The 57,671-nt window shown below is 68.8% G+C and carries 41 protein-coding genes and 5 pseudogenes (1 of these 46 running past the window's edge); 17 read left to right on the forward strand and 29 right to left on the reverse strand.

Features of this window, described 5'->3' with window-relative positions:
• Window positions 1–104: 104 nt before the first annotated feature.
• Window positions 105–260: pseudogene (locus AB0K15_RS43615) on the forward strand (DNA ligase); the annotation flags it as partial.
• Between the two features lie 253 nt (window positions 261–513).
• Here the strand turns inward: AB0K15_RS43615 and ccrA are convergent.
• From ccrA to AB0K15_RS43660, 9 genes are all read right to left on the reverse strand, one after another.
• Window positions 514–1,785, reverse strand: a complete 1,272-nt coding sequence (gene ccrA / locus AB0K15_RS43620) for a crotonyl-CoA carboxylase/reductase (protein ID WP_364065728.1) — start codon at window positions 1,783–1,785, stop codon at window positions 514–516.
• A gap of 97 nt (window positions 1,786–1,882) precedes the next feature.
• Window positions 1,883–4,564, reverse strand: a complete 2,682-nt coding sequence (locus tag AB0K15_RS43625) for an amino acid adenylation domain-containing protein (RefSeq protein WP_364065731.1) — start codon at window positions 4,562–4,564, stop codon at window positions 1,883–1,885.
• A 12-nt stretch (window positions 4,565–4,576) separates the two neighbouring features.
• Entirely contained in the window at window positions 4,577–5,401 is an 825-nt protein-coding gene (locus tag AB0K15_RS43630) for an SDR family oxidoreductase (RefSeq protein WP_364065734.1), read from the reverse strand.
• Window positions 5,402–5,412: 11 nt separating this feature from the next.
• Window positions 5,413–6,114: an alpha/beta fold hydrolase gene (locus AB0K15_RS43635; protein ID WP_364065737.1), complete on the reverse strand. Its 702-nt coding sequence runs from the start codon at window positions 6,112–6,114 to the stop codon at window positions 5,413–5,415.
• An 11-nt stretch (window positions 6,115–6,125) separates the two neighbouring features.
• Window positions 6,126–6,827, reverse strand: coding sequence for an SDR family oxidoreductase (locus AB0K15_RS43640; protein ID WP_364065740.1), 702 nt, complete (start codon window positions 6,825–6,827; stop codon window positions 6,126–6,128).
• A gap of 32 nt (window positions 6,828–6,859) precedes the next feature.
• Window positions 6,860–8,113: a cytochrome P450 gene (locus AB0K15_RS43645; RefSeq protein ID WP_364065743.1), complete on the reverse strand. Its 1,254-nt coding sequence runs from the start codon at window positions 8,111–8,113 to the stop codon at window positions 6,860–6,862.
• A gap of 20 nt (window positions 8,114–8,133) precedes the next feature.
• Window positions 8,134–9,468, reverse strand: a complete 1,335-nt coding sequence (locus AB0K15_RS43650; protein WP_364065746.1) for an MFS transporter — start codon at window positions 9,466–9,468, stop codon at window positions 8,134–8,136.
• Window positions 9,469–9,476: 8 nt separating this feature from the next.
• A complete protein-coding gene (locus AB0K15_RS43655) occupies window positions 9,477–13,085 on the reverse strand; it encodes a beta-ketoacyl synthase N-terminal-like domain-containing protein (RefSeq protein ID WP_364065751.1) in 3,609 nt (1,202 codons plus the stop codon).
• A 90-nt stretch (window positions 13,086–13,175) separates the two neighbouring features.
• A complete protein-coding gene (locus AB0K15_RS43660) occupies window positions 13,176–14,843 on the reverse strand; it encodes a condensation domain-containing protein (RefSeq protein WP_364065754.1) in 1,668 nt (555 codons plus the stop codon).
• Between the two features lie 675 nt (window positions 14,844–15,518).
• Between AB0K15_RS43660 and AB0K15_RS43665 the strand changes: the two genes are divergently transcribed.
• Both AB0K15_RS43665 and AB0K15_RS43670 read left to right on the forward strand, forming a co-directional pair.
• A complete protein-coding gene (locus AB0K15_RS43665; protein WP_364065757.1) occupies window positions 15,519–16,760 on the forward strand; it encodes a cytochrome P450 in 1,242 nt (413 codons plus the stop codon).
• On the forward strand, window positions 16,753–17,511 hold the full coding sequence (locus tag AB0K15_RS43670; RefSeq protein WP_364065760.1) for a thioesterase domain-containing protein: 759 nt from the start codon (window positions 16,753–16,755) through the stop codon (window positions 17,509–17,511). Before AB0K15_RS43665 ends, AB0K15_RS43670 begins: the two co-directional genes overlap by 8 nt.
• On the opposite strand, the gene AB0K15_RS43675 is transcribed toward AB0K15_RS43670, so the two are convergent.
• Genes AB0K15_RS43675 through AB0K15_RS43685 form a run of 3 tightly spaced genes read right to left on the reverse strand, consistent with a single transcriptional unit; the run spans window position 17,512 to window position 22,998 of the window.
• On the reverse strand, window positions 17,512–18,495 hold the full coding sequence (locus tag AB0K15_RS43675) for an aldo/keto reductase (protein WP_364065763.1): 984 nt from the start codon (window positions 18,493–18,495) through the stop codon (window positions 17,512–17,514).
• 46 nt (window positions 18,496–18,541) lie between these two features.
• Window positions 18,542–19,666: a hypothetical protein gene (locus tag AB0K15_RS43680; protein ID WP_364065766.1), complete on the reverse strand. Its 1,125-nt coding sequence runs from the start codon at window positions 19,664–19,666 to the stop codon at window positions 18,542–18,544.
• Window positions 19,663–22,998 carry an amino acid adenylation domain-containing protein gene (locus tag AB0K15_RS43685; RefSeq protein WP_364065769.1) on the reverse strand — a complete coding sequence of 1,112 codons (3,336 nt, stop codon included), beginning with the start codon at window positions 22,996–22,998 and terminating at the stop codon, window positions 19,663–19,665. The genes AB0K15_RS43680 and AB0K15_RS43685 overlap by 4 nt, the downstream gene beginning before the upstream one ends.
• A 612-nt stretch (window positions 22,999–23,610) precedes the next feature.
• Here AB0K15_RS43685 and AB0K15_RS43690 point away from each other — a divergent pair.
• Window positions 23,611–24,018, forward strand: a complete 408-nt coding sequence (locus AB0K15_RS43690) for a hypothetical protein (protein ID WP_364065772.1) — start codon at window positions 23,611–23,613, stop codon at window positions 24,016–24,018.
• Window positions 24,019–24,484: 466 nt separating this feature from the next.
• On the opposite strand, the pseudogene AB0K15_RS43695 reads toward AB0K15_RS43690, so the two are convergent.
• The 5 genes and pseudogenes from AB0K15_RS43695 to AB0K15_RS43715 form a co-directional block, all read right to left on the reverse strand.
• Window positions 24,485–25,283: pseudogene (locus AB0K15_RS43695) on the reverse strand (IS701 family transposase); the annotation flags it as partial.
• 191 nt (window positions 25,284–25,474) lie between these two features.
• The gene (locus tag AB0K15_RS43700; RefSeq protein ID WP_364065775.1) at window positions 25,475–26,083 is read right to left on the reverse strand and encodes a DUF3558 domain-containing protein; all 609 of its coding nucleotides are present in this window, start codon (window positions 26,081–26,083) and stop codon (window positions 25,475–25,477) included.
• Complete coding sequence (locus tag AB0K15_RS43705) at window positions 26,080–26,628, reverse strand: hypothetical protein (RefSeq protein ID WP_364065778.1); 549 nt, start codon at window positions 26,626–26,628, stop codon at window positions 26,080–26,082. The genes AB0K15_RS43700 and AB0K15_RS43705 overlap by 4 nt, the downstream gene beginning before the upstream one ends.
• Window positions 26,559–27,047: a YbaB/EbfC family nucleoid-associated protein gene (locus AB0K15_RS43710; protein ID WP_364065786.1), complete on the reverse strand. Its 489-nt coding sequence runs from the start codon at window positions 27,045–27,047 to the stop codon at window positions 26,559–26,561. The genes AB0K15_RS43705 and AB0K15_RS43710 overlap by 70 nt, the downstream gene beginning before the upstream one ends.
• Before the next feature lie 725 nt (window positions 27,048–27,772).
• On the reverse strand, window positions 27,773–28,714 hold the full coding sequence (locus AB0K15_RS43715; protein WP_364065790.1) for a trypsin-like peptidase domain-containing protein: 942 nt from the start codon (window positions 28,712–28,714) through the stop codon (window positions 27,773–27,775).
• Between the two features lie 554 nt (window positions 28,715–29,268).
• Here AB0K15_RS43715 and AB0K15_RS43720 point away from each other — a divergent pair.
• A complete protein-coding gene (locus AB0K15_RS43720; protein ID WP_364065793.1) occupies window positions 29,269–30,057 on the forward strand; it encodes a class I SAM-dependent methyltransferase in 789 nt (262 codons plus the stop codon).
• Window positions 30,058–30,630: 573 nt separating this feature from the next.
• On the opposite strand, the gene AB0K15_RS43725 is transcribed toward AB0K15_RS43720, so the two are convergent.
• Window positions 30,631–30,807, reverse strand: coding sequence for a hypothetical protein (locus tag AB0K15_RS43725; protein ID WP_364065796.1), 177 nt, complete (start codon window positions 30,805–30,807; stop codon window positions 30,631–30,633).
• A 444-nt stretch (window positions 30,808–31,251) separates the two neighbouring features.
• Between AB0K15_RS43725 and AB0K15_RS43730 the strand changes: the two are divergent.
• A pseudogene (locus tag AB0K15_RS43730) lies at window positions 31,252–31,398 on the forward strand (RNA polymerase subunit sigma-70); the annotation flags it as partial.
• A 440-nt stretch (window positions 31,399–31,838) separates the two neighbouring features.
• Window positions 31,839–32,105 (forward strand): hypothetical protein, encoded by a 267-nt coding sequence (locus tag AB0K15_RS43735; RefSeq protein WP_364065799.1) that lies wholly within the window; start codon window positions 31,839–31,841, stop codon window positions 32,103–32,105.
• A gap of 355 nt (window positions 32,106–32,460) precedes the next feature.
• On the opposite strand, the pseudogene AB0K15_RS43740 reads toward AB0K15_RS43735, so the two are convergent.
• From AB0K15_RS43740 to AB0K15_RS43750, 3 genes and pseudogenes are all read right to left on the reverse strand, one after another.
• Window positions 32,461–32,610: pseudogene (locus tag AB0K15_RS43740) on the reverse strand (dihydrofolate reductase); the annotation flags it as partial.
• 66 nt (window positions 32,611–32,676) lie between these two features.
• Window positions 32,677–32,910 (reverse strand): annotated as a pseudogene (locus AB0K15_RS43745) (AraC family transcriptional regulator); the annotation flags it as partial.
• A gap of 195 nt (window positions 32,911–33,105) precedes the next feature.
• A complete protein-coding gene (locus AB0K15_RS43750; RefSeq protein WP_364065803.1) occupies window positions 33,106–35,907 on the reverse strand; it encodes an alkaline phosphatase family protein in 2,802 nt (933 codons plus the stop codon).
• 909 nt (window positions 35,908–36,816) lie between these two features.
• Between AB0K15_RS43750 and AB0K15_RS43755 the strand changes: the two genes are divergently transcribed.
• On the forward strand, window positions 36,817–37,083 hold the full coding sequence (locus AB0K15_RS43755; protein ID WP_364065806.1) for a hypothetical protein: 267 nt from the start codon (window positions 36,817–36,819) through the stop codon (window positions 37,081–37,083).
• Between the two features lie 137 nt (window positions 37,084–37,220).
• Here AB0K15_RS43755 and AB0K15_RS43760 read toward each other — a convergent pair whose 3' ends face one another.
• Together AB0K15_RS43760 and AB0K15_RS43765 are read right to left on the reverse strand one after the other, a co-directional pair.
• A complete protein-coding gene (locus tag AB0K15_RS43760) occupies window positions 37,221–37,877 on the reverse strand; it encodes a response regulator transcription factor (protein WP_364065809.1) in 657 nt (218 codons plus the stop codon).
• Window positions 37,874–38,986: a histidine kinase gene (locus AB0K15_RS43765; protein WP_364065812.1), complete on the reverse strand. Its 1,113-nt coding sequence runs from the start codon at window positions 38,984–38,986 to the stop codon at window positions 37,874–37,876. Before AB0K15_RS43765 ends, AB0K15_RS43760 begins: the two co-directional genes overlap by 4 nt.
• Window positions 38,987–39,205: 219 nt before the next feature.
• Here AB0K15_RS43765 and AB0K15_RS43770 point away from each other — a divergent pair, with 219 nt between their 5' ends.
• Window positions 39,206–39,622, forward strand: a complete 417-nt coding sequence (locus tag AB0K15_RS43770; RefSeq protein WP_364065815.1) for a DUF6223 family protein — start codon at window positions 39,206–39,208, stop codon at window positions 39,620–39,622.
• Window positions 39,623–40,428: 806 nt separating this feature from the next.
• On the opposite strand, the gene AB0K15_RS43775 is transcribed toward AB0K15_RS43770, so the two are convergent.
• Entirely contained in the window at window positions 40,429–40,989 is a 561-nt protein-coding gene (locus AB0K15_RS43775; RefSeq protein ID WP_364065818.1) for a TetR family transcriptional regulator, read from the reverse strand.
• A gap of 83 nt (window positions 40,990–41,072) precedes the next feature.
• Between AB0K15_RS43775 and AB0K15_RS43780 the strand changes: the two genes are divergently transcribed.
• Window positions 41,073–42,032, forward strand: a complete 960-nt coding sequence (locus tag AB0K15_RS43780; RefSeq protein ID WP_364065823.1) for an NADP-dependent oxidoreductase — start codon at window positions 41,073–41,075, stop codon at window positions 42,030–42,032.
• A gap of 284 nt (window positions 42,033–42,316) precedes the next feature.
• Here AB0K15_RS43780 and AB0K15_RS43785 read toward each other — a convergent pair whose 3' ends face one another.
• The 4 genes from AB0K15_RS43785 to AB0K15_RS43800 are packed head-to-tail and all read right to left on the reverse strand — an operon-like array spanning window position 42,317 to window position 46,905.
• The gene (locus AB0K15_RS43785; RefSeq protein WP_364065826.1) at window positions 42,317–44,944 is read right to left on the reverse strand and encodes a hypothetical protein; all 2,628 of its coding nucleotides are present in this window, start codon (window positions 44,942–44,944) and stop codon (window positions 42,317–42,319) included.
• A gap of 49 nt (window positions 44,945–44,993) precedes the next feature.
• Window positions 44,994–45,137 carry a hypothetical protein gene (locus AB0K15_RS43790; RefSeq protein WP_364065829.1) on the reverse strand — a complete coding sequence of 48 codons (144 nt, stop codon included), beginning with the start codon at window positions 45,135–45,137 and terminating at the stop codon, window positions 44,994–44,996.
• A 17-nt stretch (window positions 45,138–45,154) separates the two neighbouring features.
• Entirely contained in the window at window positions 45,155–45,919 is a 765-nt protein-coding gene (locus AB0K15_RS43795; protein WP_364065832.1) for a hypothetical protein, read from the reverse strand.
• The gene (locus AB0K15_RS43800) at window positions 45,916–46,905 is read right to left on the reverse strand and encodes a YihY/virulence factor BrkB family protein (RefSeq protein WP_364065835.1); all 990 of its coding nucleotides are present in this window, start codon (window positions 46,903–46,905) and stop codon (window positions 45,916–45,918) included. The genes AB0K15_RS43795 and AB0K15_RS43800 overlap by 4 nt, the downstream gene beginning before the upstream one ends.
• Window positions 46,906–47,024: 119 nt before the next feature.
• On the opposite strand from AB0K15_RS43800, the gene AB0K15_RS43805 reads away from it, so the two are divergent.
• Window positions 47,025–47,876 (forward strand): DinB family protein, encoded by an 852-nt coding sequence (locus tag AB0K15_RS43805; protein WP_364065838.1) that lies wholly within the window; start codon window positions 47,025–47,027, stop codon window positions 47,874–47,876.
• 511 nt (window positions 47,877–48,387) lie between these two features.
• Here AB0K15_RS43805 and AB0K15_RS43810 read toward each other — a convergent pair.
• Window positions 48,388–49,491 carry a LacI family DNA-binding transcriptional regulator gene (locus AB0K15_RS43810; RefSeq protein WP_364065841.1) on the reverse strand — a complete coding sequence of 368 codons (1,104 nt, stop codon included), beginning with the start codon at window positions 49,489–49,491 and terminating at the stop codon, window positions 48,388–48,390.
• 118 nt (window positions 49,492–49,609) lie between these two features.
• Here AB0K15_RS43810 and AB0K15_RS43815 point away from each other — a divergent pair, with 118 nt between their 5' ends.
• The 6 genes in view from AB0K15_RS43815 to AB0K15_RS43840 are tightly spaced (at most 28 nt apart) and all read left to right on the forward strand, a layout consistent with a single transcriptional unit that may run on beyond the window.
• Window positions 49,610–51,232 (forward strand): FAD-dependent oxidoreductase, encoded by a 1,623-nt coding sequence (locus tag AB0K15_RS43815; protein WP_364065844.1) that lies wholly within the window; start codon window positions 49,610–49,612, stop codon window positions 51,230–51,232.
• Between the two features lie 19 nt (window positions 51,233–51,251).
• The gene (locus AB0K15_RS43820; protein ID WP_364065847.1) at window positions 51,252–52,871 is read left to right on the forward strand and encodes an extracellular solute-binding protein; all 1,620 of its coding nucleotides are present in this window, start codon (window positions 51,252–51,254) and stop codon (window positions 52,869–52,871) included.
• Window positions 52,871–53,878: an ABC transporter permease subunit gene (locus AB0K15_RS43825; protein ID WP_364065850.1), complete on the forward strand. Its 1,008-nt coding sequence runs from the start codon at window positions 52,871–52,873 to the stop codon at window positions 53,876–53,878. The genes AB0K15_RS43820 and AB0K15_RS43825 overlap by 1 nt, the downstream gene beginning before the upstream one ends.
• Complete coding sequence (locus AB0K15_RS43830) at window positions 53,875–54,807, forward strand: carbohydrate ABC transporter permease (protein WP_364065853.1); 933 nt, start codon at window positions 53,875–53,877, stop codon at window positions 54,805–54,807. The genes AB0K15_RS43825 and AB0K15_RS43830 overlap by 4 nt, the downstream gene beginning before the upstream one ends.
• Before the next feature lie 28 nt (window positions 54,808–54,835).
• Window positions 54,836–56,380, forward strand: a complete 1,545-nt coding sequence (locus tag AB0K15_RS43835) for a right-handed parallel beta-helix repeat-containing protein (RefSeq protein WP_364065856.1) — start codon at window positions 54,836–54,838, stop codon at window positions 56,378–56,380.
• A protein-coding gene (locus AB0K15_RS43840) for a right-handed parallel beta-helix repeat-containing protein (RefSeq protein WP_364065859.1) crosses the window boundary here: on the forward strand, window positions 56,377–57,671 show its 5' portion. Its footprint extends 169 nt past the window's final position; 1,295 of the gene's 1,464 nt are visible here — the first part of the coding sequence; its start codon is at window positions 56,377–56,379; its stop codon lies off the right edge, out of view. The genes AB0K15_RS43835 and AB0K15_RS43840 overlap by 4 nt, the downstream gene beginning before the upstream one ends.

Here is a 57,671-nt window from a genome sequence, read left to right on the forward strand (position 1 = left end):
CGGTCACGATCTCCTCACGCACCCTGACGATCTTGGACTACCCGCCGCCGCCCACAACGCAGACACACCGACCTCATTCTGAACTGATCTCTTAGTCCGGAGAAGGAACCGGGTTCTCCGCAACGGAACGCGCCCGGCTGCAACGACTGCTCGAGCCGCTGGAACGTCGCACCCATCCGTTCGCCACGACGCCCCCGCGCGAAGACACCGCACGCGCCCGATGGGTGACCCCGAAGCTCGTCGGCGAGGTCGTGTACCGGCACGCCATTGCACGAACGGAGCCACTGGCAACTTCGTCACCGGGCCTGTACTTCGTCGGGCTGTCCTTCCAGACCGCCTTCTCGTCCATGCTGGTCGGCGGCGCCGGACAGGATGCGGACTACATCGCGAAGCACCTGGTCGCCCGTGCCGTCGGGCACCGGCGGGGGCTGCGGCTGCGGTGTGACCGGTCCGGGGACGCCCCGAGGGAGGCTCGGCCACGCCGTCGTCACGGCGTGGCCGAGCGGGCGCGGCTCAGGCCGGGACGAGTGCGGCGAGCGTGGACTCCAGATCGCGCAGCCCGGTGTGGGGCGCGTTGACCAGGACGGCCATGTTGCCCGGCGGATGGGCGTTGTCGTGCATGAGCTGGTGTGCCCGGCCCACGTCGGTCAGGTCTCCGCACCACGACAGGCACGGGTCCAGCCGGCCGGACCCGACCAGCTCGGTCACCTCGCGGCACTCACGCGAGTTGGCGTAATGCGAGCCCTGGAGCCGCTTCTGTCGCATCCACAGGTGCCGTAGGTCGAGGTCGGCGTTGTAGCCGCTGGTGCCGCCGCAGATCACCACCATGCCACCGGAGTCGCACACGTACATGGAGGTGGGGATGGTGTCCTGGCCGCTGTGCTCCAGCACGATGCGCGGCGAACGGCGCTCGCCGAGGACGTCCCAGATACGGCGGCCGAAGCCGCGTGCGCCGTGTGTCCACCGTGCCATCGCCTCTTCGTCCATCACATCGGGCAACCTGCCCCAGTGGTCGAACTCCTTGCGGTTGATGACGCCTTCGGCGCCCAGCCGCAGGCAGTGTTCAGCGCGGGAGTCGTCGGAGATGACCGCGATCGGGACGCCACCGAACATCCGCACGATCTGGATGGCCATGGAGCCCAGCCCGCCGGCGCCGCCCCAGATGAGGACCGGGTCGCCGGGCCGCACGGCGTGCGGCGGCCAGCCGAGCAGCTGCCGGTAGGCCGTGACGCCGGTCAGCATGAAGCAGGCCGCCTCCTCCCACGTGAGGTTGGCGGGCTTCGGGTGGCACTGATATTCGTCGACAACGGTGAACTGCGCGAAAGAGCCGTAGTTGTTCTCGTAGCCCCAGACGGCCTGCGACGTGGACAGCACGGGGTCTGCGCCGAGCCTGATGTCGGCGGCCGTCTCGTCCCACTGGAGCCCGGACAGCACGACCTCGGAGCCGATCCGGACGTCGCGGACGCCCTCGCCGACCGCCCATACGACGCCGGAGCCCTCCGAGCCGCCGATGTGGAAACCGCTCAGGTCGCCGGCCTTTGCGCGCGCGGTGATCACGTCGAGCGGCGACCCGAGCGCGGACCACACGTTGTTGTAGTTGATCCCGGCCGCCATGACGAGCACCAGGACCTGGCCGCGGCCCAGCTCAGGCACCGGCAATCGTTCGATCTCGAAAGCGCTGGCCGGCGGACCGTAGCGCTCCGGGCGGATCACCGAGGCGTACATCTGCTCGGGCACGCTGCCCATGGGCGGGATTTCGCCCAGTTCGTAGAGCGACTTGACCATCGCCGTCATCCTTTCCAGTAACCCGCCTCCGCGGAACACGGGACGGTCAGTCGGGCTCGCCCGCTTTCGGGTAGCTGTCGATCCTTGGGTGCACGCCTCATCCCGAGGCACGGACCGTCCGCGCCTCGAGTCCGGTCACAGGACTGTCCACAGAGGCCGGTGGTGGACCGAAAGCCGAGACGACGGAGCGGATCGTCGGGTGGCGGTACAGCTCGCGCAGGTGCAGCGGTGGCAGACCTCCTTCCCGCATGCGCGCCCCGATGCGGACCGCGAACAGGGAATTGCCGCCCAGCTCGAAGAAATCGTCGTCCAGCCCCACCGGGACGCCCAGCACGGAACCCCACACCTCGCGCAGCCGCGACGCGAGGTCGTCGCCGTCCGCGGGCGGGCCGACCGGTTTCGCCGGGGTCGCCGGTGGCGGCAGCTTCGCCGTGTCCAGCTTGCCGTTCGTGGTCAGCGGCAGGGATTCCAGAGTGGACACCGTGGTCGGCACCATGTACTCGGGCAGGATGCCGGCGGCTCGCTTGCGCACGTTCGACGTCGCATCGGAAACACCGGGCACCGGCACCACGTACGCGTCGATCCGGGCGGTGGCCGCGTCGTTCGGGTCGTCCCGGCGCACCACGACGGCCGCGGCAAGCACGTCCGGGTCCTCCAGCAGCACCGCGCGGATCTCGTCGAGCTCGATGCGGAACCCGCGCACCTTGACCTGGCTGTCGATGCGCCCCAGGTGTTCGAGCGTGCCGTCCGGCCGCAGTCTGCCCAGGTCGCCCGAGTGGTAGACCCGGCCGCCCGGCAACACCGGGTCCGCGGTGAAGCGCTGCGCGGTCAGGTCGTCCCGGCCCAGGTAGCCGGACGCCACCCCGGCCCCGCCGACCCAGATCTCCCCGGGCACACCCGGCGGCAGCAGCCTGCCGGACGGGTCCACCACGTACACGTGCCACCCGGGCAGGGCCGGTCCCACCGACCGTGAGCCGGCCAGCGCGTGCCGCCGGGTGATCGTCTGGTGCGTGACGTGCACGGTGGTCTCGGTGATGCCGAACATGTTCACCACCCGGCACACCGATTCGGGGTGCGCGTCGAACCACGGCAGCAGCACCCGCTGGTCCAGTGGTTCGCCGCCGAAGACCACCAACCGCACCGCCAGGTCGTCGTGCGGCACTTCGAGGAGCTGCGCGAACGCCGACGGCGTCTGGCTGAGCACAGTGACCCGCTCGGCCACCAGCAGATCGCGGAACCTCTCCGGATCGCGGGAGACGAAGTACGGGACCACGACCAGCCGGCCGCCGGTGAGCAGACAGCCCCAGATCTCCCACACCGAGAAGTCGAACGCGCTGGAGTGAAACAGGGTCCACACGTCCGAAGCCCGCCGGGTCTCGAGCCGGTACTCCTCGCGGGTCGCGTCCAGCAACGCGATGACGTTGCGGTGCGGCACCACCACTCCCTTGGGCCGGCCCGTCGACCCGGAGGTGTAGATCACGTACGCGGGGTCGTCCGGCGACCCCGAGGTGGTCACCGGTTCCGCCCCTGCCGCGACCACGTCGTCGGGCGTCACCGGGGACGCGGCGCCGGAGAATTCGGCCAGCCGCGTGACCACCAGTCGCAGACCGGCGTCCCGCGCGGTGTAGGTCAGCCGCTCGGCCGGATATGCGGGGTCGGTGGGCACGTAGGCGGCGCCCGACTTGAGCACGCCCAGCAGGGTGACGACGAGTTCCGCGGTGCGCTCCAGGCACACCCCGACGCGGTCGCCGTCCGAGACGCCCAGCGCGCGCAGCCCGCTCGCCACCGCGTCCGAGCGCTCGTCCAGCTCGCGGTAGGTGAGGGAAACCTCGCCGTCGGTCAGCGCCACCAGGCCAGGGGAGCGGGCCGCGACCGCGCGAAACGCCGCGTCGATCCGCGTCGGCATGGCCCTCGACGCCCGGTCCGGCCGGCCCAGCTCGGCCACCCGCCGGCGCTCCGCCTCGTCCAGCAGATCGACCGTGTCGGCGTGCACGTCCGGGTCGGCCACCACCTGCCTGTGGACGCGCGCCAGGTGCCGGGCGCACTGCTCGACCTGCTCCGGCGAGATCCGCCCCGCCTGGTGGTCGCAGCGCAGCCGGACCGAGTCACCCTTGCGCCACAACGAGAACGTCAACGTCCACGGTGGCGTGAGGCAGGGCCGGTACTCGTCGGCACCGAAGTCCACATCGGACACCAGCAGTCCGACTGCGGCCGGTTCGCCGGTCGGTTCGACGGCGGCTCCGGGCGTCACCCGTAGCGCGCCCCGGTCGGTGCCGATGACCGCCCAGCCCGGCGAGTCGACCGAGGCGTAGCGCACCAGGGTGATCGCGAGGGCAGTGCGCCAGCTGTCTGCGGTCCCGGCCTCGGACCGCGGCAGGACCAGCTCGAACGCGCCCGCGTCCACCGGGTCGGGGGCCGAAGCCCAGTCCGGCACCGGTGCCGCCGCGACCGCCACCACCTCGCTCCCGGCCGGCTCCACGGGGTCCGCGCCGGTCAGCGCCGCCGCCGCCGCGCGCAGCCCGGCCGCGTCCAGGAAGCCCCGATCCGCCACCAGCACCAGGTCCGCGACTTCGTCCCGGTAGCGCAGCAGGGTGCACCGCAGGCCGGTCGCCGCGCGGCTCAGCTCGGTCTCGCGCCGCCATCGCGCGACCGGCTCGGTCGATTCGGCGGGCACGTCCTCCACCCACAGCCGGGACCAGCCGGGTGCGGTCAGCACCTCCGGGCGGACCGCCGCGGCGAGCCGGACGCGCAGCGCGTGGCATCGGGCACCTGCAAACACATGTCCTCCTGATCAGTGCGCGGTGAAGCCGCCGTCGACGGTCAGCACCGAACCGGTCACCTGCGAGGAGTCGTCCGACGCGAGGAACACCACTGCCCCGGCGACGTCGTCGGGCTCGATCAGCCGGTTCATCGGCTGTGACTGGGTGAACGCCGCGACGTGCTCGTCCGCCGGCACGTCCAGCGCGCCGGCGATCTCCCGCAGCATCCGGCCCTCACCCTCGGTGGTGTCCCGCACGTTGCCCGGGCACACCGCGTTCACCCGAACCTTCAGCGGCGCGTAGTCCAGCGCCGCGGCCTTGGTAAGCCCGATCAGCCCGTGCTTGGCCGCCACATACCCGGCGAAGTGCCGGTAGCCGACGAGTCCCGCGGTGGAGGCGATGTTCACGATGCTGCCCGAGCGCTTCTCGCACATGGCCTTGCCGACCTCGCGGATCAGCCGCCACGCCCCGGTCAGGTCGACCTCGAGCATCAGCGACCACTCGTCCTCGGTGATCTCGTGCACCGGTTTGCCCGAGGGCGCGGCGATGCCGGCGTTGTTCACCACCGCGTCGATCCGCCCGTAGCGCTCGCCCGCCTCCGCCACCGCGTCCCGTACCGACGCGGTGTCGCGCACGTCCGCCTTCGCGGTGAGCACCGACGCGCCCCGATCCCGGCACAGGGCCCCCGTGTGTTCGAGCTGGCCGGCCGATCCCAGCGGGTACGGCACGCCCGGCAGGTCCGCGCACACGTCCAGCAGCACGAGGTCTGCGCCCTCGGTGGCGCAGGCGACCGCGATCGCGCGGCCGATCCCGCGGGCCGCCCCGGTGAGGACGACGACCTTTCCGCTCAACCGCATCGCCTGTTCCCCTAGACCGCGACGTCGATCAGCTTGAGCAGTTCGGGTGCCGACTCGGTCAGGTACATGTGCCCGCCGGGCAGCTCCACGTACTCGAACCCGGCGCCGGCCACCTCGGACCAGCGGGCGCCCTCGGCCGCAGTCACCAGCGAGTCGTGCGACCCGCGCAGCGACGTGAGGGGAGCGGGCAGCCGGTCGTTCGTGCTCGGCCGGTAGTTCTCGTGCATCTCCACGTCGGCGCGCAGCGTCGGCAGGATCAGCTCGCGCATCTCCGAGTCCTCGAGTGCCGCGTGGCTGAACCCGGCGAATTCCGACACCCGGGCCAGGAACTCGTCGTCGCCAAGGCCGGTGGCACGCCGGGGCCGCTGGGTGTGCGGCTCCGGCGAACCGCTGACGAACAGGTGCCGCAGCACCAGGTCCGGGTGGGCGAGGACCCGGTGCGCGAGCTCGTAGGCGAGCACCGCACCCAGGCTGTGTCCGAACAGGACCACGTCGGTCAGGCCGTCGAGCTGCCGCACCACGTCCGGCAGCAGCTCGTCCGCCGCGACCACGGCGTCCCGGTAGGGCTCGGCGTCGATCCGCCGCTCCCTACCGGGCAGCTGCACCGGCACGACGACCAGCCGGTCACCCGCCTGTGCCGTCAGTGCCGCCCATGGATGGAAGAACGAGGCTCCCGCCCCGGCGAACGGCAGGCACACCAGTCCGATCTTCACTTCTCGTCCCCTCAGGCAGGCTGGCCGATGGGCCTGACGATGATGGTGTTGACGTCCACCCCGGACGGTTGGCCCAGCGCGAACACGATCGAGTCGGCGACCTGGTCCGCTGACAGCAGCAGACCGTCCGGCAGCCCGCCGAACTCGTCCCAGAACGGCGTCTCGGTGCGGCCCGGCGACACCAGCGTCACGCCGACGCCGTCGGAGGTGACCTGACGGCGGGTGTTCTCCGCCAGCCCGGTGACCGCCCACTTGGTGATGCCGTAGATGTTGCCCGCCGAGTATGCGTGCCCGGCGACGCTGCCCACCAGCACGATCCGGCCCTTCGATTCCTTCAGCGCGGACAGTGCGGCCCGGACCAGGAGCGCCGGTCCCAGCACGTTGGTCAGGACCATTTCCCGCCAGCCGGCCGGGTCGCCCTCAGCGATGTCGTCGTGCGTGGCCCAGCCCGCGTTCGCGACCACGGCGTCCAGCCGGCCGAACCGCTCCAGCGTGGTGGCCACCGCCGACCGGACGACGTTCCAGTCCCCGGCGTCGCCTTGGATCGTCAGGAGCCCGGCGGGCTCGCCCGCCTCCTTCGTGAACCGGTCCAGCCGCTCCCGGCCGCGTCCGACGACGGCCACCCGCTGCCCCTTGTCGAGCAGCTGTCGCGCGGTGGCGGCTCCGATGCCGCTGCCACCACCGGTGATCAGCGTGACGGGGATGTCGGTCATGTGGTTGCTCCCAAGGGTTGTGCGGTCGAGAACTAGCGGGGCAGCTTCATGGTGTAGGTGATCGGCAGGCTGGAGACACCGCGGCCGACGGAGTTGTCATAGAGCCACGGGAGCTCGTCGCGCGGCGCCGCGAGCGCGATGTCCGGCAGCCGGCGCAGCAGAGTGGTGAACGCGATCTCGCCCTCGAGGCGCGACAACGGGGAGCCCGGGCAGAAGTGTGCGCCGTGGCCGAAGGAGAAGTGCCGGTTGCCGGTGCGGGTGATGTCCAGCCGGTCCGGGTCCTCGAACACCTTCGGGTCGCGGTTCGCTGAGCTGATCATCAGGTGCACGAACGCTTCCTTTCCGATGCGCACACCCGCCAGTTCCATGTCCTCGGCCGCCACTCGCAGCGTGCCGCGGTAGACGGGCGGCTGGTAGCGCAGGAACTCTTCGATCGCGCCGGGCGCGAGGCTCGGGTCGCCGCGCAGCAGCTCCAGCTGGTCCGGGTTCGCGAACAGCGCCTCCATGCCGTTGCTGATCGTGTACGCGGTCGTCTTGTGCCCGGCGTTGATCAGCAGGATGAGCGTGGACACCAGTTCGTCGTTGGTGAATCGGCCGTCCTCGTCGGCGGCGCGGATCAACGTGCTGACGAGGTCCTCGCCCAGTTCCTCGGCGCGGCGGGCGGCCAGCAGGTCCTTCAGGTACTGCTCGATGCCGTCGCTGGCCCACTTGAGCCGGCGGTTCTCCTCGTCGGTCGCGTACGGCGCGCCGCTGAGCAGCAGGCCCCACTCGTGCAGCTTGTCCCGGTCGTCGAACGGCACGCCGAGGAACTCGCAGATCACCTTCAGCGGCAGGCTCAGCGCGAACTCGTGGAACAGGTCGGCCTTGCCGTCGGCGAAGGCGTCGATCAGATCATCGGTGGTCTCTTGGATTCTCGGCCGCAGCGATGCCATCTTGCGCGGGGTGAACGCCTGCGCCACGAGTTTGCGCAGCCGGGTGTGTTTCGGGGCGTCTGCGGTGAGCATGTTGCGGATGAGGGTCGGGCTGGAGTCCTTCAGCAGGTCCTGCCACCACGCCGGCGCGTTGTCCACGCTCTTGGAAAGCCGCGGGTCGGAGAACAGGCTGCCGACCGTCTCGTAGTCCATGACGATGTACGCCTCGGCGCCGATCGGGTGATCGACCTGGTGCACGGGGCACTTCGACCGCAGGCGGGCGTTGTCGGCGTGGCGGTTGGGGTAGGTCGGCTCGGTGAAGAACTCCGGAGGGAGCGTTTCGTAGTCGACGCCCGGCTGCGCTTCGGTGCTCATTCCTTCTCCTCCGATGACGGTCATACGGCGACGGCTTCCGGGGCGGGCAGGGTGCGGATGCGCTTGGTCAGGGTCGGCAGCGCGGCCACACCCGAGATCACGCACATGGTGATGAACACCCACGTCGATCCGGCCAGATCGAACACCGCGCCGACCAGGAAGACACCGATCGGCGCCGCGCTCATGGACATGAAGAACACCGCGCCGAGCACGCGTCCTTGGACCTTGTCCGGGGCGACGGCGGCGAGGTAGGACAGGAACAGGGTGCTGATGATCGGGCCGCGGATGAACACGAGGGTCACGATGACGCCCAGCGGGATCACCCCCGGGGTGACCGCGAGCAGGATCGCCACGACCGGACCGATCCACGCGCCGTACAGGACGATCACCGACGGCTTGACCTTCTTGAACACCCACCCTGCGATCAGCGAGCCGAACAGCCCGCCGAGGCCGGCCACGGCGAGGGTGGCGCCGATGAACGACTCCGACGCGCCCCTGCCCTGTGCGGTCGCGATCAGCGCGAGGAACACACCAGAGTGGGTGAACGCCATGTTCGACCCCATGATCCAGATGATCAGCGGGCGCAGGATCGGCTGCTTGAACAGGAACCGGAAGCCCTCGACCGTGCCGCCCTTCTCCTTGGCCGACCGGCTCTGCTCGCTCTGCATCGGCTTGCGCACGAACAGCAGGAGCAGGCTGGAGACCAGGAACGACACCGCCGCCGCGAGGTAGGGGAACGCCCGCGCCACTCCGAACAGCGCGCCGCCGATCGGGGGTCCGGCCACGGTCGCGCCGAAGTACCTGATCTGGTTCTGCGCGGTGGCCTGGGTCAGCTGGGACGCCGGCACCAGCGCCTTGATCGCGGCGAGCCCGGCGGGCTGCGACAGTCCGAAGCAGACGGCCGAGCTCAGGGCGATCGCGAAGATCACGGCCATGTTCGCGCTGTCGGTGAAGATCAGCACGCTGAACAACGCCAGCAGCACGACCCGGACCAGGTTGCAGCCCATCAGCAGCAGTCTGCGGTCCAGCCGGTCGGCGAGTGTGCCCGCCGGGATGGAGATCAGGCTCGCCGTGATCAGCTGCGCCGATCCGACGATGCCTGCGAACAGCGTCGACCCCGTGGTGGCCAGGATCAGCAGCGGGTAGGCGATCTCCGCGGTCTCCTTGGCCACCGCGGCGAACGCCTCGCTGCTCCACAGCGCCTGGAAGTTCCAGTTCTTGATCAGCGGCGTCTCCGGCGTCTCCGGAGTCTCCGGTGCCGCGGCGTCCGGCTCGGACATGGGCTCGGGAGGGTCCGCGTCGAGCACGCGGTCCTGCGTACCGGTGCCGCGTTCGCGCGGTTCGGTGGACGACATCCACAACCTCAATTCCGCACCGGCGCGACGCCGGGCAATGTGGTGAGCAGGTCTTCGGCGAGCCGATGCACGTGCGGCTCGGTCAGCACCGACCAGTGGTTCCCCGGCACCGGGAGTACGCGCACGCCGCCGCCGTACAGCGGGGCCAGGCGGGTGGTGAGCCGCTGCGCTCCGCGCGCGTTCACGCCCACCTTGAACACCACGGCCGGGCAGTCCACCGCGCGTGGCCGGTACGGTGCGAGCACACGCGCCTTTTCGAGGAGCAGCTTGCGCAGCGCGGGGTTGCGCCGCATCTGCCGGCCGACCTCGCCCAGGTTCAAAACGCCGGCCACCTGGAAGAAGGCTTGGCTGTACACGAACTCCGGGTCGAGCCCCAGCGGCATGCCGCGCCGGCCCGGCATGAACGCGTCGATGCACAGCAGCGCGTCGACGACTTCGCCGCGCGCGACGAGCAGGCGGGCCATTTCGTGCGCCACGACCGCGCCGAACGACCACCCGCCCAGCGTGTACGGGCCCTCGGGCTGGATGCCGAGCACCGCGTCCACCTGCTGCGCCGCCAGTCGCGCCACGGACCGATGTACGCGGTCCGTGGGTACGGGCTCGAGCCCGTACACCCGGCGGTCCGCGTCGAGCCGGTCGGCCAGCGCCTGGTAGCTGAGCGCGGTCCCGGCGGCGTCGGCGGCAAGGAACAGCGGGCGGCCCGCGCCGTCCCGGAGCCGCACCGTGTTCACCGGCGAGCGCATCGCCGGAGTTTTCGGCCGGTCCCGCTCGGCCAGTTCGACCAGGCGCCCGAACGTGGGTTCGGGGGAGAACTCGGCCAGTGACACCACGAGCCCGGACTGTTCCCGCAGCCGGCTCATCAGGTGCAACGCGATCAACGACTCGCCGCCCAGCGCGTAGAAGTGGTCCGCATCGGAGGCGGGCGGCTGTCCCAGGGCCGTGGCCCACAACCGCTCCAGCACCGGTCGCACCGAGTCCTCGCCGGTGATCGGCACCGGCTGCGCTTTTGTCCGCACGGCGGCCGGCACCGGCTGATCGCCGTTCGGGTCCTGGCCCAGGAACGGGTGCGGCGGCAGGGAACGGCGCACCAGGGATCCGGTGCCCGCGAGCACGGTTTCGCTCAGCACGTCCACGCCGCGCTCCCACAGCGTGCCCAGCGCCCGCAGCAGGCCCAGGTCGCCGTCCTCGGCGCGACCCAGCAGCGGCAGCCCGGTGCGGGTTTCGTCCCAGCGCGCGTTCCAGCGCACCGCGCCCAGCATGGAACCGCCGGGGCCCAGCTCCAGGAACGTGTCGACGCCAGCGTCCAGCAACGTCTCCACACCGGCGTCCATCAGCACCGGCCGGGTGAATTGCGCGGCCCAGTAATCCGGTCCGGCCACAGCCTCCGGGTCGGCCCAGGTGCCCGTGGTGTCGGACACCAGCGGCAGCACCGCGGGCGACGCCTGGGTGTCCGCGACGACCTTGTGCAGGATCTCGGCAGCGGGGGCCAGCAACGCGCAGTGCCCAGGCCGGTCCACGGCCAGCATCCGCACGTCGAGTCCGGTCAAGGCGTCTCCACCCAGCAGCTCGTCCACATCGGACTCGAGTCCGGACAGCACCACGCCGCCGCGGCTGATCACGGACACCTTGACCGCGTGGTCCGGGCCGATCCTGCGCAGCACCTCGTCGGAGGTGCCATTCACCGCGACCATGCGGCCGGGCGGCGCCTCGGCCCACGCCACGCGGGCCCGCTCGTGCACCAGGGCGGCGGCGTCGGCCGGCGACCACACCTCGGCCAGGGCGGCCGGCGCGAACTCGCCGATGCTGTTGCCGAACATCCCGACCGGGGTGATGCCCCAGTCCATGAGCTGCCGGCCCAGCGCGTAGCCGAGGGCGAACAAACCGAGCTGCTGGTTCACGCCTTCGTCGAACCACTCGGGCGCGCTGTCGTCCTCGGCCACGACCGGCGAAAGATCGACGCCGCATCGCTGGAGCACGGCGTCCCGGATCTCGTCGAACCGGCGGCGAAAGCCGGGCAGCAGCCGATACGCGGGCGCACCCGCGTTGTACCGCAGGGTGCCGTGCCCAGGGAACAGGAACGCGACCTTGCCGAGCGGGCGCGGCTGCGCCGGGTCGCCCGCGGCGGCCAGCAGGTCCGCGGCGTGCGCCGGGTCGGAAACCGCGAACGCCTGCTTGTGCTTGTGGACGCGGCGCCCGGCGAACGTGCGGGCCACGGCGTGCACGTCCGGTTCCTCGCGCACCGCGCCGGCCAGGTCGGCGCGCAGCCTCGCCAGCGCCTCCGGCGTCGCCGCCGACAGCGGGAGCAGCGTCCCGCCCGGCCGCGGCGCGGCCTGGTCACGGTCCGGCGGGCCGTGCAGGACGACGTGCGCGTTGGTGCCGCCCACGCCGAACGAGCTGACCGACGCCAGGCGGGCACCACGGTCGGGCCACGGCTGGTGTTCGGTGCACACCCGAAACGGCGTGTCCTCGAGCTCCAGCATCGGATTCGGCTCGTCGAAGTGCAGGCTGGGCACCACTTCGCCGTGGTCGAGCATCAGCACCGTCTTGATGAAGGAGGCCACGCCCGCCGCCGCGCTGGTGTGGCCGAGGTTGCCCTTCACTCCGCCGAGGAGGCAGTAGCCAACCGCGTCGGTGGACATCCGGAACGCCTCGGTCAAGGCCTGTACCTCGACGGGGTCGCCGATCGGGGTGGCGGTGCCGTGTGCCTCGACGTAGTCGATGTCGGCCGCGTCGACGCCGGCGAGCTTCTGCGCGTAGCGGATGACATCCCGCTGGCCGGGGATGGACGGTGTGGTGTAACCCATCTTTTCCGCGCCGTCGTTGTTCAGCGCCGAGCCGAGCACCACCGCCGAGATCCGGTCGCCGTCCGCCAGCGCGTCGGCGAGCCGCTTGAGCACCACCACGCCGACGCCCTCGCTGGGCACGGTGCCGGTGGCGGACGCGTCGAACGGTCGGCAGTGCCCATCCGCGGACAGTGGGCCGCCCGGCTCGTGCCAGTAGCCCCACTCGCCCTTGGGTGCCACGGCGACGCCGCCCGCCAGCGCGGCGTCGCACTCCCGTCTCAGCAGGCTCTGCACCGCCATGTGAATCGCGACCAGTGAGGTGGAGCACGACGTTTGCACAGTCAACGCCGGGCCGCGCAACCCGAGCTTGTAGGCGACGCGGGTGGCGACGTGGTCCTTCTCCAGCCCGAGCACGCGGTCCAGCGGATTCAGGTCCAGGCCGGTGCCGGAGTGGGTGCGGTCGGCGCCCGCGTACACGCCGATCCAGCCGTCGAACCGGGACGGATCCAGGCCGGCATCGTCCAAAGCGGACGATGCCGTCTCCAGGAAGACCCGTTGCTGGGGGTCGATTCGCGCGGCCTCAGCGCGGTGGTAGGCGAAGAACGGCCAGTCGAAGTTCATCGAACCTTCGAGGATGCCCTTGGCCGGCACGAAGTTCGGCCGGCGCACGTCGTCCGGGTCCGCGCCCAAGGTATGCACCAGGTCCTCGACGTCGAACCGGGTGATGCCCTCGATGCCGTCCCGCAGCAGCTCCCAGAACTCCTTGATGTCGTTCGCGCCGGGCAAGCGGCATGCCATCCCGACAACCGCGACCGCGTTCTCGGTGTTGGTCACTCGTTCCCTTCCCGCTCAGGTTTGCCACCGGGTTTCGGCGTCCTTCGGCCCGCGCGCCCTCGTGAGTCGGGCGGACCACGGGAGCTGGCTTCAGCTGCGCTCGGTTCCGGTGCGGCGATCACGCACCGAGCCCAGGAGCCGGTCGCGGCTGCTGCCCTGGCCCGCGGTCGCTTTCTCGGCCGGGGCGGCCAGCAGCTCCGCCTGCCCGCGCACGGTTCCGGCGCGGAACAGGTCGACGGTCCGCAGCGCCCGGCCCGACTCCTGGCTGAGCCGCTCCACGAGGATCACCAGCCGCAGCGAGTCGCCGCCCGCGTCGAAGAAGCTGACGTCGTCGTCGACGTGCTCGGTGTCGAGGACCTCCCGCCAGATGGAGCGCACGAGGCCCAGCCGCGTGGCGGGGTCGGCCAAGTCGGCCTGGTTCGTGGAAGGCTGGTTCAGCACTTTTTCCTCCGGGTCGCGTGCGAGGTCGGCTGCGCTGCGGCGCAGTGCGGCCAGTAGCCGGGTGGTCGTTGGCGCGGTGAACAGCTCCGCCGGGTGGTTCAGGGACAGCGCGAGCCGCCCTCGCCCGGTGGTCTGGTCCAGGCGGACGAACAGCGCGAGGTCCCACTTGCTGTACTCCGGGCGCAAGGGCTGGAATTGACCCACCACGTCGGGGGCGAGCTCCGGCGGTTCCGGTGCGTCGGCCAGGTTGACCAGCACCGGGGTCATCGGCGGACGGACGAGGTCGCGGTCGGGGTCGAGCGCGGCGGCGATCGCGTCCAGCGGCACGTCCGAGTCGATGAACGTCTCCATGCCCGCGGTCCGTGCGGTCCGCAGCAGTTCCCGCCACGAGGTGCCGGCGTCGAGCCGGACGCGCAGCACCAGCGTGGTCATGAACATGCCGATCGCGTCCGCGGCGGCCGGGTCGTCCCGTCCGGGCCAGACGACCGAGAACAGGAAGTCGGTCTGCCCGGTGGTCCGCGCGAAGGTGCCGGCCAGCAGCGCCACGCCGGTCATGAAAACGGTGCAGCCCTCCTGACCGGCGATGGCAAGCACGGCTTGCGTGGCGTCGGCGTCCAACATCGTGTCGGCGGTGGCGCCGATCATCGACAGCTCGGGGCTCTCCGGGTCGCAGTCGTAGGGCAGCGCCAACGTGGTCGGGGCGCCGCGCAACCGATCCACCACGCCGGCGACCCGTCCGGCGAATCCCTCGTCGTCCTGGCCGTCCTGCACCTCCGCGGGGTGCGGCGAGGTGGGGAGCTCCGGCTCGGCACCTCGGGCGAGCGCCCGGTAGGTCGCGCCGATCTCGTTCACCAGAAGTTGCCGGGACACCCCGTCGAACACGATGTGGTGCACGGTCAGCACGAGCAGCGTGCGGACGGCGTCGAGGCGGATCACCTCGGCCCGCGCCGGTGCTTCCTCGGCCAGCTCGAACGGCGTATAGCAGAGCGCTTCCACGAGGCGCTCCACCTCGTCGGCGGACCAGCCGTCGGCGACCGCGTCGGTGAAGCCGACTTCCGGCGCGGACCCATCGGTGCGATATTCGACGCGCCGCGCGGCGGTGTGCAGCCGGAACCGCGAGCGCAGCGCGTCATGGCGTCCCAGCGCGCGTTCCACGGCCGAAGTCAACAATGCGCAGTCGAGAGGACCCGTGAATTCGAGGACGGTCGGCAACAGGTAGGTGGGGCGAAGCCGTTCGATCCGGTCGAGAATCCAGATGCCCTGCTGGGTCGGCGTCGCCGGGTGCCAGGTGCCTTGGCCGGGATGAGAACTAGTCATCGACGTGCTTGCCCCTCGTCCCCGTGATGAGGGTGCGCCGCAGCGACGCCAGGACGCGCGCATTCGGCAACGATCGCATGACCTACCCCCAAGAAATCCCATTGAACGGGAATGAGCCCAGTGCCTGCCGCAGACCCGTTGTTCCAGGGCTGCCGAATCGAACCATAGGGAGGCCTCGCAGTTCCGTCAAGTGCTCGACTACGGCAATTCCGTGGTCCATTTTGGACAAAAATCCGCGGTACCGGTACCGCCGTGGTTGACGATTTCGTGAACGTGGTGATTTACTGTGTCGCCGGGCTGGACCGCGTGTCGAGTCCACGCGCCAGGGCTGGGGATCTGGGGGGTTGACGTGGCGATTATCGGCGCCGGCCTGTGATGCGGCAAATGGCGCTCGGCGTGGACCAAGTGGACCAACCGTTGTCCGACCGAATGCGATTCAATGGTCGCCCGGTCGACGGATATTTGTATTAAGAGAGCGATTTTCGACTCGATTCTTCGGCTTGCGGCAACGACGCCGCGCATTCCGCGCCGAGGTTGACCGTCGAAGTGTCCGGACCACGCCGGATCGGTCGGCTACCCCCGATCGGCGGCCTGCGTCCGGAATAGCACTGTGCCCGCTCGCCGATCAGGAGTCTGCCGGATGGCTCACTCCCCGAACCGATGAGGACACCGGCCATGCCCGTCCACGACGCACCCGTTTCCGGATGCCCGGTGCACGTAGGTGACACCGATCTGGTCGACCCCCACCTCTACAGTGACGGCGACGCGCACGAGGTGTGGCGGGAGCTGCGCGCGGAGGAAGGGCTGAGCTGGCACCAGGTCGACGAGCAACGCGGTTTCTGGTCGGTGGTGCACTTCAAGGAAACCGATCACGTGCTGCGCAACACCGCGCTGTTCACGTCCGAGCGCGGCACCATGCTGGAACTGCTCGGCATGGATGACCCGGCGGGCGGAAAGCAGCTCGCGGTCACCGACCCGCCGCGGCACACGATCATGCAGGCGAGGCTGAAGAAGGCCCTGGCGGTCAAGGCGGTCGACCGGCAACGCGAGACGATCCGCGAGCTGATCACCGACCTGCTCGCGCCGATCGGCGACGGCGGGGTTTTCGACTGGGGCCAGGCCATGCTGGCGATGCCGATGTCTGTGACGGGCACCATGATGGGGCTGCCGCCCGAGGACTGGCCGTGGCTTTCCCGGCTCACCACGATCTGCATCGCCGCCGACGATCTCGAATACCAGGACGAGGGCAGCCGGTCCGCGACGCTGGACATGGCCCACCGCGAGCTGTTCGCCTATTTCCAGGACCTGGTGCGGTTCCGCCGTGACCATTCGGGCGACGACCTGATCAGCGTGCTGATCAACACCAGCTTCGAGGGCAGGCACATGTCGTCCGGCGAGATCGTGTCGAACTGCTACAGCCTGCTGCTCGGCGCGAACGTGACCACGCCGCACGCGCCGAACTTCGTGATGGCCGAATTCATCGACTCCGACGTGCTGCCACAGTGGGCCGCCGAGCCGGAGGTGGGTGCCACCGCCGTCGAGGAGGCGCTGCGCTGGGCGTCGCCGGTGAACCACATGCTGCGCTACGCCACACAGGACGTGATCGTGCGGGGCACCCCGATCGCGGCCGGCGACGCGGTGGTGGTGTGGCTGGGCGCGGCCAACCGGGACGAGACCGAGTTCCCGGACGCCGGGACGTTCGACATCCGCCGCAAGCCGAACAAGCACCTCGCGTTCGGCATCGGCCCGCATTACTGCGTCGGGCACAGCGTGGCGCGGGTGACGCTGCGTACCCTGTTCGAGGAGCTCCTGGCGCAGTACCGGGACTTCGAGCCCGCCGGCGCGCCCGAGCGGCTGGTTTCCAATTTCGTGTCCGGTTACAAGCACGTGCCGATCACCGCGAAGCGGCGTGGTTGACGTCCTCGCCCGCCGGCAGCGGGCACTGCGCTACTACGGCACGCCGGGCAACACCCGGATCCGGCTGTTCTGCTTCCACTACGCGGGCGGCACCGCGGCGATGTTCCGGGACTGGCCGGACCGGCTGCCGCCCGACGTGGCGACGGTGGCGGTGCAGTTGCCTGGCCGGGACACTCGGCTGGACGAGCCACCGTACGTCCACATGGGACCGTTGGTGGCGGAACTGCTGGACGTGCTGGACCCGATGCTGGACGAGCCGTTCGCGTTCTACGGCCACAGCATGGGCGCACGGGTTGCGCTCGCACTGGCGCACGCACTGCGCGCCGGCGCCCGGCCCGGCCCAAGGGCACTGTTCGCGGCCTCGAGCGCCGCTCCCGCATTGGGCACCGAGGTGCGCGGCTGGGACGAGCCCGACGAAGGGCTGATCGCCTACCTGCGTGAACTGGGCGGTACGCCGGCGATCGTGTTCGAGCGCCCCGATCTGCTGGATCTGTTCCTGCCCCCGCTGCGCGCCGACCTCACCGTGGTGGCCACCTCCGGCGCCCCGTCGCGGCCCCCGTTGGACGTCAGGTTGCACGTGTTCTCGGGCGCCGACGACCGGGAGGCGTCACCGGAGCGGATGGCGGCGTGGCGGGAGGAGACCACAGGGCCGTACGCCTTGGACGTCGTGCCCGGCGGTCACTTCTTCGAGCCGGCCGGGCTGGCGCACGTCCTCGACGTCATCGCCACCACCCTCTCCGAGCCTTGCTGATCAGTGCGCCGCGTCCAGCAACGCGCGCTGGTCGGCGGTCAGTGTCAGGTCCACCGCCTCGAGGCTCTCGTCCAGCTGCGCCAGCGACGACGCGCCGACCAGCGGGATGACCGGCAGGTCACCGCCGATCATCCAGGACAGCACGACCTGGTTGGCGGTGGCGCCGGTCTCCCGCACCACCTCGTGCAAAGCCGTGAGCCGGGCCTTGGTGCCCGCGTGGTCGTGCAACTCGCCCAGCGGCCGGTCCTCGCGCACGTATGCGCCGGACAGCAGCGGTGAGTACGCCAAGAGGGTCAGGTCCGGGCGGTCCCGCAGGTAGGTCATCAGCTCCGCGCTGAACAGCCCGAAGTCGCCGTCCTTCGTCCGGCGGCCCGGCACGTCGCCGCGCGCCCGCAGGTAGGTGTGGTGGTACTGGACGACCTCGTAGCTGGGCAGGTCGGCGGCGTCGGCGAGCGAGCGCCATCGCTCCAGCCGCCACGACCAGTGGTTGCTGGCGCCGAGCATGGCCACCGTCCCGTCCCGCACCAGCGAGGCGAAGGTCTCGACGATGTCCTTCTGCGGCGTGTCCATGAAGTCCGCGTGCGCGTACAGCAGGTCCAGCCGATCCACGCCCAGGTTCCGGCGGCTGCGCGCTGACGACTCGCGGATCACATGCGGCGCCAGGCCTTCCGGGTTGAAGACGTCACGGCCCGAGGTCTTCGGCCGGCCGCCGAGCTTGGTGGCGATCACCACCTCGTCGGTGATGCCCCGGCTGCGCCGCCAGCGGCCGAGCAGCACCTCGCTCTCCCCGCCCTGGGTGCCGTTGATCCAGAACGCGTAGTTGTTGGCAGTGTCGAGGAATGTGCCGCCGGCCGCCACGAACCGGTCCAAGATGGCGAACGCTCGCTCCTCCTCGACGACCGTGCCGAACAGCATGGCACCCAACGCGAGCGCGCTCACTTCTCGGCGTTGCTCGGGGTTGGTGCCGATCTTCCGATACTTCATCCGGGTGTTGTCTCCAATGCGGTGGCGTGAACGTGTTCCGAACAGATCATGATGTACGGTCCCCGTCGAGATCCAGAAACAGGTGGTCCAGACCGACGTAGGCGAGATTGGGTCCCCACTCGACGGCGTTTTCAGCCAACGCGGCGTCGGGGAACCGTCGGGCGAACCGGCGCAGCACCGTCGCGGCCTCGAGCCGGGCCAGTGGCGCGCCGATGCAGTAGTGCACGCCGTGGCCGAACACCAGGTGCCGGTCGGCGTGTTCGACGACCGGGGGGAGGTCGGACAGGTCCGTGTCGAACAGGCCGCCGCCGGCCAGCGAAACCAGCACCAAATCGCCCGCGCGCAGCGAGGCGCCGTCGAATTCGAAGTCTCGCGCGACGACCCGGCCCACGTTGCGCAGCGGCGGTCGCTTCTCCAGCACGGACTCGACCAGGGACTCGACCTCGCCGGGCCGGTCGGCGCGGACCCGTTCCCACAGGACAGGGTCGTCCAGCACGGCCAGCAGGCAGGACCCGATCAGTGAGGCGGTGGTCTCCAGGCCACCGAACAGGATCATTGCCCAGGTCGCGGTGGCACGGGCGCGGTCCTCCGGAGTGTCGCGAGGAAAACCTTGCAGAGCAGGGGAAAGCTCCAGCGCCTCGGCCATCTCCAGCATGACGCGGTGCGCGGACCGGGCGTGGTCGCGCCGGTACATCGCGGCGATGAAGCCGGACAGGGTCTTGGACCACGTGTGCAGCACGGCCGGTTCCCGTGCCACACCGACGATGTGGCCCATCACCCGTCCCGACACGCCTTCGGCCACGGCCGGCACGGCGTCGTGCCGGCCGTCGGCGGCCAGGTCGTCCAGACAGGCGTCCACGATCGCGTCGACTCGAGGGCCGAGGGACCGGGTGAAGGAGGCGGAGAACATGCGCTGCAACGGTTTGCGCAGCGCGATGTGCTCCTCGCCGTCTGTGTGCACGAACCACAGTCGGAGGAATTCGGTCAGGTCCCGATGTTCCCGCCGGGCCTCCTCCGTCATGTACAGCTCGCCCAGCCGCTTCGAGGTCTGGGACGAGAACCCCTGGTGGTTGAGGACGACGCGGGCCAGTGCGGGGTCGGAAACGACCCAGCATTCGAGCCCGTCGTCCCACATCATGCCGCGCACGTCGTCGCGGACCAGCTCGGTCATGACCGCGCCGCCTGATCGATGAGCTTGTTCAGGCCCGCGGGAGTCGGCGCCAGCAGGAAGTCCCGCAACCGCACGGACACACCGAGTTCGTCGCGGACCAGCCGCAGCAGCCGCACCGCACCCATGGAATTGCCGCCGACGGTGAAGAAGTCGGTGTCCGCGGCCAGCTCGACAGGCCGGTCCAGAGCGCGGGCGAACAGGCCGGGCGCCATGCCGAGCGGGTCCGCGTCGGGTGCCGCGATCCGCTGCCCGGCGGGTGCCGCCACGGCCGCCAGCGCCCGGCGGTCCACCTTGCCGTTGCCGGTCACCGGAATCCGATCCACCACGGCCCACAGGCTCGGCACCATGTACGCGGGCAGCCGATCGGCCACGAGGTCCCGCAGCTCTTCGGTCTCGACCGGCAGGCGCATGGGCACGATCGCGGCGAGCAGCCGCTTCTCGGCGCTGTCCCCATCGCTGACGACCACGGCCGCGTCGCGCACCCTCGGGTCGGCGGCCAGCACATCGGCTATGGCGGACAGCTCGATGCGGTAGCCCCGCAGCTTCACCTGGTCGTCTCGGCGGCCGAGGAAGCGCAACCGCCCGGCGCGGTCCACGCGGACGAGGTCACCGGTGCGGTAGAGCCGGTCCGGGACGTCGGGGGAGAAGTGGTCGAAGCTCTTGGCCGACTCGGCCTCGTCGCCCGCGTAGCCGTGTGCCAGGCCCTCACCCGCCACGTACAGCTCACCGACCGCGCCCGGCGGCACGATCCGGTGCCGCCGATCCAGTACGTGCACGCGAGTGCCGGGCAACGGGGTGCCGATGGGCAGGGGCCCGTCGACCTCCGCGGTCGACGTGACCGAGTGGGTGGTGGTGAAGGTGGTGTTCTCGGTGGGGCCGTAGCCGTTGGTGACGACGATCCCGGGGTGGCGCTCCAGCACGTGCGCCGCTTGGGCGTGCGGCACGACGTCGCCGCCGGTGAGAAGGTGCCGGAGGCTGCCGAATCCGGCCGGCGCGAACTCCTCGACCAGCCGGAACAGGCCCGCCGTCAGCCATGCGACGGTGACCTGCCGGTCGAGCAGGAACCCGCTCAGCTCGCTGGGCGACGGCAGGCCCGCCGGGTACACCTCCAGCGCGGCGCCGCCCGCGAGCGGGCCCCACAACTCCAGGGTGGACGCGTCGAACGCCAGCGGAGACAGGCGGAGCATCCGATCTTCCGGTCCGAAGTGGACGAAATCGGGGTCGTGCACAAGCCGCACGATCGCCCGGTGCGGCACCGCGACGCCCTTGGGCAGCCCCGTGGAGCCGGAGGTGAACGCGAGGTAGGCCACATCGTCAGGGCCCGTCGCCGTGGGCTCGGCGGACGAGGACCCCCAGGTCGGTTCCCACGTCGCACAGGCCGGCACGCCGAAGCGGGCGATGGCGTCGGGGGAAGCGGCCAGTGCGGCCTTCGGCGCGGCTTTGGCCAGGATGTGCCGGACCTGCGCCTCGGGTTGGCCCAGGTCCACACCCACGTACGCGGCACCGGCCCACGCAATGCCGAGCACCGCCACGACCTCGGCCATCGACCGGTCCAGTGCCACCAGCACCCGGTCACCGAGACCGACGCCGAGTTCGCGAAGCCGGCGCGCCTGCTCGGCGGCCGCGCCCGCGAGCTGTGCGTAGGTGAGCTCCAGCTCGCCCTCGCGCACCGCCACCGCGTCCGGGGTGCGCTGCGCCGCCCGGCGGAACAGCTCGTCCGCGGTGACCGCCGGGAAGTCGCGGCGCGTACCGTTCAGGGCGTCGAGCGCCGCCCGTCGCTCGGCGGAGAGGCACCGGAGGTTCTCCACTTTGCCACCGGCTGTGGCGAGTTCCCTGGCGGCCGTGGTGAAGTCTTCGAGGAACGCACGTGCGTCCGCCTCGCTCCACAGCGCCGTCGCGTACTCCAGCTGTGCTCCCAGCGTCGGGCGGGACCGGCCGAACAACAGGGACAGGTCGAACTGGGCGCCGCCGCCGTGTCCCTCCTCGACGCGGAGCCGCACGTCGCCACTCTCGATGCTCTGCGGCACCAGCTGGTCGTGCATGCCGAAGGAGACCTGCACGAGCGGGTGGGCGCTCAGCCCGCGCTCCACACCGAGCCTGGTGACCAGCTCGTCGAACGGCAGTGCGCCCGCCTCGATGCTGCGCGCCAGCGATTCCTGCACCGCGCGCAGGTAGCCCGCGGGATCCGCGTCGTCGTCGACCTCCAGCAGGACCGGCACCAGATTTCCCGCGACGGCGACCAGTTCGGCCAGCTCGGCGGTGTCGCGTCCGTAGAGGGATACACCGACCAGCAGCCGGTCGACGCCGGTCCAGCGACTCAGCGCCAGGCCGTACGAGCCGAGGAGCAGCGCGAAGGGGGTGATGCCCAGGTCACGTGCGCGGTCCCCGACCAGTGTCGTCAGGTCGGAGTCAAAGTCGAGCGGGATGCGTTCGCCGGCCGGGTCCTGGACCGTGGGGCGGGGCTGGTCCGTGGGCAGTTCGAGCACGGTGGGCGCGCCGTCGAGGTGCTTGAGCCAGAACTCGGCCAGCCGGTCCCACTCACCGCTGGAGCGGTCCTGCGCGTGGTGGCGCAGCAATGCTTCCGTGGTGGGTGCGGGTCCGGTGCGCGGCAGGGGGTCGCCCACCTTCAGTGCCCGGTAGGAGCCGAACAGCTCGTCGAGCAGCAGTCCGACCGCCCACCCGTCGAGCAGCACGTGGTGCGCGACCAGCACGACCGCCTGCGTTCGCGCACCGGAGATGAACAGGTAGCGCAGCGGGGGCGCGGTGGTGAGGTCGAAGGGGACGCGGCCGTACTCGGTGGCGGTGGCGCGGACGAACTCCTCGAAGTCCGGGCCATCGTGCCCGATGTCCACGATCTGCGGTACCGCCTCGTCCAGCACCACCGGCACGACCTCGCCGTTCTGCTCGCGGAGCAGGGTGCGCAGCGAGGCGTGCCGCGCGGTCGTGGCGGTGGCGGCGCGTCCGAAGACCTCACGATCCAGCGTTCCACTGTCCACATAGGAGGTGAACACCAGGTTGTAGGTCGAGCCGCCGAGGATGTTCTCGACCAGCCACATGCCCCGTTGGGTCGGGGTCAGCGACTGCCCGGCCGGCTCGGGTGCCGCGGTGGCGGCGGGCGCCGTGCCGACTGCGTTCGCGAGCACCGTGCCCAGCGGCGCGGACGAGAGCAACTCCGCCACCGACAGCCGCAGCCCGAGCTGTTCCTGGGCAAGGGCCGTGAGCCGAATCGCCCGCAGCGAATCGCCGCCGAGTGCGATGAAGCTGCGGCTGGCGAACCCCGTTCTGTCCGTCGCCGGTCCGAGGACCGAGAGCGCGTACTCGTCCAGTGACATGCCGACCTCCGGGTCTTGGGTGGAACTGCTGCCTGGGCCCGGTGCGGACCAGGCGGTGGTCACAGCCCGACGAGACCCGTCAAGGGGGTCGCTTCACAGGTCGGACGTGGCCGGCAGCGGTGGGCGCGGGAGGAGCGAGGTGGAGTTCCCCATCGGTGTCCGCAATCCTCGTCGGACTTCGAGTGCGTGAGGTCGCGAAGACCCGAACGCGCCATTGCGCGCAGTCCCCAGCCGGTCACGCCAATCCCCCCATGGCTGCGATGCTAAGAGTGTTCGCCAAACCCTGTCAACATCCGCTGTTCGGCCTAGTGAAGCATTCGGCCGATACTTATCATTCCACGTTCCCGACGATTCCTCTCGGCCTGACCTCGCTCGCGCGGGACAGTTTTGTGCTGTGTCAAGGGCCGGAGAGGCTATTCCGGAATCGGTGTTTCCGTCGTTGTCGATCAGTATGTATCGGTGACCGGTAAGTGCTCACTGAACGTGAGGGAAAGGTGTTGATCACGGGTTTCCACCGCCTCGTCCCGCCGGCGCGGCCTGGGGTGGGACGGAGGCGGTGGGTCACGAAGGTATGGACCGTCATCGCCGTCTGCTCGGTTGGATCGCGCTCGGGTGCTGATCGCGCGGTGGCCGTGGACAATCACGATTCGAACCATTTCCAATCTGTTTCGCAGCCGGAGCTTCGCCTGGAACGACCTCAGCGCCGTGACGATCAAATGCTGGGGCGCCCGCATCGCGGACGAGGTCGCCGCCACGCTCCCGATCGGGCTGGGAACGTATGGCCGCAAACACGGCATCGCATTCGAGCTCGCCGACGGATCACTCTTCCCGACCTCCGCGGCAACCGCGTGGGTTGGCGCGAACGCGCGTCACATCCTGCTCGATGTTCTCGACGCCCGGGCCACCGCGAACGGTGTCACCGTCCGGATCGTCAACCCGAACAACGGCGGCCTGTTCAGGTTCGGCTGGGACATCCGTATCGGAGAGGGAATTCCACGATCGCGGAAAGCCCGTCCGTGAACGAGATCCGGACCGACCGTGGGGCCGGCCGTGCGCTTGATCGCGCTGTGGTGCGCGCTGGCGTTGGCCGCTTCGGTGGCCGTGTTCGTCGACTCGTTCCTCTCCGGCGCGCCGCATCTGTCGCGTCCGGTGTTGTTCACCGCTGTCGTCGGGATCTTTCCGGTGGTCGCGATCATCGTTGCGACAGTTGCCCTGCGTCGCTCGGAGTTGCCTGTCGGGACGATCGCGCCTCGCCTCTTGCGGCTGCTTCCGGCGCCGGCGAGGAATGCGCCTGCGAGCGTGAGCGGGAGAGGGGTGCTCAGAGCAACCGTGAGCTGGCCTGCGCCGACCACGACCAGTGCAACCAGCCCGACCAGGCCAGGACGGGCTCCAGCGCCACGCTTGCTGACCAGCAGCGTCGAGGTGATGGTGCCGAAGCTCTGCGCGCCGACCAGTAGACCGGCGAAGCTCGGGTTCCAGGAGCGTTCGCGGGCGAGCAGCAGCGGTAGAACGCCAGCTCGCCTGTGGTTCGGTTGCGGCGGATCAGCAGCCACCGGTGCCCGCCGGGCTCGTCGATGTCGATGTCGGCGAAGGCCCAGTCGTAGTAGCGATGTCCTTTCGCGACAGCGCCGGCGGAGAGGCGTTGCCAGACGTGTTTGGGCCGCCTCGTGGCGATGCCGTCAGCGCGCAGTGCGCCTGCGGTGGTGCTGACGCGGCGGTCGCGGCCGATGGCGAGGACGTATCCGATGCCGCGTTGTTCGAATTTTTGCGCAGGCGGGGGTCGGCGCCGTAGACCGCGTCGCCGGCGGCCATCCGGCCTGGACCCCGGCGTCGAGGGCACGGCCGATCATGGTGGTCGCCAGTGCCGGTTTCGTCGCGAATGTGGTGTCGTCGGGGATGCCGGATTTCGGGAGGTAGAGGGCTCTGTCGATGAACGCGTGGCCGGCGTCGGTGGCGTAGGTGAGGTAGACCGCGACCTGGGCGTTCTCGATGCGACCCGCGGTCCCGGTGTATTGGCGTTGCACTCCGACGGGTGGATACCTTGCACGGCGCCAGTGTCGCCGAGGTGGTCGGTGACACTGGCGCGCAGGTCGTCACGAACCTCCCCGGAATCCCAGACTGCTGTGCGCAGCAGGTGTTGCAACCCGTCGGGGGGTGTCGTCGCCGGCGTGTTCGGAGATGGCCCAGCAGTTCTTGTCCGGCAGGTCCGACAGCAGCCCGAGCAGCGGTGTTCGTGCTCGCCGGCGGGATTCGACGCGGGTGAACCGGCTTGCGATGCGGGAGATCATCTCCACGACCATCGCCGCCCAACGGTCAGGGTTTACGCTGGGGCCCGCGGCCGCCGGCCGATCAGGGTCAGTCCACACAACCGGCCACGATCAACTGGCGGCCGCACCCGTCTGCGGGCAGCCCACCAGCGACATCGCGAAGTGCGGCTGGAGTAATCAAGGGCGCCGACGGCTTGTTGCCGGGAGTTTCAGCTTTGCCGGAGGTTGCCGATCACGAATTCGGCCATTTTCGCGAGTCCGCCGCAGCGGTCGTTGTCCCAGTAGCTGCCGGGCAGGTCTTTGCCTTGGATGTCGAAGGTGAGCATCTGGTCGAGGGTGACTTGGACGGAGACGGAGCATTCGTAGGTGTGCCGGAAGACGTGGTAGACGACTGCGGGGAGGCCGGCGATCGACGTCTCGGTCCACGGGTCGAGTTCGCCGTCCTTCTTCAGGGGGGAGACTGACAGTTCGGCGAGGGTGCTCGGGTTCTGGACCGGCTTGAGGGCCTCGAAGAGTGCTCCGCCGTGGTTGGTCCACGAGCAGCCGAACGCGGGCAGCGTGGCTCGCCTGTTCGCGCGGATGTCGTTGGGTGGGTCGGCCACGACGGCTGCGGCTTGGTCTTTGGTGAGCAGGCTGCACGGGTCCGAGTCGAACTTGGCCAGGTCGACGGGCCGGTCGACCTGGGTGAACGGCAGTGGCGCACCGGTCTGCGCCGGAGCCGGAGGCTGCGAGAGCAGGCGGTGCGGCTTGGCCGGACCACACCCGCTGAGCAGGCCCGCGGCGAGGACCACGAGCCCGGCCAGTGCCCATGCCCTCATGCCTGGGCCGCCGACGGCTCGACGCGCCACTGCTTCTCGTCATCTATTCCGGAGCTGCCGGGCAGGTCGGGAATATCCGGGAAATCGGTGTTGCCTTGCACCAGAGCGATGGCTTTCTGCTTGAACCCGCCCAACGTGTCTCGGGCTTGTGCGAACAAGCCGACGATCGACTCGACGAGGGTTGCGAACGCGTCCACCACCGCGTCGATCAGGTCCTTCGACGTGAAGATGTCCGCGATGGGAATCACCGAGGTCACGGCTGCAATAATCGTCTTGTAACCAAGCTTCCCCAGCTCGACAGCGCATGCGCCGATGAACTCGATGGCCTTGCTGTAGGTCTCGATCACACAGCCGGCGATGTCGGTGAGGACACCGGACATGCCGGCGACGACGTTCTGCTGACCTTCGAGGGCTTTTCCGACCCTGCCCGCGTAGGTCGTGAATTGGTCAGCAGCGCGGCCACTCCACGTACCGCTCACCGACTGCACAGCTTCGTCGATGTTGTCGCCGGCATCAGCGAGGGTGTGGTTCTCCGCGAACTCCATGGCCAAGTTCTGGACCTGACGGTCAGGAAGTCGAGCTCCTCGAAGCTCTGGTCGTCGTCCGGTTCGGGCGGGTAGTGGGAAGGTTCCGGCGCGGTCGCGTGCCGCTGCGGTGCGGAGCCCGTGGCCGGTGGAGGAGCTTGTTTGCCGAACAGCGCGTTCAGCTGTGGCAACGACGACGCCAGCGCCTCGTTGCGCGCGTTCCGGATGGCGTCGACGATGCCGACCCCCAGCTTCTGCGCGTGCGCGCCACGGAGCGCCCGGTCGTCGATCCGCAGGTCGACCAGCTTTCCCTGGCCCGTCACAATTGCGCTGACCAGCTGATCGGCCGACCTTGCGGTGTGTCTCGCGGCCGCGAGCTGCGCGTCCAGCTCGCCGGCCTGCCGCTGCATCAGCCGCAGATCGCGGCCCGGCGCGGTCATGACCGCAGCACGGTGTCGCGCATCCAACTCCCCCTACTTTAGGTTCCATCAAGTGACGGAACGTGCCCAGTGGATCTTACTGCGACTCACCGACAAGGCAGAACCGGAAGGGGGAACAGCCGGGTTGAGTGCTGGATGCCGCCCCACCGCCACCGGGCCGGACATGGTGTCGAACGGCGGAAGCGAGAGCTGATCATCGCCGTTGGCGACTTCGACCAACTATCGGTGGCCCCACATGTCGGCGTCGTCGTGCGACCGACTTCCCCTTAGAAACGTTCGGTCCGCGACCCGAGCGACAGGCGTATGGATAGTGCGCAAGTCGCCCCAACTGGGCCAGCCTCCCCGGCTCGCTGCCGGCGAGGGCGGCACCGGTGTCGCCGAGCGAGTCGACCATCGCGTAGACGTCGGCTTCGATGAGCGCGGCTGGCTTGCGTGCTGTCGCTAGCTCGGCCTGAGCGACGGCGCGGTCAGCCGGTGCTTCGTTGATGCTCTCGACGAGTGCCACCGGGTCGACCCCGGAGGCGTTGGCGTTTTGGAAGCGCCGCAGCTTGGCTTCCGCGTCCTCCAACTTCTTTCGAGCGGTTTCGCTGGTCGTGGGTTGCGACGTCGGCTGAGCTTGGATCAGCTGGTTGACGGTTCGGTCGATGTTCCGGCGGTCGAAGACGTTATGCCGGTCTCCGTGTTGATCCGGCACCTCGTGAGTGGTCGTCGCGGGCTCCCCGGGGTCAGTCGGGGAGTTCGGCGGGTACGGCGATCACGTCGACGAGGGCGCCGTTGCGGAGCACGGTGACTTCCATCTGCAAGCCGATCGCGTCGGAGAACAGGCGTTTCTGGAGTGATTGTGCGTTGGGGAGCTGGGTGCCGTCGACGGCGAGGACCAGGTCGGCCGGCTTGAGTCCGCTGCGTGCGGCGGGGCTGTCTTCTACCACCTCGACGATGCGCAGGGCGGTGCGCTGTGCGAATCGTTCGGTTTGGGCCGGTGTCAGGGGCGCCGGGGCGGTGACCAGGCCGAGGTAGGCGCGGCGGACTCGGCCGTCGTGCATCAGTGCGTGGACGATGCGGTGGGTGGTGGCGTTGATGGGGACCGCCAGCCCGAGGCCGAAGCCGGCGACGGCGGTGCTGATGCCGACGATCCGGGCGTGGCTGTCGGCCAGTGCGCCGCCGGAGTTGCCGGGGTTGAGCGCGGCGTCGGTCTGGATAACGTTCTCGATCAGCCGGGCGGCGGTGCGGGTGCGGGCCGGGATGCTGCGGCCGAGCGCGCTGACCACTCCGGCGGTGACGGTGCCGGCCAGGCCGAGCGGGTTGCCGACGGCGACGACGAGGGAGCCGACGAGAAGATTGTCGGCGTCGCCGTATTCCGGTGGGGCGGGGATTTCCCGGTCGGCGCGGATCACGGCGATGTCGGAGAGGGGATCGCTGCCGACGACGTCGAAGCGCGCGACGGTGCCGTCGGCGAATTCCGCGGTGCCGTGGTCGCCACCGGAAATGACGTGCGAGTTGGTGATCAGGTGGGATTCGGCGGTCAGGACGACGGCCGACCCGGCGGACTCCCCGTTGCGGGAGCGGACGGTCAGCGCTGCGACGCGGGGTGTGAGCTGCGCGGCGACGGAGGTGACGATGGCCGAATAAGCGTCCAGTGCGTCCGGCTCCGCCTTGTCGTTGTTCATATCGTGCAAACGCCTGGTGGCGGGTGCCCGATTCCGTGGTTCACCGTCAGCGAACTGCGACTCGCGGTCAAGTACGGTCCTGTGGGGGAGTTCGATTCGCAGCCTGCGCAGTTAGGGCCAAGCTCAGCGGATCGCGACCTAATCCAGCACCTGGACAACCGCGGGTCGACGGTGTCAGCTTGGAGGCTGGCGCATCGCCGGTCTATTGCCGCACCGTCAACGACGCGGCCATGGCCGCGGTGCAGCCTGCGACCCAGCGAGGTCGAGATCGCAGCGGCGCTCGCCCGCCACAGCAGACAAGGCCGCGACCTTTGCCTCGTCACCGCCTCCGTCGGAGGACTCGACGGCACGCGTTGCCCTCCCATCGAGTTGGTCGTGGAGGCGCAGGGGCTTGTGGGACCACGACGGGTTCCGCGACGGGGTCGCCGCCTGGACGTGCACTTCATGTGCAAAACCGCCGTGGCTTTTCCGACGTCCTCGGAGCCGCCGGAAAAGCCACCGTAGGATCTTGAGGGCGTTGCTTCCTCCATGCGAGCGCCAGAGAGGAACATACTGTGTCCAGAGAACCGGGCTTCCAGGTCACCGGGGAGGCCGCGGAGCGCTACGCCGCCACCTCGTATCCGTTCATGAGCCCGTTCGTTGCCGCGCTGGCACAGTACGTGCACGCCGGGGACGCGGTACTGGACGTGGCGTGCGGTACCGGGTACGCGACCGAGGTCGCCGCGGATCGGGCGGGGGACAAGGGCACTGTGACCGGGGTCGATGTCAACCCGGGCATGGTGCAGGTTGCCACCCTGCACGCGAAAGGGCGCTACGAGATCCACCTAGCGCCCGCAGATCGGCTCCCCTTCCCCGATGCCGGGTTCGATGTCGTCCTGTGCCAGCAGGGCCTGCAGTTCTTCCCCGATATCCGGGCCGCTTTCGACGAGGTGGTCCGTGTCCTGCGTCCCGGCGGGCGGTTCGCCGCCACCTTCTGGGCCGCCCGGGAGAAATCGCCGTATATGGGAGCGCTGCTCAAGGGCCACTCGGACGTCCTGGGTTACTCGCCGCCACAAGACCAGGTGTTCACCAGCGAACCCGCGAAGTTCGTCGCCGGGGCGACCGAGGCCGGACTCATCGGCGTGACCGTTGAGGAAGTCGTGGCCGAGGTAGCGCTTCCGTCGCTGCCCGCCTACGCCGAGGCCCACTTGGGGGCGCTGCCGTGGGCCGCCGGCCTCGACGCGGAGACGCGGAAGGACATCGCGAAGGCCGCCACCGCAGAGCTGCACGCGTACCACACCCCGGATGGCGGGGCACGCGTTCCCTTCGTCTCCCACCTGCTGCAAGGCCGATCGCGCCCGTGACAGGCCCGGGTCTGCCCGGTCGGCTCTGTTCCGCAGCCGGCGACCGGGTGGGATCCGGTGACGTGCCCGTCGGCGTCGGTGCCGCCGCTGCGGGCCACCCGCTGTGGTGATGTCCCGCGGTGGTCTGCACCGACAGCCGATAGCCGAGGGGCGCTGCCAGAGGCGGTCGCAGAGCAGCTCCGTGCCTCTGGTGAGGTGCCGGCGTAGGTGGTGGGTACGGCCAGATACTGCACGGACAGTTTCCGGGTTGGACCAGGGCGCAGGAACGTCGCGGGCGTTGCCAATTTGAGCACGAGGTCGTGATCTTCACCGTAGGTTCCTCGGCGCACGCCGACTGGCGCACCTGCTGAGGCCCGGTTCCAGGCCGACCAGCCCCATCAGACCGAAGGATTTCCCGCCACGCTCATGCCTTCTCTACTCAGGTTGACAGCACTCCAGGGTCTTCTCGCGGATGTGGTCGGGGTCCCCGTAGTACTCGCCGACCTGCGGCGGCGTCGTGGACGGGCATCGTCAGCTTGGCATTCGGCGGACCGCACGCAGAGCAGGGACGCTGCTGGCGGCCACGACAGACCATCACCCGATGTTCTTTCTCGCGCAGAGCAGCGCCACACCGAGCAGAACAGCAACCGCAGTGGTGGTGACCACCACGAGCGTGACCAGCCGTCGGAACGCCGCCTTGCTGGTCAGAGCTCGGATGAGCACGTCCTGAAGTAGCGCGATCCAGGACGATGACGCCGGCGTCATCGTCACCGCTCAAGGTCATGGCGCCGCTCGGGCTGGGTCGCGCTCGACTCAGCCGGGATACATCTCATCCCCAGCCTGCGTCTACACGCCTCGGACTCCGAGCATCCACGTGAGCCGTAGGGGCACGCCGCGCTGACCTCGCTCCAGTGGCAGCCAGCAGGACGCTGCGCCCCACCCGCGACGTTGTAATCCTGCGGTTTCGGTGGTGACCTCGACCGCGACATCGCACCACGACTGCGCGAAACGCGGTGCGAACGCGTATACGGCGTGATCAGCACGCGTCTCTCAGCTCGATCATCGCAACGCACCCGGTGCTTCAGACGTCACGCCGACCTGACTCGGTGAAGACGATGCCAAACAAGCCAGCCGTCGAGCGCCCAGTTTTGGTAGTCGCCGACGTCCATACTCCGACCGTTACGACGCGGGGGAGAGGAGATGGGGAGGGTGGGCATGACTGCCGCCGATCTGCTGATCAGAGCTCGTGTTGGAGATGGTGATGCTTTCCGTGAGCTGACCGAGCCGCACCGGCGCGAGCTGCACGTGCACTGCTACCGGATGTTGGGGTCGTATCAGGACGCCGAGGATGCCCTGCAAGAGGCGCGCTGGTCGCATCTACACACCCGCCTCTCGTTGTAATGTCCGTAACGGCGGCCCCACGACCTCGCCCGGGGCCAGGCGCGCACGGACGGAAAGCGCGAAATTCCTCCCACCGATGAAAACCTCGAGACAGGGGCCCTATCAATCACGAACGCAATCACCGGACGGCCGTGGAGTAAGGACAGCAGGCGCGACGCGCACCGAGCGCGGTTACTCGACAGCCTGCGGGCGCAGTGTTCGGCGCCACCTTCACCGAATGCGGACTGTGCGCAAGTTGGTGTGGCTGGAGGGGCCAATGGACGGGCTATGTAGATTCTTTTGGTGCAGGCGAAGAGTACGGTAACACCTGCTCACGATATACGGTGGCGCGGTCGGGGCAACTCTCGGTGGCTTCGAACCGGTTTCGGTCTTTGAGCAGTATGGGAAGATAGGTGTATATCATGACGTCCACGGTGGTTTTGCGTCCATCTTTACGCCGGCCGGCGACGATCTACACGCTATCCGTAATGATTCTCGCGTGGATGTTCATTGTGATTGTTCCGCTGGTTACTGATTCTCTTGATCGCGCTTCACAGGTTTTCTGGTGGGGGATTTGCGTAATCGCCTTCGGGCTGATCCCTGTGCTCTTCCTGCGACGTATTAAAATTGTTGTAATGCAGGATTTAGTGCTGGCGGGCGATGTGGGACTTCGTGTGCGGAAGGTTTGACGAGAAGATATTGCGTACATTCGTCGTTCCCGGCGAATGAGGAGGTTTATGGTATTCGTCGGCCGCGACGATCGCGTGTCGGCTGTTGCGCGTGATGTGTGGACTGACGCTCAGATTGAGCAATTGCGCATGGCTCTCGATGTTCCTGTTCGTGTATCGAGATAGCGGTCTCGACGTGGAGGTGGCCGCCGTCCTCGGCGGTGGCTTCGCCGTCGCGGTGAGCGCCGGCGCTGGCGCTGCGCGTGCTGCGGGAGTGCGCAAACGGGGCCGGAGGCCAGATCTTGTGTCACCGTCCGCAGTGGACTTCTTCGTTTACCCGCTCAGAGTGGTCAACGGCGCACCCGATAGCGCAGGTGAAGGACGTCTGCGACACCTTGAGCTCTCCACTCTCGTCCAACGGGACGTCACCGCTGGACAACCAGTCGAACAGCGGCCCGGGCTGGTCGTTCTCGTCCGCGACGAAGCCGTCCACCGACACCGAGCTGTACATGACGACTTTGCCCACGGGACTCTCCTCTGCGTTGGGGTGCCCCCAAACTAGCGTGTCGTGAGCTGTCGCTGCGGTATGAAATCAATCGGCCGCCAGCGGCCAGTCGTCCATGGCGTGGCCGGGATGTTCGCGCAGGAACCGCAGCCGGACTTCGACGTAGCGGGTCGGCGTGAGCCCGGTGAACGCCCGGAACTCGTGGCCGAAGTGGGCCCGGTCGAAGTAGCCTGCGCCACCGGCGCGGTAGCCCCAGTCGATCGGTCCGGCGGGATTGATCGCGAACACGGTGGCGGTGAAGTGGCAGGTGAGGGCCAGCTGATCGACGACGATCTGCGGCTCGAGGACGGTCCGGGTGCGCCGCGGCCGACTGCTGCACCCCGGCCGGACACATCACCGGTCCGCCCAGGACGCCATGACTCGAGTGAAGGTGATCGAGGCGGAAACGCGGACGGCCCGCCGGATGTCCGGCGGGCCGTCGCGTCGTGCTGCTGTCGAGGATTCGGTGCTGACTCGTCAGTTGGTGTCGGGGCCGGGGAGGTAGGCGCCGGGCACCTGGTTGGGTGGGTAGATCTTCGTGTCGCCCGGGTAGGGCGTCTTCCATTGGTGGGCCTGGTACCAGGTGTAGCGGTTCATCTGCTCGGGGTTCGAGTAGTCCGGGATCGCGCCGTTGCCGGTGGTGTGCTGGCCGGCGAGCCAGGTTTGCCACGCGGCGGCGGTGGCCTGCATGTCCGCCGGTACAGCGACTTTCTGCGCCTCGGCCTTGTTCAGCGCGGCCGCCGCAGCGCCCGTCTGGCCCAGGGTGTCGAGACCGCACGACGGCGCGGTGGCGATGCCCTCGGTGAGCGGAACCTGGTTCCGCACCGTGGTGAACGGCGTGTAGTCGGGTTTGTTGGTGAACGCGTCGACCATCGGTGTGGCCGCCGCGAGCTTCTCGTTGAGCGGCTGCGCTCCGAGCATCTGCTCGATGGTGCGGACCATGCTGATCTGCGAGTAGTAGGTACTCACGGTCTTGCCGTGCACCGCGTACGGGCTGATGACCTGGACCGGGGCGCGGTGTCCGTCGACGTGGTCGGCACCGTCCTGGCTGTCGTCGTCGACGACGAAGATGGCCGAGTCCTTCCAGTACTGGCTGTGCGAGATCGTGTCGACGATCTGGCCGATGGCGAGGTCACCGTCGGCCACGCCCGACTCCGAAGTGGTCGGTCCGCCGGTGTGGTCGCTGGACAGCCACACCATGTTCAAGTTGGCCGGACCGTTCTTCTCGAAGTCCTGCTTCCACAGCTGGGCGCGGTAGACGTCCGGGATCGACAGGTCGAACGGCGGGGACTGCGGGTCGGCGATCGCGTTCAACGACGGGATCGCCGAGCCGTAGGTACCCTTCAGCGCGGGCGCGGTCAGCTGGCCGGCATCGCCGCCGTTCTGGACGCTCGTGGCCGCGCAGTAGTACTGCTGCCAGCTGCCGGAGGGCCTGCCCTCCATGTACTCGAACTCGCCGTAGTTCCTGGCCGTCTTGCCGGCGGCCTCGACCCCGGTCCACAGGAAACCGGCACGCTGGTGACCGAGGACGTCCTCTTCGGTGTCGTAGCTGCGCTGGTATTCACCGGCCGAGGATTCGGTGTACTCGGGGTTGTCACCCTCCATGAGCCAGTTGTGGCCCTCGGCGGAGTTCGTCGCGGGGTCGTAGGTGTTGTCGTAGAGGCCGAACTGCGTGGCCAGCGCGTGCTGGTTCGGCGTGGTCTGCGCGCCGAACTGCGTCAGGGTCGGATCACCGTTGCCCTGTTTCATGTCGCCGAGGATCTGGTCGTAGGTGCGGTTCTCGTTGATGATCAGGAAGACGTGCTTGATCGTCGAGGGATCGCCGATCCGGGCCGGCACCGGCACGGCCGCCACTTTGCCGCCGTTGGACTGCTGGACGTCGTTCTTGCCCCAACCGTTCTGGGCGAACACCGTGTCGGTGTACTTGCCGGCGATGTCCTTGTCGCTCGGCAGGGTGAAACGGGTCAGCGACGCGGTGGTGCTGTGCGTGTCGTGACCGGTCACCGGGACGGTGCCCTGTCCCTTGGACGTCGTGATGCCCGGGCCCCGCGCGTCGATACCGCGAGTGTTGGTGACCACGACCTGGCCGCCGACCGTCGCCACGTCCGACGGGTAGTAGTCCGTCGGCAGCAGGCCGATGTAGCTCACCGGCTGCTTCGGTGCGCCGTCATAGCGGTAGACCGCGACGGCGTTCGCCCGGCCGAGGGTCACCAGAAGGTGCCCGTCGGCGGTCAGCGCCATGCCGGTGGGCTCGTAGCCGACATCGGACGACGGCCACGGCTTGGTGTCGATCGTCTGCACGACCTGGTTCTTGGTGGTGTCGACGACCGAGAGGGTGTCGCTGCTGGTGTTGGCGACGAACAGCGCGTTGTTCTTGACGTACATCGCGGTGGGGTGCAGCCCGACCGTGATCGATCCGACCGCCGCTCCCGGGTTCGCGGTGTTGATGACGCTGATGGTGCCGGTCGTCGAGGCGCCGGTGGATCCGTTGGCGGGCACCTGGGTGCCGTACGAGTCCATCGTCGTCTCGCCGGCCTGGGCCTGGCGGCCACCCTCGTTGCTCACGTAGAGCGTGTTGCCGACGAAGGCGAGCTCGCGGGGCGCGATGCCGACGTTCCAAGTCCGCTCGACCGCGCCGGTGGCGGGGTCGAGCGCCGTGACCGTGTTCTGCCCGTTGAACGCGGCGTACAGGGTCGAGCCGTCAGGCGAGTACTTGAGCTGGCCGACGAGTGCGGAGTTGGCCACCGTACTGCGGTCGTTACCCGAAAGGTGGGTGCCCGACGTCGGGATCGGGAAGCGGGTCGGCGTGCCGAAGGTGCCGTCGGCGTTCACCGGGAACCGGGTGATGGCGTCCTGCTCGGGCACCCAGAGGAACTTGCCATCCGGCGAGTAGGTCGGCCCCTCTTGCCCGACGGTGCCGTCGGACAGCTTCTGGTTGACCCCGGACGCGGTGCCCACCGTCCAGATCAGCTTGTAGCTCTTCAGGTCGAAGACCTGCAGAGCCACCGACTTGTCGGTGCTGGTCGCCGCGAGGAACCGCCCGTCGGGGCTGACCGTCGAGCCCATGAACTTGCCGAACTGCGTCATCAACCGGGCGCCGATCGGGTTGATGAGCTGGTCGTCGGCGACCTGCAGCCCGTTGCGGTACTGCGTACCGACCTGGTTGTCGCCCAGTGGCGCTGTGGTGGCTGCGGCCACTCCCGTGCCGATCGTGAGTACACCGGCCAGACCGGCCACCACGATGCGGAACCGTTGGCCGTTCCGGCGCGAGAGCGCCAACCGGACTCCCGAGCCTTGCCTGCGTTGTCTCGTAACTTGCATACTTGTCCCTTTCTACCGGGGCCGGCAGATCGTCCGGAGCGCCGAAATGGCACATTCCGCACTCCCACAGAGGGTCGGGCGTACGACCCGTTGTGACACAGACCGCGGAAGCTGCAGATCACCTGAACTTCGCGACCGGGGGGCCTCCAGGTCGCCGCGATCGGCCACGCAGCGCGAACGGCACCCGTCCCGGCGTCGGCTGACCGGTCTCGTCCGGCACGACCAGGTCAGGTACTCGGCATTCCGCGCCATCGAGGTTCAGCCTGGCACCGGCGACGACCTCGTCGAAACAATTGTTGATCTCCGCGCATTACGAGCGGATTTATGCATTTGGACCCTCTAATGTGATCAGCGGCTTGAAGAAACCTAACTACACTCCATGCAATGGGCAGGGCGTACCCGGTGAACCTTGGGTAACGTACGAATGACATCGAATGAACCAATTTCGCGTGTTCATCGGACCGCTGGCAGATACTGATCACGACGCCGCTCGCGTGGCTCGAATGGTAAGAAAAACAATCGAGATTGACAAAGAATGTGTAAAGTCCTGATCAGGTGATCATAATTAGTCGGGGGTTCGTAGGCGAGTCTGTTGTCCGAAATGGTAGGATAATTCGGTTATCAGCGACGCGGCAGGAACGCCGCGGCCGCTACGTTAAACGCGCCGGATCGTTGCGCCGAGACGAGTGGTTCGACAACCTGCCCGCGTGGACTCGACCACCGATCGAGCACCTCGTCCGTCTACGACTTTTTGGACCAGTCAACAATTTGCCGATATCTTACCTGTTTAACTTCTGGGTTACCTGTTTAACTCATCGCTTTGCTTTTCCGGTGATCGGTCGCCGGTGGCTTCGGGTCCGCCGGACAGTGATCGCGAAGCTGACCTCCTTGACCACCTGCAACGTGTTCGGCTTGCCGCCGCCACAGCAGGCCATGCCGGCCGGAATGAAGGCGTTCAAGGTGTCGTGCGGCGCGATGCCGGCCGCGCTGCTGCTGACGACCGGCTGCGTCGCGTCGCCGGCCTCGGTTCAGTCACCGACCGCAAAGTCGACCGCAGGGCTGACCTCTCCCGCTGTTGCCCAGCAGCAGTCCACACGAGGCTGGGAAACACCCACCCCGCCGCCGCCTACGTGATCGAAGACTTCGCCGACCACACCAGCCGACTGCGTGGGCCGCCCGCGGATGCTCCGGCCATCGCCTGATCGCAGGTGGCTCGTGAGCACGCAGAGGCAGGGAATGGGCGACACAGGTCTGAGCCAGGGCTTGGGGGGTCAGGGGCTGTGCGGGGAGACCAGACCGGACTCGTAAGCGAGCACCACGAGCTGCGCGCGGTCACGGGCATGCAGCTTGACCATGGCCCGGTTGACGTGCGTCTTCGCAGTCAGCGGGCTGATCACCATTCGCGCGGCGATCTCGTCGTTGGACAGGCCCGCTGCGACCAGGGCGACTGCCTCGCGCTCGCGGTTGGTCAGGTCTGCCAGCCCCGCTCCGGTGGTGGGCGGCTGGGTGACGTACCGATCGATCAGCTTGCGGGTGATCGACGGCGCAAGCAGCGCGTCACCGCGCGCGGCGACGCGCACGGCGTGCAGGAAGTCTTCCGGCCGGATGTCCTTGACCAGGAACCCGGCCGCACCGGCGCGCAGCGCTTCGAAGACGTATTCGTCCAGGCCGTAGTTGGTCAGGATGACGACGTGCACCGCGGCCAGCGCCGGGTCCGCAGCGATGCGGCGGGTCGCTTCGATGCCGTCGACGTCCGGCATCTGGACGTCGACCAGCGCGATATCAGGCAGGTGTTCCCTGGCGAGTGCCACGGCCTCGCGGCCGTCAGCTGCCTCAGCGACCACCTCGATGTCGTCCTCGACCTCGAGGAGCGCGCGGAACCCGCTGCGGATGAGCGGTTGGTCGTCGGCCAGCAGGACGCGGATCATGCCGAGTGGTCCACGGGGAGTTCCGCCTGAACGCTGAAGCCGCCTTCGATCCGGGGCTCCGCCCTGAGGTGGCCGCCGAGGGCCGTGACGCGTTCGCGCATCCCGAGCAGGCCGACGCCCGGCACCGGCGCGGTGTCCACAGTGGCCTGACCGTCGTCGTCAACCCGGATGACCAGTGTCCCGGGCCGGTAGTCGATCCGGACCGACGCGGTGGCCGCGGCGGCGTGCCGGGCGACATTGGTCAGCGACTCCTGGACGATCCGGTAGGCGGTCCGGCCCACCGCGGCCGGCACGTCGTCGCAGTGGCCCTCGATCGTCAGCTGCGCGTCCAGGCCGGCGGTGCGGGCCCGGTGCACCAGTTCGGCGACGTCGTCGAGTCCGTGAGGTGGGTTCGTGGCATCGTCGCGCAGCGCCTCCAGGGTCGCGCGCAGCTCCCGGGCCGCGTCACGACCGGCCTCCCGGATCGCCAGCAGCGCGTCCGGCACCTCTTCGCCGCGCTTGCGGGCCAGGTGGACGGCGACTTCGGCCTGGATCTTGATGACGGAGATCTGGTGGGTGAGCGAATCGTGCAGCTCCCGCGCGATGTGCAGCCGCTCCTCGTCGGCGCGCCGCCGCGCGGTCTCCTCCCGAGTGCGCTCGGCCTCGTTGGCCCGGCACTCCGCCTGACGCAGGGCCTCGCCCGCCGCCCCAACGGCGATCAGCCAAGCCAGCTGCAGGACGTCGCGCGACTGCGTGAACGCCTCGCCCACCGGCCAGCCGTGGGGAGAAGCCAGGATCGCGAGCGGAACCGCGGCCAGCATGAGCACCGAAGCCACCACCGCGGCGACGCGATGTCCCGCCCGCACCGCGGTGTACACGGCGAACAGGTAGGCGACAACGGGCACCGCGAAACCGACGGCCTGGTATCCCACCGCGCACACCGCGGTCACCGCCAGCACGGTGACCGGGGCCTGGCGTCGCGCGGCTAGTGCCAGCCCGCCGGCCACCAGCAGCACATAGCCCAGCGGGTCGTGACTTGTCGCGGTGGGCTGCTCGGAGAGCCCGGCGACCAGCAGGCTCGCCGCCACACCGGCGGCGATCACCCCGTCGACGATCCATCCCCTGCGCATGCGTGAACCCTAGCCGGATGTTCGCGCGTGCGACTCCCACAAACAGACGGTCAAGGGCCTACCGCGTCCGCAGTACCGCCGCCGGCTTGTACGGCGTCCGCAGCAGGCGGCTACGGCACCGGCGGCAGCGTGAATTGTCCGCGTTCGCACGACGACCGGCGGTGGGTCCGGCGGACATGATCAGGTGGCGTCCAGTCCCAGGCCGAGAAGGAGCACCTCATGCCCGCCCGCTACGTAGCCGCCGCAGCAGCCGCTCTGCTCGGCATTGTCTTCGCTGCCACACCGGCAGCCGCGCAGGTCTCGCTCCAGTCGGCCGACGTGGGCGCGTACACCCTGACCGCCGCGCGTCTGTGGGCCACCGCGGCCGCGCTGCTCGGGCTGGTCGGAGCGGTCATCGGCGGGCGGGCACTGGCTCGGTCTCTCCGTCGCATCGGCAGCGGCGGGAAGAGAGCAGCCATCGTGTCGCTGGCGTCGGGACTGACCGCCGTGGTCGTCGGCGCGCTGAACCTGGCCGTCGCCGACGGCGGCCCCGGCACTGGCAACGGCGTGATTGGTGGCGCCGCAGCCCTGGTGCTGGGGCTGCTCGCAATAGTCCTCGGCGGATTGGTGGCGGCGCGTTCCCGCCACACCGCCTGAGAGCTATCGACGACCGACAGGTCCAAGTCACGGCCCGTCGTGCGGTTGGCCGGCGACCCGCGGCGCTGGCTGCGCATGCGCGAAACTCGCGCACAGCGACCGCCGGGTACGGGAGTTGGTCGACGCCATCGGCCGGCCGCAGAAACTAGTGTCCTACCGCCGGTGGCAGCTGTGCACGGCTGAGCTGGTCACCGCGCGGCGGAGCAGCGTCGACGCGCGCGACACCGCTTCCAGTCCGCGACCGTGTCCGACGGCCGCGAAGTGGATATCTACGCCGACGGCGCGTCCAGCGATGGCGTGATGCTCTACCCGATTCAGCTGGGGCCACTTGCTCGACTTGCTGCCCGACGTTGCGCGGGTGGGATACCTGTCACGATTGCGCGACCACGCCGGCGAGGTCTCGTCATCACCGCGCACCGGCGGTGCGCCGCGGCCGGACGCGATCCGCTCTCCCACCCCCCGCTCACCGCGGGATCAGGCGTCGTCGTACCGGACATGCACGGAGGAACGCGTGCTGCCGGAAATCTTGCACGTGCCCGACTGCCCGAACGTTGCGCTGCTGGAGCGGTGCCTTTGGCTGCCACGAAGGAGCCAGTCCCGGTTGCCAACTGTCGCGGGATCACCGCGTCGCCGGCCGGTGGACCACCAACGGCAGGCGATTCATCGGGAGAGCGCGTTCCATCGTCTGCCGGGATGCCGTTCATCGGGGACAGGTTCCGGTCTTCCTTGATCGGTGGTCGTCAGCTGCAGGATCGCCTTGATCGCGGCGAACAGGTCGAGCATCAGCCGTTGCAGGCCAAGGAGGTTCAGGTGCTGCCGAGTGCGAGTACCTCGTCGGCGGCTTGGGCGATCAGGGTGTTCAGGTCGAGGCCGGGGTCGTCGGCCCAGGACCGGCTGGCGCGGTCGAAGGCTGCCATCCCGACCTGCGCTGCGAGTCGTGCTGTCGGTCGTGTGATCCCGCGCGCGGTGAGGGCGTCGGCGAGGGCGTCGGTGAGGCTGGCGGTCTTGGCGTAGGCGCGTTCCCGTAGGGCGGGGGTCACGGCGATCACCTCCGCCCGCTGCTGTGCCACCGCGCGGTTGGCGATGACGAGCGGGACCGCGGCGGTGAACGCGCGAACCATGACGGGCAGCGGCGCCAGGTCGTCCGGCGCCGCGGCGACGGCGTCGACGAGGATCGCGCGCAACTCCGCTTCACCGTCGAAGAGCACCTCGCGCTTGTCGGCGAAGTGGCGGAAGTAGGTTCGCTCGGTCACCCCGGCCCGCGCGGCGATCTGCGCGGTGGTCGTCTCGTCGTAGCCGCGTTCGCGGTACAGCTCCAGAGCCGCCGCCCGTAGCCGGGCGCGTGCCTGCGATCCATCTCTCGGCATGCCCTCCATTCTACGTAGTGTCAGTGACTGCCGCTATCCGGTAGTGTCAGTGACTGTCACTACAGGCGTTCGGAGGAGAACCGATGAGTCCCGTTCCCGCTACCGCAATCCGCTTCCACGAATACGGCGAACCGGCCGACGTCCTGCGCGAGGAGCGTGTCGAGATCGCCGACCCCGGCGCCGGCCGCGTCCGTGTGCGGGTGACCGCGGCCGGGCTCAACCCTGCCGACTGGGAGCTCTGCCGCGGATTCATGCCGGGCAACTTGCCGCGCGGCATCGGCTACGACGTCGCCGGAGTGGTCGACGCCGTGGGTGAGCACGTCGACGACACCGCGATCGGGGAGCTCGTCTTCGGGACGGCGGACTTCCTCACGCAGCCCAGCGCGGGCGCCGCCGACGTCGCGATCCTCGACAGCTGGTATCGCGTGCCCGAGGGCCTCGAACCCGTCGCGGCTGCCGTCTTGCCGATGGCCGTGCAAACCGCCACCTGGACCCTCGATGCGATGGACGTCGCGCCCGGGGCCACGCTGCTGGTCAACGGCGCCGGCGCGACGGTCGGGTTCGCCGCCGCCCAGATCGCCCTTCGCCGGGGCGTCCGGGTCATCGCCACCGCCGGCCCCACCTACGCGGCGAAGCTCACCGCCCTGGGCGCTCAGGTCACGTCGTACGGCGCGGGGATGGCCGATCGGGTGCGCGAACTCGCCGGTGGCCCGGTCGACTTCGTATTCGACGCTCCGCCGCCGAACGCGGGATCCATCCCCGAACTCATCGCCATCACCGGGAACCCGCACCGCGTCATGACGATCAGCAACCACGACGAGGCGAGGCGACTCGGCGCGCGGGTCAACCTCGACCACACCACCGATCCGGTACCAGCCGACACGTTCCTGCCCGACTACGCCGCGCTCGCAGCCGACGGCGCGTTCACTATCCCGATCGCACGCACCTACCCACTTGGTGAGTGGCGGTCCGCTGTCGAACTCGGCATGTCCGGCCACCCCCGCGGCAAGCTCGTCCTGCTTCCCGGACAAAACGCGCTCTAAGGCCGCATACCGGCCGTTCGAGAACGCAGCTTTCGCCAGTCGTCAGCGCGATAACCTGTTCCACTTCCACGTAGCTGTTGAATTCCCTCAAGGCGTGGCCACCCGCCGGGTTCTGGATCGAGTCGATCGCTTTGCTGCTCCACCGGCCGGACAGTGCGCCGTCGTACTCGCTGCACCTGTGCGCCTTCAGCTCGTCGATGTGCCTACTGGTTCGGGAGAGCGTGCTGCCGATACTGAGCATGCGGCCCCGCTCCCTGGCGGGAGCGGGGCCGCCGGTCACGCGGTCAGTTGACGTACACCGAGTAGCCGATGCCACCCGACTTGGTGCCGTCGGCCGTGTTGCCCCGCACGGTGACCGAGTAGATGCCTCGGTCCGGTGGGGTCCACGTCATCGTCCCCGCACCCGAACTGTCCGCCGGCACGGTGAACTCCTCTGTCACCGCACCGCGGTCGTTCCGGACGGAATAGGTGTACGAGACGATGCCCGGCATACCCGGCGTGAAGGTGAACGTCCCCGGCACACCAGGACCGCCCGACCACTCGCTTTCCGGGTATTCCTCGGACGACACGTACGGCGCGCTCGAGATGCTGAACCCGTACGTGTACTCCTGCGAGGCGACCGCGTCGGCCGTCACCGTACGCACGCGCAGGTTGTGGGAGGCCCAGCCTTCCGGTGGCAGCGGGGGAGTCCATGCCAGCACGGAGCGCCCGTTCTGAGCGGCCACCTGCTGGAACGGACCCCAGTCGAACGAGTACTCGAACGCCACCGCGCCCGGCTGGCGGGCTTCCAACGTGAAGGTGCCGGGGAACACCCGCCCGTTTGCCTGGAACTCCTTCGAGGTCACCGTTGGATCGTTCGTCACGGTCCACGTGATGTTGTCCGTTGACGACCACACGCCCGCCGTGTTCCTCGCGCGCACCACCATCTCGTAGTCGCCGATCCTTGGTGGGGTGTAGCTCACCGTCGCGGAGTTCCCGCTGACCGGCACGGTCCACCTGGTCGCCGGGTCCGCCGTCAGCCAGTACTCGAACTCCACGGCGTTCGGCATCGGGGTGGTGAACGTGAACGTGGCGGCTCTGCCCTCCGTCGCGATGTCGCCCTCGTGGCCGATCGTCGGTCGCCAGGTGTTGAGCGACAACCGTTTCTCCGTCACCGGGGACAGTCCGCCGGACGCGTCGCGGGCCTGGACCCGCAGCAGGCTCTGGTCAGCTGAGGTGAACTCGACGGGCAGCGTGGCGGTTCCGTCGGCGTTCGCCTCGACCGTCCACTTCGTACTCTCGGCACTCGCGAACCAGTAGTCGTACGCGACGACGTCCGGCATTCTCGGGGTTGCCGTGTACGTGGCCGAGCTGCCCAGGCCGACGTTCTCGGGCCCGCTTACCACCGGTGACGCGTCGACGAGGAATCGGTACTCCCGATCCGGCGACGTCACGCCCGAGGTGTCGGTGCTGCGCACGAACAGCACGTGATCACCACCGGTGGCCGGCGTGATCGTCACCTCGGCGACGCCGTCCGGGCCGGCCGTGACCGTGGCGGACGCGCCGTCGTCCAGCCGGTAGTCGTACGCCACGACGTTCGGCATCCCCGGCGCGAACCGGAACACGCCCGGCACGCCGATGCCGCCGTCCGGGCCGCCCTGCGGCGGATAGCGGTCGGACGTGACCGTCGGCCGCGTCTCCTTGACGAGGAACGAGTAGTAGGTGCTGAGCGAGAGGTTGCCCGCCCGGTCCCACGCCCGCACGAGCACCGACTGCCAGCCGTTGGCCGTTGGCGTGAAGCTGACGGTGGCCGTGCCGTCGGGGCCAGCGGCGATCTCACGCGTGTTCGCGCCGAAGTTGTAGTCGTACCGCGCGACGTCGGGGGAACCGTTGGGGGAGAAGGTGAACTCGCCCGCCACACCGACCCCGCCGCCCTCGGCGTCCGCAGGGTACGTCGCGGAGACGACGGCTGGCGCGTTCGGATCCGTGCGGTCGACGGTGAACCGGCACGGGCCCACCGTGGACGACTTCGCCCCCCAGCTGTCCTGTGCGTACACCTCCCACGCGTAGGTGCCGTCGGCGAGGTCCGAGGTGTCCGGGTACGCCGCGGCGGGGTTGCCCGACCCGGCACCCGTGTGCCGTTGCGACGGGTCCGCTACCGGCCACCACGTGAACTGGCCGGACGTGAAGTCGCCGTCCGGGTCGGATATCTGTGCGCTCAGCTCCAGCTCGCGGCTCACCAGTGCTCCGGTGCCGTCCTTGGCACAGGGTTCGTCGTTGGTGCGGAGGTCGGTCGGCGGCGCGGGCGGCGCGTTGTTGACCACCCGCAGCGTTGCCGGGGCCTCGATCAGCCGATAGAACGCCGGGTCCGCCTCGTGGGCTTCGGCGACGCGGAAGCCCAGCGTGAGGTGACGGTCCTTGTGGTCGACCGCGTCCCGTACCGCAGTGGTGACGTCGAACGTGGCGTCGTTGTCGATGCAGGTGCCGTCGGCGCCCCTGGCGGCTACCCGTGTCCGCTCCGCCGGGCGGTTCTGCCAGGTCGACTGCTTGGTGTAGGCGGAGGTCCGCCACACCTCGGTGGCGCGGCTGTCGCAGTCGACGTAGTGCGTCTCGCCGGCCGAAAGCAGCACCGTCGTGAACGGCACCCCTCGCAACGAGCTCAGGTCGAAATTGAGGTACGAGCGTTGGAGGTGCGGTGTGGTGTCCCAGGTGCCGATCGGCAAGGTGCCGGATGGCTCGAAATTGACGGTGGTCGGTGTCGCTGAGTCGACGTAACCCCAGGACGTCGCGGACAGCGTCACCTCGAAACGCTGTTGACCAGTGGTTTCCGCTGCCGCCATCGCGCCATCGGTGACGGTGAGCGCGATGGTGAACGCGACGGCGAGCAACGTCAGTGATCTTCGTAAGGTCATGCTGGCCCTCTCCTGTTGCATGCATGCAGGGACGTACACGCCTGAAGGGGAGGATTGGTTGCCGTATGGTTCAGCCCGCTCGCAGGCGCTTCACTGGCGGGAGAAGGAAGGCGTAGACCACCGCCACCGCCGCCGCGCTGGCCAGAGCCGGGGCGCTCGGCGCGACCGCGCCGACCGTCCAGGGATCGCGCACGAACTCGCGGAAGAACGACACAGCTCGGTGCCTGGCTTTCAGAGCGCTTTCACTTTGCTCGATCTCATTCTCACAGGTTGGGTTCCCGCACTTGACGAGGACGGAGTTGTCACGGAATCCGCCCGTCGGATTCGTTCAGTGTTCGTCAAGTGTCGAGTCTGTTCGGCGTCGGCGCGACGATGATGTTCGCGATCCCCACCATCCAGGTCCGGCTCACTGGCTTCGCTCTGGTCATGAGCTCCTCGATGCTGCAGCTCGTGAAGATGCTTTCTCACTCGACGAGCGTGGACCAGACGCCGAAGTTGCCGTAGGTCGCCGACTCGAAGCTGCCACCAGCTCCGCGCTCCGCAACTCCGGCCGCGGCGGTGTCGTCCGGAGCGACGAAGTACTCCGGTGTCGTCCGGAGTGACGAAGTACTCGATGATCGAACTCACGGGGCGATTGTGGACCTGTCGCCTTGCCGCGGTCCCGCCCGGCCCCGTGCCGCTCATCTCAAGTGAGCCAAACGGGCCCAGGGCAACCCAGTCCGGCTGTCCCTCCTTCGTGACGGTCCGGACCAGCTCCGGCGGGTGCTCGTCGAAGCGGACGATCAACGCTTCCTTGACGCCGAAAACGACGTCGGTGTCGAGGTAGTCGGCGCCCTCCTGGAAGAGGTGGGTGATCAGCTTGCGGAAGCCGGGTTCCTCGATGAGGAAGTGGATGTGGGCCGGGCGGAACGGGTTGATGTCGGTCTTGCCGACCAGGGCGCCGACGGGGCCGTCGAGGGGGATGGAGCAGCTCATGGCGCCGAGCTTGAGGGTCACTTCTTGACGGTGCGCCTGACTGATCGGAGGTCGATCTCCACACCGATCAGCAGGGCGAAGTGGCCCACCCATAGCCACGCGAGAAAGATCACCACAGTGCCGAGCGCGCCGTAGCCACCAGCGGCGAAGTTCGCGTTGTACCAGGAGAACGCGCCGGAGCCGGCGAGCCAGAGCAGTACGCCGACAACGCCGCCCCGGCTCACCCATTTAGCTCGCCCGCGCGGGGCTCCCGGGGTGGCCGGCAGCCCTCGCTGCAGCAGCCCGAAGAAGATCAGGAGCACTGCGAACAACAGCGGCCAGCGCAGTACGTGCCAAAGGCCCGCGACCAGGTCGGGCAGCCCGACCGCCCGTTCGAGGGCGGCGCCGAGCGGACCGCTGGCCAGCAGCGCGAGAGTGATCCCGGCCAGCAGGGCGAGCATCAGGAGAGTCAGCGGAAGCCGCGAGAACTTGGCGACCCAGGGCAGGCGGGTGTCTGGCACTCCGCGGATCCCGCCGATCGCGCGTTGGCAGGCGGCGACGTAGCCCGAGACCGCCCACACGCTCGCGACCAGTCCGACCCCCACGACAGTTCCGGCCGCGGTGCGGTCGCGCAGGGCGTCGCGCAGAACCGGGCCTACCCCGGCGGCGCCGGCCGGCAGCAGCTCGACAAAACCATCAACGACGACGTCGGTGTCGGGAGTGGAGCGCAGGATCAGCTCGAGAATTCCGACCAGCACGATGAGCGCCGGGAAGATCGCCAGCAGGCCGAAGTAGGTCAGTGCTGCGGCTCGGTCGGGTAGCTGGTCCTCGGCAACGACTCGCAGTGCGGCCTCGACTCGGCTGCGCAGCGCGCGAACCAGCGGAGCCGGGTTTGTCACGTGCTCATGCACCTCCTTTCGCCAAGTCTGCGCCGGCTTCGTCGGCGCGACCTCGTCCGGGAGGGTGGAGACCTCGAGCTGTGTCCGTTCATCCCCATCCTCTTGTGCGAAATCCGTTTCCGCAGCCACGCGCCAAGACCCCGGGCCCGGGCGCGTAGCGCGGCGTTTCTCACCCTGGAAGGGTGATGTGTCAGCGGTGGTCTCGGTGGTGGTCCTGCGTCGCGATAGCGCCTTATCGCGGACTCACGGTGGCCCGCTTCGCGCGCATCGAGCCGATGGCCAGGCCGGTGCCGAGTGTGGCGGGGGCGGGGCGGGTGGGCGAGACTGCTTCGATGGTTTCCGAGTACGCCCAGAGCGACCAGTTCCGTGGTGCTCGTATCCGCCTGTGCAATCTCGCCGGCCTCGAGATTCGCGATTGTGAGGTGAATGGTCTGAAGATCGTCGACTGCTACGGCAGGGACGTCTACCTCGGTGGTGACTTCGAGCGCCTTGTCGTCAACGATGTCGACGTGACCGCCTACGTCGAGGCGGAGCTCGACCGTCGGCACCCCGTACGGGTGCTGGCGCGGGATGCGGCATCTCCCGAGGACTACGGGGCTGCGTGGGAGGCGATCGCGGTCCTGTGGGGCGCGACGCTTGAGCGGGCGAGGTTGTTGCCCGAGGCCAGACTGCACGAGCGGGTCGCGGGCGAGTGGTCGTTTGTCGAGACGCAACGGCATCTGCTGTTCGCGTGCGATTCCTGGCTCGGCAACGCCGTGCTCGAGGAGGAAGCGCCCTACCACCCGTGGGGCCTGCCCACAGGGGGGATGCCGCCAGACGCGGCGGCGAAGCTGGGCCTGGCCGTTGACGCCACCCCGTCGCTCGACGAGGTGCTCGCGCCGCGGCTGGCCCGCATGGCCGTGATGCGGCGTGTCGTCGAGGGGCTCACTTCGGCCGAGCTCGACCGGGTGTGCGGTCGCAAGCCGGCGGACCCGTATCCCGACACGGAGTACGTCGTGCGCCGCTGTCTCAAGGTAGTGCTGAAAGAAGAAGGCGAGCACCATCGTTACGCGGTGCGCGACCTTGCGGTGCTCGAGGCAGGTGTGCCTGAACCGCAGTAGTCGCCGAGCGATTCCCCGGCCGGGTGGCGACCCCTCGTGTCCGTGACGGGTGACGGATTCGAGACTGTTTCGGGTCTTAGGGACGGGACGAGGGGAGCGCACGGGGGACGCGGGCACGCTCACGGCCCTCGTGGCGGATGGCGCGTTCCGCGTCGACGTCGGTGAGGGCACCCGGTGCTGTGCGAGCTCTGGGCGCGGGTGTAGATCACTCGGCCACGAAGTCAATTTCGCAACCGTGCCCCTGCGTTGTTTGGAGCGGGGGCCGATCCTTGGTGCCCCGCACTCCGACACGCCGCGGAGTGCGGAACGCCATCACCTTGCCAACTGAGTGTCAGTGAGCCATTTGTCGTACGCGATGCCTCCGCTTGACCAATTTGGTAAGTCACCAACAAAGTGGAACAGCGGCGCCACCAAGAGCTACCGCTACGACGGCCTCGACACCGCCGCCGAACTCTCCGGCACCACCGTCACCGCGACTACCCTCACCGGCGGCCTGGACCAGGTCTTCGGGTCAGTCGGAGTGGGCCGCCGTGAGGGTGCGGCCTGCGCGTAGGTTGCATTCGAGCGTGGTGTGCACGGGTGCGGCGGTGGGGTCGTCGAGCAGTTGCAGGAGCAGTCGGACTGCTTCTCGGCCCATTTCGCGCCGTGGGATGTGCATTTCGGCGATGGTTGCCATGCCGGGTTGTTCGGGGCTTCCGCCGAGCGCGACCAGGGACAGTCGGTCTGGGACTGTGATGCCTGCTCGCCGTGCCGCTGCGCGGATGCGTGGCGCGTCGGTGCTGAGTTCGATCACGAGGGCTGTGAGTCGGCGGGTCCGGATGATGTCGAGGAGGGTGGTCAGGTCGGTGAGCTCGTCTTTGCCGGGCCGGGCCGATTCGCCGATCGTGAGTATCGGGGCCTGCTCCGGGGTGAGTCCGAGTTCTTCGCGTGCCAGGCGGAATCCCGCACGACGTCCGGCTATTGGTTCGTGTGCCTGCGCGTTCTGGATGAGCGCGATGCGCCGGTGGCCCTGGCGGACCAGCTCGCGCACGATGTTCGCGGTGCCACCGACGTAGTCCGCGGCCGTGTAGGACAGGTCCACGCCGGGGATGTCACGCTGGCCGACGAACACGAACGGATAGCCTTCGTCGGCAAGGCGCGTGATCTCCTCGCGGGACTCGTCCACGCCGACGAGCACGGCACCGTCGGCCAGCTGCAGGCAGTTGATTCCGTCCGGGTAGATCGATCGCGCGCCGGACGGGGTTTTGGTGCCGGTGAACATCAGCAGGTTGTACCCGGCCTCCTCGGCGGCCTCTTCGATGCCGACGAGGAACTCATAGTAGAAGTCCCGGCTCTCCAGGGGAAACGCCGACTGGAAGGTGAACACGCCGAGCAGGCGGTTGCGGCCACTGGCCAGGTTGCGCGCGGCGATGTTGGGCACGTAGCCCAGTTCGCGCACCGCGTCCCACACCCGTTCCCGGGTTCGGTCGCTGATGCGAATGGTGCCGTGCTCCCGGCTGTTGACGACGGCGGACACGATCGCCGCGGACACCTCCGCCCGCGCGGCGACGTCGGCCTGCGTGGGGCGCCGCCGTCCACTGGCCGTTCGCTTCCGCTTGGCCTGCCCGTCGTTCATCGTTCTCCTTTTCGCTCGGCCGGTCACCGAAGTGTAGGGCTTGACGTCGGATTCTGGCACGCAGTACGTTCAGCGCATCGCCTCATGCGGTTAATCACATGTTTCGGAGGGCCTGTCGATGGAGCGGGAAACGGATGTGCTGGTCGTCGGTGGCGGCCTCGGTGGGGTCGGCGCGGCCCTCGCGGTCCTCCGCCTCGGCAGGCGGGTCGTGCTCACCGAGGAGGCACCGTGGCTGGGTGGCCAGCTCACGGCGCAGGCCGTGCCGCCTGACGAGCACCCGTGGATCGAGCACGGCGGTGCGACCCGCAGCTACCGCGAGCTGCGCAACCGGATCCGCGACTACTACCGGCGCAACTATCCGCTCAACGAAGGCGCTCGGGTGGACCTGCTGCTCAACCCGGGCAATGGCGGGGTGAGCGAGCTGTGCGCCGAGCCGCGGGCGGCCGTCGCCGCGATCGATGAGCTGCTCGCCCCCTTCCGGGCCGACAACCAGCTGACCGTCCTGATGGAACACGAACCGGTCGCGGCCGAGTGCGAGGGTGACCAGGTCACCGCGGTCACCCTGCGGGACCGGCGCTCCGGGGACCGAGTCACGGTCGCGGCGGCGTACACGATCGATGCCACCGAGCTGGGCGATGTACTCGAGTTGGGCGGTGTCGAGCACGTCGTCGGCGCGGAAAGCCGGTCCGACACGGGTGAGCTGCACGCGGTCGACGGCCCCGCGCAACCTGGCGACCAGCAGGCGTTCACGTGGTGCTTCGCGCTCGACTACCACCCCGATAAGGACTTCACGATCGACAAGCCGGCCGGGTACGACTTCTGGCGGGCCTACCAGCCGGACTTCTGGCCCGCGCCGCTGCTGTCCTGGGAGGACGTGTACCCGGTCACCTTGAAGCCCCGTCGCGAAGGGATTTTCGAGGATCCGGGATCGCCGCGCGGGATCAGGGCACGGGACCGCTGGACCTACCGCCGCCTGTTCACGATCGGCAACCACCAGCCTGGCCGCTATTCGAGCGACGTCTCGCTGGTGAACTGGCCGCAGAACGACTACTGGCTCGGTCCGCTCGTCGGGGTCGACGAGGAGACCCGCGACCGGCACCTGCGCTCCTCCCGCGAGCTGAGCCTGTCCTTTCTGTACTGGATGCAGACCGAAGCACCGCGCCTCGACGGCGGCACCGGCTACCGGGGGCTCCGGCTGCGCGGCGACGTGCTCGGCACCACCGACGGCCTGGCCATGCGCCCCTACATCCGGGAGTCGCGGCGGATCAAGGCGGAGCTGACCATCGTCGAAGAGCACGTCGGGGTCGAAGCCCGCGAAGCGGCCGGGCTTCCCGAGGGCTCGCACGTGTACGGCGACAGCGTCGGTGTCGGTTCCTACCGGATCGACCTGCATCCGAGCACCGGGGGACCCGAGGGCCCGCGCACATACGTCGACGTCTCGAACTACCCCTTCCAGCTCCCGCTCGGCGCACTGATCCCGGTGCGGGTCGAAAACCTGTTGCCCGGTAACAAGAACATCGGGACAACACACATCACCAACGGCTGCTACCGGCTACATCCGGTGGAGTGGACCATTGGTGAGGCAGCGGGCGCCCTCGCCGCGCACTGCCTCAACACCGGATCCCGGCCCCGCAAGGTCCGCAACGACCCCGCCCGGCTCGAGGAGTTCCAGGAGCTGCTCATCGCGAAGCTGGGGTTCGAACTGTCCTGGCCCGAGGAGATCCGCACCACCCGCAGGTAATCCAGACATGGAGGTTCCAATGGCTCGCAACCTCTCCCGTCGCACCCTCCTCAGGGTCGGCGGCGCGTCCGCACTCGGACTCGCCGCGCTGCCGCTGCTCGACGCGTGCTCCTCGGGATCCACGACCACGTCCGCGGCGGCCAGCGCGAAGGTCAAACTGCCCACCTACGTCCCGGTCAACGCCGTCAAGCCCGACCTGCCCGGCAACGCGCAGGGCGCGATGGACGCGTACTTCACCTATCCCGCCAACCCGAAGCCCGCGTTCAGCACACCGCCGGCGCAAGGGCTGGGCGAGGTGCGGATCATGTACCCGACGTACAACCCGATCCCGCCCGGCATGAACAGCAACTCGTGGTGGCAGGAGCTCAACCGCGAGGTCGGTGCCACGCTGAACTTCCAGTTCACCACCGCCTCGGACTACCCGACCAAGTTCCAGACCACGATCGCCGGCAGCGACCTGCCCGACGTCATGATCATCCCGAGCCCGGTGCCCGACAAACCGCGGCTGCTGTCCCGCGTGTTCGAGGACCTCACCCCGTACCTGTCCGGCGACGCGGTGAAGCAGTTCCCGTTCCTGGCCAACATGCAGACCGCTTCGTGGAAGTACACCGTCTCCGGCGGTGGCATCTACACGGTGCCGCAGCCACGAGCGCAGGCCGGCAACATGCTCTTCGCGCGGTCGGACATCCTGAGCGAGGTGGGTGCGAACCCCTCGCCCGCGAGTTACCAGGAGTTCCTCGAGGTGATGAAGGCGGTCACCGACCCGACCCAACACCGGTGGGCGTTCAGCGCGCCCCTGCGCATGGTGCTGCACCTGCAGATGATGCTCGGCGCGCCGAACGTCTGGCGCAACGAGAACGGCAAGTTCATCCGCGATTACACCGACGAGCGCACGAAGCAGGCCATCGGCCTGGTCACCGACATGATCAAGGCGGGACTGTTCCACCCCGACGCGGCGACCGCGCGCACCAACTTCACCCAGACCCGCGACTACTTCACCAGCGGGCAGGTGGCGCTGCACAGCGACGGCTACGCCGCGTGGGACATCTTCACCGGTCAGATCGGGGACAAGCTGGCCGGAGTCGCGGAACCGAAGTACAACGGCGGTGGCGACGCCGCCCACTTCGCCGGCGATGCAGCGCAGGCGACCACGGCGATCCGCAAGGGCCTTGGCGACGACAAGACCCGCAAGGTCCTCGGTGTGCTGAACTGGCTCGCCGCACCGATCGGCACGCGTGAGCACCTGGTTCGCAAGTACGGGATCGAGGGCAAGCACTTCACGTTCCAGAACGGGATCCCGCAGCCGACCCCGCAGGGCACGGCCGAGAAGATCGACGTCCAGTACATCACCGACGCGCCGACCATCCTCGGCCCCGGCCCACGGGACCTCGTGACCCGGCAGCACGACTGGCACGTGCGGATCACCCGGAACCTGGTGGCCAACGACGCCGTCGGGCTGTACTCCGACACCGACAACAACAAGGGCGCGCAGCTGAAGAAGTTGATGGAAGACGCCATGAGCGACATCTTCTTCGGGCGCAAGCCACTGTCCGCTTGGGACGACGCGGTGACGCAGTGGCGCTCGCAGGGCGGGGACAAGAGCGCGCAGGAATTCGCGGAAGCCGCCGGGAAGGCCTGATGGACGCGCGGGTGGCACGAGCGGGTGCGGTGGCGATCGAGGCCGCACCATCAACCGATGAACGCGCGGAGGCTCCGCCACCGGCCCCCCGCAGGAGGGCGAGCAGGTGGGAGCGGCTGCGGCGGGACAAGTTCCTGCTACTGCTCGCCCTGCCCGGGATCGCGGCGGTGTTGCTGTTCCAGTACGTGCCGCTGCTCGGCAACATCATCGCGTTCAAGGACTATCAGCCCTACCTGGGCATCGCCGACTCGCCCTGGGTCGGCCTGCAGAACTTCGCGGCCGTGTTCGGCGGCGACTCCGCGTTCATCACCGCGCTGGTGAACACCCTGATCATCGCACTGCTGCAGGTGATCTTCGTGTTCCCGGTGCCGATCGCGCTGGCGTTGCTGCTGAATTCGCTCTTGTCCGAACGGATCAAGCGAGTTGTGCAGAGCGTGCTGTACCTGCCCCACTTCATGTCGTGGGTGGTGGTGGTCGCGCTGTTCCAGCAGATCCTCGGCAACGCCGGGATCATCAACTCCTGGCTGCAGACCAAGGGGATCGACTCGTTCCACGTGATCGGCGACCCCGGGTTGTTCAAGGTGCTGATCACCTCGCAGGTGATCTGGAAGGACACCGGCTGGGGCACGATCCTGTTCCTGGCCGCGCTGTCGCGGGTCGACCTCTCGCTGTACGAGGCGGCGGCGATCGACGGGGCCAGCCGCATGCGCCAGCTGTGGCACGTCACGCTGCCCGGCATCCGGAGCGTCATCTTCCTGCTGCTGATCCTCAAACTCGGCGACGCGCTCACCGTGGGCTTCGAGCAGATCATCCTGCAGCAGACGGCGGTCGGGACCGATGCGTCCGAGGTGCTGGACACCTATGTCTACAACAACGGTGTGATCAACGGCGACTGGGGCGTATCCGCCGCGGTCGGTCTGGTCAAGGGCCTGGTCGGGGTGGCGCTGGTGCTGGGCGCCAACAAGATTGCCCATCTCTTCGGCGAGCAGGGGGTGTATTCCCGGTGACGAGCGGAGTCATCACGCGCGCGGCCGGCCGCCGCGACGCGCCGAAGAAGAAGCCGGCTCGCCGCGGCCCCGCTGTTCCGGTGCGCCTGGGCAAGGGGCTGCTGCTGCTGATCTGCTGTGCCGTGGTGCTCATCCCGTTCCTCGTGGTGGTGTCCACCTCGCTCGCGGACAACGCCCAGATCACCGCCGCCGGCGGTTACGTGGTCTGGCCGACGCACCCGACGTTCGACGCCTACCGGGCGATCCTGTCGGGCGGGGTCGTGACCCACGCGCTGTTCGTGTCGATCGGGGTGACCGTGGTCGGCACGCTGTTGTCCTTGCTGTGCACGACTCTTCTCGCCTACTCGCTGGCGACGCCCGGCTCGTTCGGCTCGCGGCCCCTGCTGCTGATCGTGCTGTTCACCCTGCTGTTCACGCCGGGCATCATCCCGAGTTACCTCATCGTCAAGGAGCTCGGACTGCTCGACTCGTACTGGTCAGTGATCCTGCCGGTACTCGTCAACGGGTTCAACGTGATCGTCATGCGGTCGTTCTTCGCGGAGCTGCCGAAGGACGTGCTCGATTCGGCGCGGATCGACGGGGCGGGGGAGTTCCGGATCCTGGTGCGGATCGTGGTGCCGCTGTCGAAGGCGGTGATCGCCGTGATCGGGCTGTTCTACGCGGTGTCGTACTGGAACAGTTTCTTCACCGCGATGCTCTACCTCAACGACGCGTCGAAATGGCCGCTGCAACTGATCCTGCGCACCTACGTCATCGATGCGGCGCCGCTCGGCGCCGACAACCTCGGAGTCCCGACCGACGCCGTGCCACCCCAGCAGTCGCTGCAGATGGCGGTGCTGGTCATCAGCCTCGTTCCCATCCTGCTCGTTTATCCATTCCTGCAACGGCACTTCGCCAAGGGCGCGCTGATCGGCGCGGTCAAGGGCTGAGTGCTCCTCACCGAAAGGGAATGTCTCGATGAAGAGACGAACCGTTGCTGTTGCCCTGTCCACGCTGGCGCTGGGCGCCGCGTTCGCCGCGCCGCCGGCGAGCGCCGCCGGCGGCGCCCACTACCTCGACTGCTCCGCGCCCGCCGGGGGTGACGGCAACCTCGCCCACCCGTGGAACAGCCTCGACGCGGCGAGCGCCCACCGGTTCGGGCCGGGGGAAAGGCTGCTGCTCAAGCGCGGGACGACGTGCGAGGGCACCCTCACGCCGACCGGTTCCGGTACCGCCAGGGCGCCGATCACGATCGACGCGTACGGCAGCGGCGCGAAGCCGGTCATCGACGCCGGCACCACCAAGGCCACGCCCAGCGCGGTCGAGATCCGCAACGAAAGCTATTGGACTCTGGCCAACCTGGACATCCGCGGAGGCTACTGGCGGAGCCTGTGGATCGTCGGAGACCAGCCGGACACCACGTTCCACGGGTTCCGGCTGTCCAATGTGGAGGTACACGACAACGGGTTCCGCGCGGGCGGGGCGGACGGCAGCTGGCTGTCGTCGGTCGGCGGGGTGGTCATCGAGCCCTGTAACGCGACCACGAAGCTCTCCGGCGTCACCCTCGACCACGTCTACGCGCACGACACCCACAGCGTCGGGATCCAGCTCGGGCACAGTGAGAAGGCTGCCTACGGAACCAATCCGGCCAGTCAGAACACCCCGGACTGTCACCTGGGGATCGGCCTTCCGCCGACGGTGTTCCCGGCCAAGGACGGCGTGTCGGACATCCTCGTCGACCACAGCGAGTCGGGCGACAACGAAGCCTCCGGGATCTGGGCCACCAGCACGACGAACCTGACCGTGCAGCACAGCACGCTGTACCGCAACGGCAATGGCGGCGCGCCGGCTTCGGGCAAGAACGGCAAGGGCGGGCTGAACGGGGAGGGCTTCTGGTGGAGTAACTCCTACAACGTCCTCGCCCAGTACAACGAGTCGTACGGCAACAAGTGGGGCGGTGGTGACGGCGGCGGGTTCGACGCCGACACCCGCAACGAGAAGAGCCTGATCCAGTACAACTACGCGCACGACAACGAGTCCTACTGCGTCGCGACCTTCGGCGGCGCCGGTTCGCTGACCACCGGCACCGTGATCCGGCACAACACCTGTGTGAACAACGGGACGTACGGCGACGCCCAGTACGAGGGTGACATCTTCACCTGGACCGCGGGCAAGGGCACGAGCACGCCCAGCACCATCGCCGACTACCAGGCGTACCAGAACACGATCATCCGCCAGAACCCCGGGCCGGCGTTCTACAGCGACTCGCTCTACGACCCGAACCAGCCCGTTTCCTTCACACAGAACAAGGTGACCCACGCCGACGGCGCGAAACTCGTCGACGTGCTCCAGGCCGGACCGGTGCTCGACCGCAACAGCTACACGATCACCGGTGCCAACCCGCAGGCCACGTTCGTCTACGGCGACCCGAAGGTCATCTACCCGGGCGTCGCGGAGTACCGGGACGCGAGCAAGCAGGACCTGCGCAGCACCTTCTCGCCGGCCGGCCTGGAGGCGCGGTGAGAGCGCGGGTGCTGACGGCGGCGGCACTGCTGCTGACCGGGCTCGGCGTGGGCACGCTCCCGGCGCAGGCGGCCGGCAAGGTCTACCACCTCGACTGCGGCGCGGCGACGAACGGCAACGGGATCGATCAACCGTGGAACTCGGTCAGCGGACCGTCGAACTTCCAGTTCAGCCCGGGTGACACGCTGCTGATCAAGGGCGGCACCAAAGCGTGTTCCGGAACGCTGAGCCCGAAGGGCTCGGGGACCGTGACCGCTCCGATCACCATCGACGCCGAGCCAGGCTCCGGCAGGCCGGTGATCCAAGGGGGCACCAGTACGAGTGACGTCGCGGCTCTCGTGCTGCGCGACCAGAGCAACTGGACGATCAACAACCTCACGCTCACCGGCGGCTACTACCGGTCCTTGTGGATCACCGGCACGGCGCCGGGCACGTTGACGGGGTTCAGCCTGAGCAACCTCGACGTCTCCGGCAACGGCTTGGCCTCCGGCGCGTGGGTGTCCGGTACCGGCGCGGTGGTGATTGAGCCGTGTTCGGCCGACACGAAGATCGCCGGCGTCTCACTGACCGGGGTGGACGCCCACGACACGCACAACGTCGGTATCCAGATCGGCTACAGCCAAGGCCATTCGGGTGGGAGCGCCAACACCCCCGACTGCCAGATGGGCATCACCGGGTTCGCTCCCAAGGACGGAGTGTCCGAGGTGAACATCTCCGACGGTGACGACTACCTCAACAGTGCCGCCGGGATCTGGCTCACCGGTGCCAGCGATGTGACCCTCACGGGGAACCACCTGCACGCCAACGGGACCCCGGGCGGCCTCGCCGGGGAAGGCGCCTGGTGGAGCAATACCTACAACGTGACCGCGACGGAGAACTACGCTTTCAACAACAAGCGCGGCGCTTCCGACGGCGGTGGGCTCGACGCGGACGCCAACAGCGAGCTGAGCACGATCCGGGGCAACCACATCTACGACAACGACTCCTACTGCATCGCGGCGTTCGGCCAGGTCAATTCGGTGACCAAGGACGTCATCGTGGAGGACAACCACTGCACGGACAACGGGCAGAACCCGGCAGCGGAGGACGAGGGCGATCTCCTCCTGTGGACGTCCAGCGGCAGCACGATCTCGAACTACCGCGCAACCGGCAACGTGATCAAGCGAACCGCTCCGGGACCGGTCTTCCGCGCCCGCAGCGCGGCGGTCGACTACTCGAAGAACTACTACTTCAGCGCGAACACGGTGACCCACCCGGGCAACGACGAGCTGCTGATCGATTTCGACGACGT

It is taken from the genome of Amycolatopsis sp. NPDC049253, assembly GCF_040678995.1.
Lineage (GTDB): Bacteria > Actinomycetota > Actinomycetes > Mycobacteriales > Pseudonocardiaceae > Amycolatopsis.

Excerpts from the sequence above, each read along its gene's own strand:
- ccrA (WP_364065728.1), bottom strand. The coding sequence starts at position 1,785 with ATGGTCAAGTCGCTCTACGAACTGGGCGAAATCCCGCCCATGGGCAGC.
- AB0K15_RS43630 (WP_364065734.1), bottom strand. The coding sequence starts at position 5,401 with ATGCGGTTGAGCGGAAAGGTCGTCGTCCTCACCGGGGCGGCCCGCGGG.
- AB0K15_RS43640 (WP_364065740.1), bottom strand. The coding sequence starts at position 6,827 with ATGACCGACATCCCCGTCACGCTGATCACCGGTGGTGGCAGCGGCATC.
- AB0K15_RS43645 (WP_364065743.1), bottom strand. The coding sequence starts at position 8,113 with ATGAGCACCGAAGCGCAGCCGGGCGTCGACTACGAAACGCTCCCTCCG.
- AB0K15_RS43650 (WP_364065746.1), bottom strand. The coding sequence starts at position 9,468 with ATGTCGTCCACCGAACCGCGCGAACGCGGCACCGGTACGCAGGACCGC.
- AB0K15_RS43660 (WP_364065754.1), bottom strand. The coding sequence starts at position 14,843 with ATGACTAGTTCTCATCCCGGCCAAGGCACCTGGCACCCGGCGACGCCG.
- AB0K15_RS43665 (WP_364065757.1), top strand. The coding sequence starts at position 15,519 with ATGCCCGTCCACGACGCACCCGTTTCCGGATGCCCGGTGCACGTAGGT.
- AB0K15_RS43675 (WP_364065763.1), bottom strand. The coding sequence starts at position 18,495 with ATGAAGTATCGGAAGATCGGCACCAACCCCGAGCAACGCCGAGAAGTG.
- AB0K15_RS43680 (WP_364065766.1), bottom strand. The coding sequence starts at position 19,666 with ATGACCGAGCTGGTCCGCGACGACGTGCGCGGCATGATGTGGGACGAC.
- AB0K15_RS43685 (WP_364065769.1), bottom strand. The coding sequence starts at position 22,998 with ATGTCACTGGACGAGTACGCGCTCTCGGTCCTCGGACCGGCGACGGAC.
- AB0K15_RS43700 (WP_364065775.1), bottom strand. The coding sequence starts at position 26,083 with ATGAGGGCATGGGCACTGGCCGGGCTCGTGGTCCTCGCCGCGGGCCTG.
- AB0K15_RS43705 (WP_364065778.1), bottom strand. The coding sequence starts at position 26,628 with ATGGAGTTCGCGGAGAACCACACCCTCGCTGATGCCGGCGACAACATC.
- AB0K15_RS43710 (WP_364065786.1), bottom strand. The coding sequence starts at position 27,047 with ATGACCGCGCCGGGCCGCGATCTGCGGCTGATGCAGCGGCAGGCCGGC.
- AB0K15_RS43715 (WP_364065790.1), bottom strand. The coding sequence starts at position 28,714 with ATGAACAACGACAAGGCGGAGCCGGACGCACTGGACGCTTATTCGGCC.
- AB0K15_RS43735 (WP_364065799.1), top strand. The coding sequence starts at position 31,839 with ATGACGTCCACGGTGGTTTTGCGTCCATCTTTACGCCGGCCGGCGACG.
- AB0K15_RS43760 (WP_364065809.1), bottom strand. The coding sequence starts at position 37,877 with ATGATCCGCGTCCTGCTGGCCGACGACCAACCGCTCATCCGCAGCGGG.
- AB0K15_RS43765 (WP_364065812.1), bottom strand. The coding sequence starts at position 38,986 with ATGCGCAGGGGATGGATCGTCGACGGGGTGATCGCCGCCGGTGTGGCG.
- AB0K15_RS43770 (WP_364065815.1), top strand. The coding sequence starts at position 39,206 with ATGCCCGCCCGCTACGTAGCCGCCGCAGCAGCCGCTCTGCTCGGCATT.
- AB0K15_RS43775 (WP_364065818.1), bottom strand. The coding sequence starts at position 40,989 with ATGCCGAGAGATGGATCGCAGGCACGCGCCCGGCTACGGGCGGCGGCT.
- AB0K15_RS43780 (WP_364065823.1), top strand. The coding sequence starts at position 41,073 with ATGAGTCCCGTTCCCGCTACCGCAATCCGCTTCCACGAATACGGCGAA.
- AB0K15_RS43785 (WP_364065826.1), bottom strand. The coding sequence starts at position 44,944 with ATGCAACAGGAGAGGGCCAGCATGACCTTACGAAGATCACTGACGTTG.
- AB0K15_RS43810 (WP_364065841.1), bottom strand. The coding sequence starts at position 49,491 with ATGAACGACGGGCAGGCCAAGCGGAAGCGAACGGCCAGTGGACGGCGG.
- AB0K15_RS43815 (WP_364065844.1), top strand. The coding sequence starts at position 49,610 with ATGGAGCGGGAAACGGATGTGCTGGTCGTCGGTGGCGGCCTCGGTGGG.
- AB0K15_RS43820 (WP_364065847.1), top strand. The coding sequence starts at position 51,252 with ATGGCTCGCAACCTCTCCCGTCGCACCCTCCTCAGGGTCGGCGGCGCG.
- AB0K15_RS43825 (WP_364065850.1), top strand. The coding sequence starts at position 52,871 with ATGGACGCGCGGGTGGCACGAGCGGGTGCGGTGGCGATCGAGGCCGCA.
- AB0K15_RS43835 (WP_364065856.1), top strand. The coding sequence starts at position 54,836 with ATGAAGAGACGAACCGTTGCTGTTGCCCTGTCCACGCTGGCGCTGGGC.